General features: G+C 62.9%; 60 protein-coding genes (2 of these 60 running past the window's edge). 27 read left to right on the top strand and 33 right to left on the bottom strand.

What is annotated here, in order from left to right; genetic code table 11:
- The 3 genes in view from IEV88_RS01685 to IEV88_RS01675 are tightly spaced (at most 22 nt apart) and all read right to left on the bottom strand, a layout consistent with a single transcriptional unit that may run on beyond the window.
- On the bottom strand, positions 1-262 hold the 5' portion of the coding sequence (locus IEV88_RS01685) for a hypothetical protein (protein ID WP_188159561.1). The gene continues 125 nt to the left of window position 1, outside the view; 262 of the gene's 387 nt are visible here — the first part of the coding sequence; its start codon is at positions 260-262; its stop codon lies beyond the left edge, outside the window.
- 22 nt (positions 263-284) lie between these two features.
- Positions 285-1,064, bottom strand: coding sequence for a monofunctional biosynthetic peptidoglycan transglycosylase (gene mtgA / locus IEV88_RS01680; protein ID WP_188159560.1), 780 nt, complete (start codon positions 1,062-1,064; stop codon positions 285-287).
- A 3-nt stretch (positions 1,065-1,067) separates the two neighbouring features.
- Complete coding sequence (locus IEV88_RS01675) at positions 1,068-1,484, bottom strand: DUF1761 domain-containing protein (protein ID WP_188159559.1); 417 nt, start codon at positions 1,482-1,484, stop codon at positions 1,068-1,070.
- A gap of 157 nt (positions 1,485-1,641) precedes the next feature.
- On the opposite strand from IEV88_RS01675, the gene IEV88_RS01670 reads away from it, so the two are divergent.
- Positions 1,642-2,577, top strand: coding sequence for a hydrogen peroxide-inducible genes activator (locus tag IEV88_RS01670; protein ID WP_206711314.1), 936 nt, complete (start codon positions 1,642-1,644; stop codon positions 2,575-2,577).
- Positions 2,578-2,896: 319 nt separating this feature from the next.
- On the opposite strand, the gene IEV88_RS01665 is transcribed toward IEV88_RS01670, so the two are convergent.
- Together IEV88_RS01665 and IEV88_RS01660 are read right to left on the bottom strand one after the other, a co-directional pair.
- Positions 2,897-4,174 carry a mechanosensitive ion channel family protein gene (locus IEV88_RS01665; protein ID WP_206711313.1) on the bottom strand — a complete coding sequence of 426 codons (1,278 nt, stop codon included), beginning with the start codon at positions 4,172-4,174 and terminating at the stop codon, positions 2,897-2,899.
- Positions 4,175-4,255: 81 nt separating this feature from the next.
- Complete coding sequence (locus tag IEV88_RS01660; protein WP_206711312.1) at positions 4,256-5,344, bottom strand: DUF6607 family protein; 1,089 nt, start codon at positions 5,342-5,344, stop codon at positions 4,256-4,258.
- 157 nt (positions 5,345-5,501) lie between these two features.
- Here IEV88_RS01660 and IEV88_RS01655 point away from each other — a divergent pair, with 157 nt between their 5' ends.
- Positions 5,502-7,643 (top strand): TonB-dependent hemoglobin/transferrin/lactoferrin family receptor, encoded by a 2,142-nt coding sequence (locus IEV88_RS01655; protein ID WP_188159557.1) that lies wholly within the window; start codon positions 5,502-5,504, stop codon positions 7,641-7,643.
- 11 nt (positions 7,644-7,654) lie between these two features.
- Positions 7,655-7,834 (top strand): hypothetical protein, encoded by a 180-nt coding sequence (locus IEV88_RS01650; protein ID WP_188159556.1) that lies wholly within the window; start codon positions 7,655-7,657, stop codon positions 7,832-7,834.
- On the opposite strand, the gene IEV88_RS01645 is transcribed toward IEV88_RS01650, so the two are convergent.
- The 3 genes from IEV88_RS01645 to IEV88_RS01635 all read right to left on the bottom strand — a co-directional run bounded on the left by IEV88_RS01645 (position 7,818) and on the right by IEV88_RS01635 (position 9,450).
- Positions 7,818-8,186, bottom strand: coding sequence for a YbjQ family protein (locus IEV88_RS01645; RefSeq protein WP_188159555.1), 369 nt, complete (start codon positions 8,184-8,186; stop codon positions 7,818-7,820). The genes IEV88_RS01650 and IEV88_RS01645 overlap by 17 nt on opposite strands.
- A 22-nt stretch (positions 8,187-8,208) precedes the next feature.
- On the bottom strand, positions 8,209-8,418 hold the full coding sequence (locus IEV88_RS01640) for a hypothetical protein (RefSeq protein ID WP_188159554.1): 210 nt from the start codon (positions 8,416-8,418) through the stop codon (positions 8,209-8,211).
- 75 nt (positions 8,419-8,493) lie between these two features.
- The gene (locus IEV88_RS01635; RefSeq protein WP_188159553.1) at positions 8,494-9,450 is read right to left on the bottom strand and encodes a glycine--tRNA ligase subunit alpha; all 957 of its coding nucleotides are present in this window, start codon (positions 9,448-9,450) and stop codon (positions 8,494-8,496) included.
- A gap of 136 nt (positions 9,451-9,586) precedes the next feature.
- Here IEV88_RS01635 and IEV88_RS01630 point away from each other — a divergent pair, with 136 nt between their 5' ends.
- Both IEV88_RS01630 and rarD read left to right on the top strand, forming a co-directional pair.
- Positions 9,587-10,228 (top strand): flavodoxin family protein, encoded by a 642-nt coding sequence (locus IEV88_RS01630; RefSeq protein WP_194420189.1) that lies wholly within the window; start codon positions 9,587-9,589, stop codon positions 10,226-10,228.
- Between the two features lie 192 nt (positions 10,229-10,420).
- Positions 10,421-11,338, top strand: coding sequence for an EamA family transporter RarD (gene rarD / locus IEV88_RS01625; protein WP_188159552.1), 918 nt, complete (start codon positions 10,421-10,423; stop codon positions 11,336-11,338).
- Between the two features lie 12 nt (positions 11,339-11,350).
- On the opposite strand, the gene IEV88_RS01620 is transcribed toward rarD, so the two are convergent.
- Together IEV88_RS01620 and IEV88_RS01615 are read right to left on the bottom strand one after the other, a co-directional pair.
- Positions 11,351-13,033 carry an aq_1923 C-terminal domain gene (locus IEV88_RS01620; protein WP_188159551.1) on the bottom strand — a complete coding sequence of 561 codons (1,683 nt, stop codon included), beginning with the start codon at positions 13,031-13,033 and terminating at the stop codon, positions 11,351-11,353.
- A gap of 182 nt (positions 13,034-13,215) precedes the next feature.
- The gene (locus IEV88_RS01615; RefSeq protein WP_188159550.1) at positions 13,216-13,869 is read right to left on the bottom strand and encodes a TlpA disulfide reductase family protein; all 654 of its coding nucleotides are present in this window, start codon (positions 13,867-13,869) and stop codon (positions 13,216-13,218) included.
- 73 nt (positions 13,870-13,942) lie between these two features.
- On the opposite strand from IEV88_RS01615, the gene argH reads away from it, so the two are divergent.
- Genes argH through IEV88_RS01600 form a run of 4 tightly spaced genes read left to right on the top strand, consistent with a single transcriptional unit; the run spans position 13,943 to position 17,936 of the window.
- Positions 13,943-15,349 carry an argininosuccinate lyase gene (gene argH / locus IEV88_RS01610; RefSeq protein ID WP_188159549.1) on the top strand — a complete coding sequence of 469 codons (1,407 nt, stop codon included), beginning with the start codon at positions 13,943-13,945 and terminating at the stop codon, positions 15,347-15,349.
- A complete protein-coding gene (locus tag IEV88_RS15405; protein ID WP_444541742.1) occupies positions 15,346-15,459 on the top strand; it encodes an LPS translocon maturation chaperone LptM in 114 nt (37 codons plus the stop codon). Before argH ends, IEV88_RS15405 begins: the two co-directional genes overlap by 4 nt.
- Positions 15,460-15,468: 9 nt before the next feature.
- Positions 15,469-16,740, top strand: coding sequence for a diaminopimelate decarboxylase (lysA, locus tag IEV88_RS01605; protein ID WP_188159548.1), 1,272 nt, complete (start codon positions 15,469-15,471; stop codon positions 16,738-16,740).
- Between the two features lie 56 nt (positions 16,741-16,796).
- The gene (locus tag IEV88_RS01600; RefSeq protein ID WP_188159547.1) at positions 16,797-17,936 is read left to right on the top strand and encodes an FG-GAP repeat domain-containing protein; all 1,140 of its coding nucleotides are present in this window, start codon (positions 16,797-16,799) and stop codon (positions 17,934-17,936) included.
- A gap of 14 nt (positions 17,937-17,950) precedes the next feature.
- On the opposite strand, the gene IEV88_RS01595 is transcribed toward IEV88_RS01600, so the two are convergent.
- Positions 17,951-18,337: a DUF5658 family protein gene (locus IEV88_RS01595; RefSeq protein ID WP_188159546.1), complete on the bottom strand. Its 387-nt coding sequence runs from the start codon at positions 18,335-18,337 to the stop codon at positions 17,951-17,953.
- A gap of 190 nt (positions 18,338-18,527) precedes the next feature.
- Here IEV88_RS01595 and IEV88_RS01590 point away from each other — a divergent pair, with 190 nt between their 5' ends.
- A complete protein-coding gene (locus IEV88_RS01590; RefSeq protein WP_188159545.1) occupies positions 18,528-21,068 on the top strand; it encodes a TIGR02302 family protein in 2,541 nt (846 codons plus the stop codon).
- Between the two features lie 18 nt (positions 21,069-21,086).
- Here IEV88_RS01590 and IEV88_RS01585 read toward each other — a convergent pair whose 3' ends face one another.
- From IEV88_RS01585 to IEV88_RS01575, 3 genes are all read right to left on the bottom strand, one after another.
- The gene (locus IEV88_RS01585) at positions 21,087-23,510 is read right to left on the bottom strand and encodes a response regulator (RefSeq protein WP_188159544.1); all 2,424 of its coding nucleotides are present in this window, start codon (positions 23,508-23,510) and stop codon (positions 21,087-21,089) included.
- A gap of 103 nt (positions 23,511-23,613) precedes the next feature.
- Positions 23,614-25,629 (bottom strand): acetyl/propionyl/methylcrotonyl-CoA carboxylase subunit alpha, encoded by a 2,016-nt coding sequence (locus tag IEV88_RS01580; protein ID WP_188159543.1) that lies wholly within the window; start codon positions 25,627-25,629, stop codon positions 23,614-23,616.
- Positions 25,630-25,639: 10 nt separating this feature from the next.
- A complete protein-coding gene (locus tag IEV88_RS01575) occupies positions 25,640-27,220 on the bottom strand; it encodes a carboxyl transferase domain-containing protein (protein WP_188159542.1) in 1,581 nt (526 codons plus the stop codon).
- A gap of 150 nt (positions 27,221-27,370) precedes the next feature.
- Between IEV88_RS01575 and IEV88_RS01570 the strand changes: the two genes are divergently transcribed.
- The 3 genes from IEV88_RS01570 (at position 27,371) to IEV88_RS01560 (ending at position 29,518) form a co-directional block, all read left to right on the top strand.
- Positions 27,371-28,558 (top strand): acyl-CoA dehydrogenase family protein, encoded by a 1,188-nt coding sequence (locus IEV88_RS01570; protein ID WP_206711311.1) that lies wholly within the window; start codon positions 27,371-27,373, stop codon positions 28,556-28,558.
- 131 nt (positions 28,559-28,689) lie between these two features.
- Positions 28,690-29,304: a TetR/AcrR family transcriptional regulator gene (locus IEV88_RS01565; protein WP_188159541.1), complete on the top strand. Its 615-nt coding sequence runs from the start codon at positions 28,690-28,692 to the stop codon at positions 29,302-29,304.
- Between the two features lie 61 nt (positions 29,305-29,365).
- Complete coding sequence (locus IEV88_RS01560; protein WP_188159540.1) at positions 29,366-29,518, top strand: hypothetical protein; 153 nt, start codon at positions 29,366-29,368, stop codon at positions 29,516-29,518.
- A gap of 73 nt (positions 29,519-29,591) precedes the next feature.
- Here IEV88_RS01560 and IEV88_RS01555 read toward each other — a convergent pair whose 3' ends face one another.
- On the bottom strand, positions 29,592-29,975 hold the full coding sequence (locus tag IEV88_RS01555) for a hypothetical protein (RefSeq protein WP_188159539.1): 384 nt from the start codon (positions 29,973-29,975) through the stop codon (positions 29,592-29,594).
- A 90-nt stretch (positions 29,976-30,065) separates the two neighbouring features.
- On the opposite strand from IEV88_RS01555, the gene IEV88_RS01550 reads away from it, so the two are divergent.
- Positions 30,066-30,248, top strand: a complete 183-nt coding sequence (locus tag IEV88_RS01550; RefSeq protein ID WP_229731391.1) for a hypothetical protein — start codon at positions 30,066-30,068, stop codon at positions 30,246-30,248.
- Between the two features lie 4 nt (positions 30,249-30,252).
- Here the strand turns inward: IEV88_RS01550 and IEV88_RS01545 are convergent, their stop codons facing one another.
- Complete coding sequence (locus IEV88_RS01545; RefSeq protein ID WP_188159537.1) at positions 30,253-30,735, bottom strand: peroxiredoxin; 483 nt, start codon at positions 30,733-30,735, stop codon at positions 30,253-30,255.
- An 86-nt stretch (positions 30,736-30,821) separates the two neighbouring features.
- Here IEV88_RS01545 and IEV88_RS01540 point away from each other — a divergent pair, with 86 nt between their 5' ends.
- Complete coding sequence (locus IEV88_RS01540) at positions 30,822-31,463, top strand: YqgE/AlgH family protein (RefSeq protein ID WP_188159536.1); 642 nt, start codon at positions 30,822-30,824, stop codon at positions 31,461-31,463.
- A 31-nt stretch (positions 31,464-31,494) separates the two neighbouring features.
- Here IEV88_RS01540 and IEV88_RS01535 read toward each other — a convergent pair whose 3' ends face one another.
- The 4 genes from IEV88_RS01535 to IEV88_RS01520 all read right to left on the bottom strand — a co-directional run bounded on the left by IEV88_RS01535 (position 31,495) and on the right by IEV88_RS01520 (position 36,970).
- Positions 31,495-33,639: an EAL domain-containing protein gene (locus IEV88_RS01535; RefSeq protein WP_188159535.1), complete on the bottom strand. Its 2,145-nt coding sequence runs from the start codon at positions 33,637-33,639 to the stop codon at positions 31,495-31,497.
- A gap of 164 nt (positions 33,640-33,803) precedes the next feature.
- Positions 33,804-34,400, bottom strand: coding sequence for a GNAT family N-acetyltransferase (locus IEV88_RS01530; protein ID WP_188159534.1), 597 nt, complete (start codon positions 34,398-34,400; stop codon positions 33,804-33,806).
- Between the two features lie 64 nt (positions 34,401-34,464).
- The gene (gene thrC, locus IEV88_RS01525; protein ID WP_188159533.1) at positions 34,465-35,868 is read right to left on the bottom strand and encodes a threonine synthase; all 1,404 of its coding nucleotides are present in this window, start codon (positions 35,866-35,868) and stop codon (positions 34,465-34,467) included.
- A 28-nt stretch (positions 35,869-35,896) separates the two neighbouring features.
- The gene (locus IEV88_RS01520; RefSeq protein ID WP_188159532.1) at positions 35,897-36,970 is read right to left on the bottom strand and encodes a strictosidine synthase family protein; all 1,074 of its coding nucleotides are present in this window, start codon (positions 36,968-36,970) and stop codon (positions 35,897-35,899) included.
- Between the two features lie 207 nt (positions 36,971-37,177).
- Between IEV88_RS01520 and rpmE the strand changes: the two genes are divergently transcribed.
- Positions 37,178-37,396, top strand: coding sequence for a 50S ribosomal protein L31 (gene rpmE / locus IEV88_RS01515; RefSeq protein ID WP_188159531.1), 219 nt, complete (start codon positions 37,178-37,180; stop codon positions 37,394-37,396).
- Between the two features lie 83 nt (positions 37,397-37,479).
- On the opposite strand, the gene IEV88_RS01510 is transcribed toward rpmE, so the two are convergent.
- Together IEV88_RS01510 and IEV88_RS01505 are read right to left on the bottom strand one after the other, a co-directional pair.
- Positions 37,480-38,028, bottom strand: coding sequence for a DUF1465 family protein (locus IEV88_RS01510; protein WP_206711310.1), 549 nt, complete (start codon positions 38,026-38,028; stop codon positions 37,480-37,482).
- A gap of 321 nt (positions 38,029-38,349) precedes the next feature.
- Complete coding sequence (locus tag IEV88_RS01505) at positions 38,350-38,556, bottom strand: DUF1192 domain-containing protein (protein WP_188159530.1); 207 nt, start codon at positions 38,554-38,556, stop codon at positions 38,350-38,352.
- Positions 38,557-38,685: 129 nt separating this feature from the next.
- On the opposite strand from IEV88_RS01505, the gene IEV88_RS01500 reads away from it, so the two are divergent.
- From IEV88_RS01500 to IEV88_RS01490, 3 genes are all read left to right on the top strand, one after another.
- Positions 38,686-39,660: an NAD(P)H-quinone oxidoreductase gene (locus IEV88_RS01500; protein WP_188159529.1), complete on the top strand. Its 975-nt coding sequence runs from the start codon at positions 38,686-38,688 to the stop codon at positions 39,658-39,660.
- Positions 39,661-39,718: 58 nt separating this feature from the next.
- Positions 39,719-40,432, top strand: a complete 714-nt coding sequence (locus IEV88_RS01495) for a DUF599 domain-containing protein (RefSeq protein ID WP_188159528.1) — start codon at positions 39,719-39,721, stop codon at positions 40,430-40,432.
- 168 nt (positions 40,433-40,600) lie between these two features.
- The gene (locus tag IEV88_RS01490; RefSeq protein ID WP_188159527.1) at positions 40,601-41,302 is read left to right on the top strand and encodes a DUF1013 domain-containing protein; all 702 of its coding nucleotides are present in this window, start codon (positions 40,601-40,603) and stop codon (positions 41,300-41,302) included.
- A gap of 115 nt (positions 41,303-41,417) precedes the next feature.
- On the opposite strand, the gene IEV88_RS01485 is transcribed toward IEV88_RS01490, so the two are convergent.
- The gene (locus tag IEV88_RS01485) at positions 41,418-42,218 is read right to left on the bottom strand and encodes an SDR family NAD(P)-dependent oxidoreductase (RefSeq protein WP_188159526.1); all 801 of its coding nucleotides are present in this window, start codon (positions 42,216-42,218) and stop codon (positions 41,418-41,420) included.
- A gap of 106 nt (positions 42,219-42,324) precedes the next feature.
- On the bottom strand, positions 42,325-42,501 hold the full coding sequence (locus IEV88_RS01480; protein ID WP_188159525.1) for a YdcH family protein: 177 nt from the start codon (positions 42,499-42,501) through the stop codon (positions 42,325-42,327).
- Between the two features lie 149 nt (positions 42,502-42,650).
- Between IEV88_RS01480 and IEV88_RS01475 the strand changes: the two genes are divergently transcribed.
- The 3 genes from IEV88_RS01475 to IEV88_RS15375 all read left to right on the top strand — a co-directional run bounded on the left by IEV88_RS01475 (position 42,651) and on the right by IEV88_RS15375 (position 44,178).
- Positions 42,651-43,238, top strand: coding sequence for a UbiX family flavin prenyltransferase (locus IEV88_RS01475; protein WP_188159524.1), 588 nt, complete (start codon positions 42,651-42,653; stop codon positions 43,236-43,238).
- A 4-nt stretch (positions 43,239-43,242) separates the two neighbouring features.
- Complete coding sequence (locus IEV88_RS01470; protein ID WP_188159523.1) at positions 43,243-43,827, top strand: TIGR02444 family protein; 585 nt, start codon at positions 43,243-43,245, stop codon at positions 43,825-43,827.
- 168 nt (positions 43,828-43,995) lie between these two features.
- Positions 43,996-44,178: a YdcH family protein gene (locus IEV88_RS15375; RefSeq protein ID WP_373291170.1), complete on the top strand. Its 183-nt coding sequence runs from the start codon at positions 43,996-43,998 to the stop codon at positions 44,176-44,178.
- A gap of 53 nt (positions 44,179-44,231) precedes the next feature.
- Here IEV88_RS15375 and IEV88_RS01460 read toward each other — a convergent pair whose 3' ends face one another.
- Complete coding sequence (locus IEV88_RS01460; protein WP_188159521.1) at positions 44,232-44,792, bottom strand: GGDEF domain-containing protein; 561 nt, start codon at positions 44,790-44,792, stop codon at positions 44,232-44,234.
- Between the two features lie 327 nt (positions 44,793-45,119).
- Between IEV88_RS01460 and purE the strand changes: the two genes are divergently transcribed.
- Positions 45,120-45,608: a 5-(carboxyamino)imidazole ribonucleotide mutase gene (gene purE / locus IEV88_RS01455; protein WP_188159520.1), complete on the top strand. Its 489-nt coding sequence runs from the start codon at positions 45,120-45,122 to the stop codon at positions 45,606-45,608.
- A gap of 19 nt (positions 45,609-45,627) precedes the next feature.
- Positions 45,628-46,716 carry a 5-(carboxyamino)imidazole ribonucleotide synthase gene (locus IEV88_RS01450; protein WP_188159519.1) on the top strand — a complete coding sequence of 363 codons (1,089 nt, stop codon included), beginning with the start codon at positions 45,628-45,630 and terminating at the stop codon, positions 46,714-46,716.
- Positions 46,717-46,962: 246 nt separating this feature from the next.
- Here IEV88_RS01450 and IEV88_RS01445 read toward each other — a convergent pair whose 3' ends face one another.
- From IEV88_RS01445 to IEV88_RS01415, 7 genes are all read right to left on the bottom strand, one after another.
- A complete protein-coding gene (locus IEV88_RS01445; RefSeq protein ID WP_188159518.1) occupies positions 46,963-47,565 on the bottom strand; it encodes a phage tail protein in 603 nt (200 codons plus the stop codon).
- Positions 47,566-47,606: 41 nt separating this feature from the next.
- Entirely contained in the window at positions 47,607-48,209 is a 603-nt protein-coding gene (locus IEV88_RS01440; protein ID WP_206711309.1) for a phage tail protein, read from the bottom strand.
- 48 nt (positions 48,210-48,257) lie between these two features.
- On the bottom strand, positions 48,258-48,860 hold the full coding sequence (locus IEV88_RS01435; RefSeq protein ID WP_206711308.1) for a phage tail protein: 603 nt from the start codon (positions 48,858-48,860) through the stop codon (positions 48,258-48,260).
- A 36-nt stretch (positions 48,861-48,896) separates the two neighbouring features.
- Complete coding sequence (locus IEV88_RS01430; protein ID WP_188159517.1) at positions 48,897-49,523, bottom strand: phage tail protein; 627 nt, start codon at positions 49,521-49,523, stop codon at positions 48,897-48,899.
- A gap of 264 nt (positions 49,524-49,787) precedes the next feature.
- Positions 49,788-50,123 carry a YegP family protein gene (locus tag IEV88_RS01425; protein ID WP_188159516.1) on the bottom strand — a complete coding sequence of 112 codons (336 nt, stop codon included), beginning with the start codon at positions 50,121-50,123 and terminating at the stop codon, positions 49,788-49,790.
- A gap of 99 nt (positions 50,124-50,222) precedes the next feature.
- Entirely contained in the window at positions 50,223-51,425 is a 1,203-nt protein-coding gene (locus tag IEV88_RS01420; protein WP_188159515.1) for a serine hydrolase domain-containing protein, read from the bottom strand.
- Positions 51,426-51,544: 119 nt separating this feature from the next.
- Complete coding sequence (locus IEV88_RS01415; protein WP_229731390.1) at positions 51,545-52,219, bottom strand: COQ9 family protein; 675 nt, start codon at positions 52,217-52,219, stop codon at positions 51,545-51,547.
- A 234-nt stretch (positions 52,220-52,453) separates the two neighbouring features.
- Here IEV88_RS01415 and rpsU point away from each other — a divergent pair, with 234 nt between their 5' ends.
- The 3 genes from rpsU to IEV88_RS01400 all read left to right on the top strand — a co-directional run bounded on the left by rpsU (position 52,454) and on the right by IEV88_RS01400 (position 53,821).
- A complete protein-coding gene (rpsU, locus tag IEV88_RS15200) occupies positions 52,454-52,669 on the top strand; it encodes a 30S ribosomal protein S21 (protein ID WP_206711376.1) in 216 nt (71 codons plus the stop codon).
- A gap of 153 nt (positions 52,670-52,822) precedes the next feature.
- Positions 52,823-52,945, top strand: a complete 123-nt coding sequence (locus IEV88_RS01405; RefSeq protein WP_188159512.1) for an entericidin A/B family lipoprotein — start codon at positions 52,823-52,825, stop codon at positions 52,943-52,945.
- A gap of 123 nt (positions 52,946-53,068) precedes the next feature.
- The gene (locus IEV88_RS01400; protein ID WP_229731389.1) at positions 53,069-53,821 is read left to right on the top strand and encodes a pirin family protein; all 753 of its coding nucleotides are present in this window, start codon (positions 53,069-53,071) and stop codon (positions 53,819-53,821) included.
- Between the two features lie 833 nt (positions 53,822-54,654).
- On the opposite strand, the gene IEV88_RS01395 is transcribed toward IEV88_RS01400, so the two are convergent.
- Positions 54,655-55,061, bottom strand: the 3' portion of a protein-coding gene (locus tag IEV88_RS01395) for an NAD(P)(+) transhydrogenase (Re/Si-specific) subunit beta (RefSeq protein WP_188159511.1). It continues 1,009 nt past the right edge of the window; only the last 407 of its 1,416 coding nucleotides appear in the window; the start codon falls outside the window, past its right edge; the stop codon is at positions 54,655-54,657.

Here is a 55,061-nt window from a genome sequence, read left to right as displayed (position 1 = left end):
ACCCGCAATAGGTCATGTACTGGTCGGTCTTGCGGGCGCCCGGAAACCTCGTGCGCAGATAGGCGTTTTCCTTTGAGATCCCGTCCTGCGTCGTCTCGGCGAAGATCGGCACCACTTGCGCGCAGCCATCCTGGGATGGCGCAGCAGTCCTTGCCGGGCCGCGCAAATCGACCGGCGCCGGGGCCTGGCCCTGCATCGGCGTGACGCAGGCCGACAGCGCCAGCACCAGCGCGCCACCCATCATCGTAAGTCTCATCATCATCAGCTTCCTTCTCTCCAATCGATCAATTCAGTACACAGGCATCGAGGCCTTCATTCCTGACCACCGCCATGCGCGCCCGGATCGTGCCGGACTGGCGCGCCACATAGGGCCCGGGCGGGTTGGCCGACCATTTGTTCGGGCTCGGCAACACGGCGGCCAGCAGTGACGCCTCATAGGCCGTCAATTCCGACGCCGACTTGCCAAAGCGCCCCTGCGCCGCGGCCTCCGCCCCGAACAGCCCGTCGCCCCATTCGGCGACGTTGAGATAGACCTCCATCACCCGCCGCTTGGGCCAGATCAGTTCCGCCAGCGCGGTGAAATACGCTTCCGCCAGCTTGCGCACCGGGTCGCGGCCATTCCACAGAAAGGCGTTTTTCGCCGTCTGCTGCGAAATGGTCGACGCGCCGCGCCAGCCTGACCCGGCCTGCACATCCTGCCAGGCCAGCCTGATCTGCTCCATATCGAACCCGAAATGGTGGCAGAATTTTGAATCTTCCGAGGCAATCACCGCCCGCACCAGATGCGGCGAGATTTCATCGAGCGGCACCCAGTCATGGCGCACTTCCTGCCCCTGCAGGGCGCGCAGGCCCATCTGGGTCGTGCCGGGCACAGGCACGACGAGATACAGCACGGTCCAGAGGATCGACAGGAAGATCCCGCCGCCGACAAGGCGCAAGGCGGTGCGCCCGGCGAGCGGCCAGTCGAAATAGAGCTTGCCTGACTTGCGGCGCTGCTGTTGCTTGCGCGCTGCGGCGCGCCGCCGGATCGCCCCCTTGCTGCCAGCCCCCGTGCTCTGTGCCATCGCTCATCCGTCCCGACGCATCGCCGTCAGCACCAGCGCCGCGACGATCCAGGAAAGTATAAGGTGACCGGCATCAATGACAAAGGCCAACAAATTGTGCGAGGGCAGGTTTACAGGATCGTAAGCCAGCACCGGCACGGCAAAGACCAGCGCCATGACCAGCGCCGTCGCGACCGCGCCGCCAATATCCGGCCAGCCGCGCCATTGCAGCACCAGAGCGAGGCCGATCACCTGGGCGAAGGCCAGCAGCGGGCTGACGAGGCGCCAGAGCGGTGAGCCCGAATGGGCCGCCGTCTCGGCAAACCCGTGCGAGACGATCCATTCATCGCCAAAGAAAAACGCATACCAGGCGAAGCTGATGACGTTGAAGACGAGCCCGGCAAAGATGACCGGAAACAAGGGAAGACCGAAAATGCGCAAGACCGGCGCCTCCTTTCGAGGGAGAGCGGTAATTAGGGCATCGCGCGCCCCGGGCAAGCGCGTCGTGTGCCGGTGGCGCGCGCAGGCGCCGCATTTTCTGTGGAAAACCATATCAATTTTCCTATATTCATTGGATATTCCTATCAGGAGAAATGCCGTGGCAACCGACCCATTCCTGACCCTCAAGCAGTTGCAATGCCTCCTCGCTGTCGAGGAGACCAGCCATTTCCGGCAGGCTGCCGAGCGCATCGGCATCACCCAGCCCTCGCTGAGCGCCCAGATCCAGAACCTCGAAAGCCTGCTTGGCCTGCAGCTGGTCGAGCGCAGCCGCGGCGGCGTCGCCCTGACACCCGCCGGGCGCGAGGTCGCCGGCCATGCCGGCCGCATCACCGACGAGGTGCAGAACATCATGGATTTCTCCGCCGGTGCCCGCCATGGCCTGTCTGGCACGATCCGCCTCGGCACCAGCCCGACGGTCGGACCCTATCTCCTGCCCGGCGTCGTCGCCGCCCTGCACAAGAATCACGCCGGGCTCAACCTCTATATCCGCGAGGGGGCGACGCGGGACCTGGAATTCGAGCTGTCCCGCGGCATTCACGATGTCATCCTGACGCAGCAGGCATCAGACAATCCGGACTTCATGACGGCGCCGCTGTTCCGCGAACCCCTCTATGTCGCGCTTGCCGCCGACCATCCCCTCGCCGGTAACGAAACGCTGGCACCGGAAGATTTGAAGGGCATGGATGTGCTCTCCCTCAACCCGCATTATCACCTGCACGATCAGGTCATGCGCCTGTGCGAGACTTTCGGCGCCCGTCTGTCGCGCGACTATGAAGGCACCAGCCTCGATGCCCTGCGCCAGATGGTCGGCATGGGGATGGGGCTGAGCTTCCTGCCGGCGCTGTATGTCCAGTCGGAAATCCGTACACGAAGCGAAGTCGTGATCAAGCGGATGAAGGGCCGCAGCCTGACCCGGTCCCTCGCCCTGATGTGGCGCAAACGTGCCGGCCGCGGCGAAGCCTATCTCAGGATCGCCGACATCATCCGCGACATCGCCAGCCGCAAACACAAGGATCTGACCCTGATTGGCTGATAGGTTTTTTCTATTAATTTATGTATTTAACGGCCATTGTTCCTATCGACGCATCGCTTATCTCCCTGTTGTCAAACGCTCAACGCTGAAACGAAAGGAGATAGAAATGGCCCGATTTCTGGGGGCCGGTATCGCAGGCATGGTCCTGACCGGCTATGCCGTCGCGCTCGCGCCCCTGCTCTGACGGTTGCCCCATCGAAGGCGGAAAGTAAATCCGGACCGCGTCCCTGTACACCCACCAACCCGGGGACGCATCCCAGCGGGGCTGTCATCATCCGGACACCCCGCGACCCCACCCTCGACCGGTTTTTTCGCTTTCTTACTGCTGCCGGCTGCCCTCGTGGCCGGCAGCTTTTTTTTCGTCCGCAGCATCATCCTCCGGATGCTGGATCTGGTCGGAAATATTGCGATCGCGGCCGTCATCGGACGCCGGGCGCTCCGCGTCGCTGACGGCGATCTCGTTCTGGTCGATCTGCAGCTGGCCACGGCGGCGCGGCAGCGCACCCGGGCACTCGGCCTGCAGCCAGGAGATCATCTTCTCGCGAATCTCGCAGCGCAGATCCCAGGCGGTCGGTGAGTTCTTGGCGCTCATCAGCGCGCGCAGCTCCATCGTCTCCTCGCTGGTCTCGATCACCTGCAGCACCTGCACATCGCCGTCCCACAGGGCGGATTCGTCGAGAAACTCCTTCAGCTTCTCGCGCATCCTGCCAACCGGCGCGGTATAGTCGAGATGCCAGACGACGCTGCCGATGATCGACGCCGTCTCGCGGGTCCAGTTCTGGAACGGCTTCTCGATGATCTGGGTCAGGGGCACGACGAGCCGCCGCCAGTCCCAGATCTTGACCACCACATAGGTCGAGGTGATTTCCTCGATCCAGCCCCACTCGCCTTCCATGATCACCGCATCGCCGATGCGGATCGGCTGGGTCAGCGCGATCTGGATGCCGGCGAGCAGGTTCGACAGCACCGGCCGTGCGGCAAAGCCGATGACGATTCCGGCAACACCGGCCGACGCGAACAGCGACACGCCGATCGCACGCACGCTGGGGAAGGTCATCAACATGGTCGCGACCGTAACCAGCAGGATGACCATGGTCATCATCTGGCGCAGCACCCGCATCCGGGTGGTGATGCGCCGCGCCTCGAGATTATCCTCGGCGTCGAGATCATAGCGCGACATCCGTGCATCGGTCAGGGCACGGAGCACGAGAATGACCAGCCAGCCACAAACGCCAATGAGGAACAGATTGACGATCCGGTCGACAAACACACCCACCGCTTCGGGCATGGTGATGAGCGGCAGGGTCAGCTCGACGGCCAGGATCGCTACGGCAATGGTCGCCACCGAGCGTGCGCGGTGCAGGATGCGCATCAGCATCTGCTGCTTGCCGCGGCGCGCCGCTTTCATGGCCGTGCCATAGATCACCGATTTGACGAAGACCGCGATGATCACGGCGCTGATGAGGATGCCCGCCCCGATCAGGTTGGACATCTCGACACTGTCGACCATACCAGCCAATGGCTCTGCCACTCGACTGGCAAGAGGCTCAAGCAAATCGCCCTGGCCCGCTGGCTGGCCTGTTTGCGGCTGTGTCATGGCCTATCCTTTTTGCTGCAAGGCAAAGCATAGGCCCCGACCGCGTCCAGTCAAATCGGCCTCTGGCCCGAGCCTCGCCGATCAATCGGCAGCGGCCGCATCCTTGTCACCGACACCGGCAAGGCGCTCTTCGAGCGTACCGATGTCCGTGATGGTGTACTCCTCGATCAGCGCCTCTGCCTGCTCGCCTGCCTCGGCAACGGTCAAGGTCCCCTCCTCGACCTCCCCTGCAAGGTCGAGCAAGGGCATGTAGAGCGCTTCCGGCTCGCCCTGCACCGTCAGGCCGAACGCATCATGGTCCTGCTCGAGCGCCGTCCACGCATCGCGCACGATCGCCCAGTAATCAGCCGTTGCGGCCCAATACTCATCGGCAATGCTCGCTTCGAAACCGTCATCATTGTTGTAGGTATTGACCCCGATCTCCCGCACGAGGATCCGGGGCTCGCCACCCCGGAGGATCAGCTTGGAATTATCCTGCTCATGCACCCAGCCAGCGGGCGTGATGGCATGGCGATTGGTCGCCAGGATCGCGTCGTAATCGTCGCGCGTGGTTGCATCCCGGCGCGGCAGCGGCCGCATATTGGGCGGCGATGTCCAGCTGGAGACGCCATGCTCATGGGTCCACTCGGCCAGGGCGCCATAGCGCGGACCGTCATCGACCTGATAGACGAGCTGCGCCCATTTGCCGTCGCGCTCGACAGCGGAGAAATCCCGTTTGCGCCAGGCATTGCCGCCGGCATATTCCGGTATCGAGGCTGGCTCGAAGATCCAGTCCTGACGCCAGTGCTTGATCGGAAATTTCTGCTCGCCGCCGACGACGAGGATATGCTGCAGGCTGATGAAATCCTCATCATTGCGGATCACCCGCACGACCTCATGACCGCCGGACAGTTTCGGTTCCTTGAGCTCATAGCCCGCAACGAAGGGAACCGTTTCGGTGAAATCGAAGCTGACCTTGTAGTCGCCTGCCATCGCCAGGATCGCCGCCCTGTCCTGCTCCTTCTTCTCGGCCTCCGCGCCTGGATCAGTAACGGCCTGTTCGCGCGCAGACTGGAAGGAAGAGGCAATCTCCGGACCTGACGCTTGCGTCGCACAGCCCGTCGCCAGCGCGGCGGCCGCGCAAAGGGCTGGGAAGGTGAGAGTGGATGGAAGAAATGACTGTCTGATCACGGCTTGTCCCCTGAAAGTGCTTTTGGTGTGTGATGTCGCCCCGCTGATACATCGTGCCGGCACTAATTGCAAATGATTCTAAGAATCGTTTGCATTTTGGATTTTGCCTGTTATGAAACTGATAATCGTTCGCAACAATTTTCGATGAGGGGTCATCATGAAACAGCGTCTGCTCACCACGACCGCCCTGGCGCTCGGCGCCGTCCTGTCTTCACTGCCTGCCACGGCAAGCGCTGCCGATCAGGAGCCTGCGCAAGCCCGGGAGAGTGGAACCGGCAAGGACCAGACAGTCACGGACCTGGCCTATTCCGGCGAGGTTTTCACCATCACGGCCACCCGCAATCCGATGCCGGCCTTCGATTATCCGGGCTCGGTTTCGGTCATCACCACCGAAGAGATCGAGGACAAGCTCGCCTCCTCCATTGCCGACATATTCGATGAAGAGCCCGGTGTCCGTTTCGATGGCGGGCCGCGGCGCACGGGCGAGACCCCCTCGATCCGCGGCATAGAGGGCGAAGGCGTGGTCATCCTGTTCGACGGCGTGCGCCAGAGCTTCATCTCCGGTCATGACGGCCGGTTCTTCATCGAGCCCGATCTCGTCGCCCAGGCTGACGTCGTGCGCGGGCCAAGCTCAGCGCTGTACGGGTCCGGCGCGCTGGGCGGCGTGATCGCCCTGCGCACGCTCGACGCCTCCCACCTGCTGGGCGAGGGCGAGCGGTTCGGCTATCGCCTCGGCGCAGGTTATCAGGATGTCAATGGCGAGAGCCGGCTGGGCGGCACTGTCTTCGGCCGCTCCGCTGACGGACGGTTCGATGGTCTGGCGTCCCTGACCCGGCGTGAGGCCGGAGATATCAGCCTCGGGAATGGCCTTGACCTGACCGCTGACGACGAACTCCTGTCCGGTCTGGTCAAGGGCTCGGCCCGGCTGACACAGGCCCTGCGGCTCGAGGCAAGCTGGAACGGCTATACCGATGACGCCGTCGAGCCGAATAATGGTCAGGGCGCCAATGAAGGCGATCTGGTCGAAAAGGAAATCCGCAGCGACAGCTGGCGCGGCGCCCTCTCCTTCAACCCGGCAGGTAACAATCTCGTCGATGCGGGGCTGATCCTCTACGCCAATGAAGCCTCCGTCGATGAGGACGAGGTCGACAGCGATCGCACGATCGGCCGCACGGTCGAGAGCACCGGCATCGTCTTCGACAATCGCAGCCGCTTTGCCTTGTCCCCCGCCGCCAGCCTGACCGTCACCTATGGCGGGGAATATTACGAGGATGAACAGACGGGGACGGACAATAACACGGCCGACGGCACGCGCGGCGGCGTGCCCGATGCGAGTGCCGAGACGACCAGCCTGTTCGCCCAGGCAGAACTGGACATCGAGACCGGTATCGGCCGGTTCTCCTTCATCCCTGCCGTGCGCCATGACAGCTTCTCATCGAGCTCGCCTGCTGACGATCTGGAAATCGAGGATGATGCGACATCGGCCAAGGCCGGTCTTGCCTGGCGCCCGGCGCAATGGGCACTGCTCTACGCCAATTATGCCGAGGCGTTCCGTGCCCCCTCCTTCAACGAACTGTTCGCCGACGACATCCATTTCGTCATCCCCCTCGGCCCGGGCGTCGAAGCGGAGAATTCTTTCATTCCGAACCCTGACCTTCAGTCGGAGGAATCGACCAGCTGGGAAATCGGCGGCGGTGTGCAATTTGCCGGCCTGTTCGCACCAGCCGACAGCTTGCAGGTAAAGGCGGGGTATTATGCCTCGGACGTGGACAATCTGATCGACCTCAATGTCGATTTCGCCTTTTCCCCCGGATGTTTCGCCCCCGGCGCCAGCGCCTGCAATGCGGGCACGTCCAACTATGCCAATGTCGCCAACGCGAGGCTGGAAGGCTGGGAACTGGAAGCCGATTACGACAATGCCCGCTATTTCGCCTCGGTCAATTTCTCCAGCATCGACGGCGAGAACCGCGATACCGGAGAGTATGTCGGCATCCTGTCGCCCAACCGGCTGAACGTCAACTGGGGCGTGAAATTCCCGGAGATCGACACGAAGATTGGCATACGGACAGAACTCGCCGCCGATCATGACAAGGTCAACGATCCGGCGCAGGAACGCGACGGCTATCTCGTCAGCGATATCTATGCGTCATGGGCACCGGCCACCGGGTCTCTCGCCGGCCTGCGCATCGATGCCGGGTTCGACAATGTGTTCGACGAAGCCTATGAGCGCAGTTTTGCCGGCGTGCTCGCCCCCGGCCGCAATGCCAAACTCGCGATCCGCTGGACAGCGACGTATTAGGAGGTGGACAGATGGCATCGCTGAGAGACACCAAAGAGAGATATGGCTGGATATCCATCGCCCTGCACTGGGCGGGCGCGGCCTCCATCATCGCGCTCTATCTTCTGGGCGACGCCATCCATGATGCACAGGGGCGCGAGGCCCGCATCGCTGCGATCTGGCTGCTCTGCCCCGTCACGCTTTCGTCATGAAGGCCTGCGCGTCAGGCGCCTCAGCCGCCGTGCCTGCGGGTGCCAGTTTCACCGCCGTGCCGAAGGCGAGGATTTCCGCCGCGCCCTGGGTGACGGTCGAAGTGGTGAAGCGCATACCGACGATTGCGTCGGCGCCGAGGCTCTCCGCATGCTTGACCATGCGGTCATAGGCCTGCTCACGCGCTTCGGCCATCATCTTGGTATATTCGTTGACTTCCCCGCCGACGATATTGCGCAGTCCGGCGACGATGTCGTTGCCGACATGGCGGGCACGGATGACATTGCCCCGGCATATGCCAATCGTCTCGATAATGGCGCGGCCCTGAATGGTTTCTGTAGTGGCGACGATCATGGCGGTCCCTCTTCTTTGGCTCTTACTCGTTGATATTGTCTTCGTAATGACGGTTTTCCTTGTCCGTCAGCTTGTCGCGGACGACCTTGAACAGACCGAAGCCGCAAAGCCCCAGCGCGATGAGGCCGATGATGCCGAACGGCCAGATCGCGATCATGCCGGTAATCAGCACGATGACGTAGAGCGCCGCGACGACGCAGATGATGGCCAGAGCCAGATTTCCAAGCGACATGGCGTTCCTCCCTTACACTACAGGTAGGAACAGAATGTCGCAGCCGCAAGGAATTGGGAAGGATTATTCGCCGGTCTATTCCGCCGCGAAATCGACGATGCCGGCGCCCTCGCCCCGGCCCATCGGGCTCGCCAGCCACGCCTCGCAACAGGCCTTGGCCAGCGTGCGCACGCGCAGGATGTAGGACTGGCGCTCGGCGACGGAGATGACGCCGCGGGCATCGAGGAGGTTGAACAGATGGCTCGCCTTGATGCACTGGTCATAGGCCGGCAGCGCATAGGAGACGCCCTTGTCCCTGCCCGCCTCGATGATGCGCAGACAGGCTGTCTCGGCCTCCCTGAACTGGTCGAGCAGATCGTCCGTGTTCGCCAGTTCGAAATTATAGCCGGAGAATTCAACTTCCTGCTGGTGGAACACATCGCCATAAGTCACGCCTTCATCGTTGAAGGCCAGGTCGAAGCCATTGTCGACGCCCTGCACATACATGGCGAGGCGCTCCAGGCCATAGGTGATCTCGCCGGTCACCGGCTTGCAATCGAAGCCGCCGACCTGCTGGAAGTAGGTGAACTGCGTCACTTCCATGCCGTCGCACCAGACTTCCCAGCCAAGGCCCCAGGCGCCCAGCGTCGGGCTTTCCCAGTCATCCTCGACGAAGCGGATATCGTGCACGGAGCGGTCGACGCCGATCGCGTCGAGCGAGCCGAGATAGAGCTCCTGGATATTGTCCGGGCTCGGTTTCAGCGCGACCTGGAACTGGTAGTAATGCTGGAACCGGTTCGGGTTGGCACCATAGCGCCCGTCGGTCGGGCGGCGGCAGGGCTGGACATAGGCGGCCTTCCACGGCTTCGGCCCGAGCGAGCGCAGCGTCGTTGCCGGGTGGAAAGTCCCTGCCCCCATCTCCATGTCGTAAGGCTGCAGGATGACGCAGCCCTGGTCCGACCAGTAGCGCTGCAGCGTCAGGATCAGGTCCTGAAAGGACAGCGGCTTCGCGCTGGCGTCATTGTTCTCGTTGGCGGCGGCAGAATGGCTCACGGGTCAGGTCCTGTCTGAAAAATCGTCTCCCGCGTTGCTACTTCCCCCGCCCGTCCCGGTCAAGCAGCGGCGACTTCCGCAACCAATCGGCACTCTTCGTGTTGGCTGACCGAAACGCACCGACAAGGAGACCCCGATGGCCGACGACTTCCTCACCCGCGACACGATCAAGGCGCTGTATCTCAACTGCTCGCTGAAATCCTCCTCCGACCAGTCGAACACCGAGGCGCTGATGAAGGAATCGATGGCGATCCTCGGCGATCAGGGCATCGAGACGGAACTCGTCCGCATCGCCGACAAGAAGATCGACGCGGTGATGGACCCGAAACATGAAGATGAGTGGACCGGGGAGATTTACCCCATGGTCCGCGACGCCAACATCCTGATCATCGGCTCGCCGATCTGGCTCGGCGAGATGTCCTCCCTGACCACGAAAGTGATCGAGCGGCTCTACGCCCATTCCGCCGAGACCAATGACAAGGGCCAGTACGCCTATTACGGCCAGGTCGGCGCAGCCATGGTCACCGGCAATGAGGATGGCGGCAAGCATGTCTGCCGCAACATCCTCTATTCGCTCCAGCATGTCGGCTTCACCATCCCGCCCCAGTCGGATGTCTACTGGGTCGGCGAGGCCGGCCCCGGCCCGTCCTATATCGCCGCCGGCGGCAATGATTTCACCACCAATATGTGCCAGACGATGAGCTGGAACGTCATCCATTTTGCCCGCATGCTGAAAGAGAATGGCGGCATCCCGGCGAAGGGCAATATGAGCGAATAGGCGCCCTCCCCATCTGCCCGATACCATTGCGCCCTCAGATGTGATCAGCGCCTGTCCGGGGCGGCTTCACAGAGGCGGTGGCGCGCTCTATGAGGCCTCCATCAGTCCCCGATCGAGTTTGACGGCTGTTTTCGGGACGGTGTGCGACACCGGCGTTGTTATGCCGGTAAGGCGTCAGGACCGGAGGCAGGCATGCAATCGCCGCAAGAGCACGATGAAAACATCAGGACCGGCCTGATTGCGGGCCTTGCCGCCTATACGCTGTGGGGCTTCCTGCCGATCTATTTCAAGGTGCTGGGCCCGGTCGCGGCGACCGAAGTGCTCGCCCACCGCATCATCTGGGCGGTGCCCGTCGGCGCGCTGATCCTCACCCTGCGCAGCCAGTGGCCGGAGGTGCGCAAGGCGTTCACGGACTGGCGCGCCCTGCGCGGCATGGGCATCACCGCCGCCTTCATCGCCGTCAATTGGGGCGTCTATATCTGGACCGTGCAGACCGACCGGATCTTCCAGGCGAGCCTCGGCTATTACATCAACCCGCTGATGTTCGTGCTCGTCGGCGTGATCGTGAACCGCGAAGTGCTGCGCCGCGGCCAGATCGCCGCCGTCGCGCTTGCCGCCATCGGCGTCAGCGTGCTGACCATCTATGGCGGCGTCTTCCCGTGGATTTCCTTCGTCCTCGCGATCAGCTTCACCTTCTATGGCTATCTGAGGAAGACCGTGCAGATCGGCGCCATGCCGGGCCTGTTCATCGAGACGATCTGGCTGCTCCTGCCCGCCATCGGTTTCTGGGTCTGGCTCGAACTGCAGGGCGCATCTGCCTTCGTGCCGTCGGCGCCCGGCACGATCGGGCTGCTGTTGCTGGCCGGGCCGCTGACGGTCATCCCGCTCCTGTTTTTCGCGATCTCGGCGCGGCGGCTGAAGCTGTCGACCATCGGCTTCATGCAGTTTCTCGGGCCGACCCTGCAATTCTGTGTCGGGCTGTATTACGGCGAAACCTTCACCACCGCCCATGCCATTTGCTTCGGCTTCATCTGGGTCGCAGTGATCGTCTTCAGCCTCGACGCGCTTGGCGCCGGCCGGCGCCCGAAACGGGTCGCCGAACCGACATAAGCGAACAGCCGCCTATTCCTCGTGCGTCACCGTCAGGGCGAGCGTCGAGGGGATCATCTGCGGCGAGGTCTGGGACAACAGGCCCAGCGTCATCAGCGGCACCGGGCTTTCCGGCGACATGGCGATCTCCAGCGTCCCGCCCTCGGTCAGGAACGTGGTCAGCGATGCGGCATAGTCACTGACTTCCGGCACCATTTGCGAGGCCTGGGACGAGCCCAGCGCGATCAGCGCCGGCAGGCTTGCGCGCAGCTCTTCCGGCGTCTGGTCGGTCTCATGGGCCGCAATCGCCATGATGCCATCGAGCAGTTTCTCGTCGTCGAACCGGATCGTCATGCCATCGATGGAAAGACCGGCCAGCAGCAGCGGGTTCTGCGTCGTGATCGCCGTGTTGACCTGCTGCAGCGTCAGCCCGGACACGGCGTAGTTCACATCGATCGCGGCATGGCCCGGCATATCGACGTCATAGGTCAGCGCCGCCGCGCCTTCATCGGGATCATAAGTCCACAGGAACTCGCCCTCTGACGGCAGATCGTCGAAGCCGTGCTCGCGCAGGATAGCCAGCATCTCCGTTTCGCTCTCATCGACCAGCGCCGTCATGTCGGCGACCGAGCCACGCGAGGTCATGCGGATTTTCGACGGGATCAGCCAGGCGAACTCGACCGGCTCCATCATCGCATATTCCGTGTAGGAATACCGCTTGCCGTTGATCCAGCTTTCCATGTCGGCGGTCTCGAATTTGCCGAAGGACACAAGCCCGTCTTCGTCGATTGACGGCAATTCTTCATTGGCGGCGGCATCGAGCACGCCGGACAGGTTCATGCCGTCCCATTTGCCGGCGGCCATGACGATACGCTGCTCGGCCGGGAAGAACATGTCGCGAAACGGCGTGTCGAGAAAATATGCCATCGGCCCGGCACCGCCGTCGGCATTTTCCAGCTCGGCGATCATCGCCTCGACATCCTGCTCGACAGTATATTCCAGGTTCTTGAACACCATCGGCCCGACGGCACCGCGTGCCAGATCGGACAGGCGCAGATCGTCGACGGCAAAGCCGAACGACATCGTCTCGTCACCGACACCCTCGGCGGCGAGGTCCTTGAGGAAGAACCCGCCGAGGCTGAAGCCCTCGCCCGACAGCGGATCTTCGCCCGCCATGGCGCTGTCCATCTGCATACGGTCGAATTCGACGGCGGCGACGTCGATCGTGCCGTTGAACTCCAGCGTCTCATGTCCGGACAGGGAGACGTCGTACAGGCGCACCTTGCGGAAGACTTCCTGCAGCCCGGTCACCGTTTCTTCGGCCCGCAGCGCTTCGAGATAGTCGAAATTGACATCGAACAGCTCGGCCCGGCCGATGGTGAAGACGCGGCCCTCCTCGGTATTCGAGATACCCGTCAGAACCAGCGCGCCGAGATTGTCGTCGAATGCGGCATTACCGACCTGGAAAGGCGCCGAATCAGCGCTGTCCATCAGCGCGTTGAACCGGGCAAGATCGCCGGCATCGCCATTGGAGATGCGAAACGGCTTGTCGATCGGCGACCCGGCAGTGATATCGATCAGCGCGGAGCCGGCAGCATTCTCGATGGCGGAGCCGGTCTGCGTGCCGTCTCCCTCGTCATCGCCGCAGCCAGCGACGACGAACAGCGAAACACAGGCGCTGGCGAGCAGCGTGCGGCGGAAAAATCCAGTCTTCATGTGTAAACTCCCTCGTGCCCGGCCTGTCCGGCGACCCTTCGCCGCAACAAGATGACATTCCTCTCAACCGCCAGGAAATGGCAGTGCCTTACCGGGCACACTTGTCGCGTGAATCAGGCCTGAAGTCCAGTGACGCCGCGCGCGCCCTTCCGGATTTCACCATCTGATTTCAGCGCTTGATTTCAGCCCTTGATTTCTCTGCCCGCAATGGCGGCATTGATCAGGTTCACCGCATCGTCGCTGGCCCAGTCGGCGCCGCCGACCAGACGGCCAATCTCATTGCCCTTCGCGTCGTAAAGCACGGAGACCGGCAGCGCTGTCGAGCCGCCCATCGTCGTGGCGAAGCTCAGCAGCGGATCGGAATAGAGATCGAGCGTGTCGATGCCGTGTTCATCGAAAAAACGCAGCGCCTTTTCCTCGGCCCGCGGTTCGGCGGCAATGGCCACGACCTGGAAATCGTCCCCGCCCATCTTCTTTTGCAAAGCGTTGAGAGACGGCATTTCCTCGAGACAGGGCGCGCACCATGTCGCCCACAGATTGACCAGCACCACCTGACCGCGGAAATCGGCAAGGCTGACCTGTCCGCCGGGCCCGGTGAACGCCACCTGGGGCGCCCTGCGTGGCGGGAAGGCGGGCGTGAAATCCGCCATCTCGCCGCCCACCCTGTGGCTGCCGACCGGCACCGTGCCGGGGCGTGGCGCATCGGACGGAATCATCGCGCTGATCGAGATGAAGGCCAGGAATATTGCCCCGAGCCCCATCCAGACCAGCAGGAGGAAGCGTGGCTGAAGATATTTGGAGAAACCGCTTGGCTGTTTGTTTTCAGAATCCAACATTTCCTGACCCATTATGCCATTTCGCGCCGAGAAGGCTCTATCATGGCGCTGTCATTTCGCTATATAGGACGCCATGACCGAGAAAAAGACCGGAAACCAGATGTGGGGCGGGCGCTTCGCCGCAGGTCCCTCTGCGATCATGGAAGCGATCAACGCCTCCATCGACGTCGATCGTCGTCTGTGGCGCGAGGACATCATGGGCTCGCGCGCCCATGCGCGCATGCTCGCCGCCCAGGGGATCATCTCCAGCGATGATCTGGCCGCCATCGAGACCGGCCTTGAACAGGTCGCCGCCGAGATCGAGGAAGGGTCCTTCCCCTTTTCCGCCGCACTGGAAGACATTCACATGAATGTCGAGGCACGCCTGAAGGAGATCATCGGCGAACCGGCAGGCCGCCTGCACACGGCCCGCTCGCGCAACGACCAGGTCGCGACGGATTTCCGCCTGTGGGTGCGCACCGCCTGCCTGCGCATGGATGCCCTGCTGGCCGACCTGCAAAAGGCGCTGCTCGGCCAGGCAGAGCGACACGCTGCCACGGTCATGCCCGGCTTCACCCATCTGCAGACGGCCCAGCCCGTCACCTTCGGTCATCACTGCATGGCCTATGTCGAGATGTTCGCCCGCGACCGCCAGCGCTTCACCGATGCGGTCAATCGCATGAATGAATGCCCGCTCGGCGCCGCAGCGCTGGCCGGCACGTCCTTCCCGATCGACCGCGACGCCACCGCCGCGGCGCTCGCCTTCGACCGGCCGACAGCGAACTCGCTCGATACGGTGTCCGCCCGCGATTTCGCCGTGGAGGCCGTCTCCGCCGCCGCGATCAGCGCCATGCACATCTCGCGGCTGGCCGAGGAAATCGTCATCTGGTGCACGGCCCAGTTCAACTTCATCCGCCTGCCCGACGATTACTCCACCGGCTCCTCGATCATGCCGCAAAAGCGCAACCCGGATGCGGCGGAGCTGTGCCGCGCCAAGGTCGCCCGCATCATCGGCGATCTCAACGGGCTGATGATCATGCTGAAGGGCCTGCCGCTGGCCTATTCCAAGGACATGCAGGAAGACAAGGAACAGACCTTCGATGCCTTCGATGCGCTGGAACTGTGCCTCCGCGCCATGGCAGGCATGGTCAGCGGCATGAGCGTCAACGAGGCCCGCATGCGCGCTGCCGCCGGTCACGGTTTTTCGACGGCCACCGACCTGGCCGACTGGCTGGTGCGCGAATTGAACCTGCCCTTCCGCGACGCCCATCACGTCACCGGCGCCCTCGTCGCCATCGCCGAGGAAAAGGGCTGCGACCTCGCCGAGCTATCGCTCGACGATATGCAATCCGTGCACGGCGAAATCGCCGCCGATGTCTTCTCGGTACTGACCGTCGACCATTCCGTCGCCTCGCGTACCTCCTATGGGGGCACGGCCCCCGACAATGTCCGGGCGCAGATCGCCCGCTGGAAAGAGCTGATGAAAGGACCCGCATCATGAAACAGCTTCTCCTACTGCTCACCGCCTGCCTCGTTCTCGCCGCCTGCGGCAAGAAAGCCGAGCTCGAAGTCCCGCCCCCGCCGGGCGAAATGCAGGACGAATCCGAATAAGGCTGCTCGATGCATCATTTTGAATACCGCGACGGCGTCCTCCACGCCGAAGACATTCCGCTCGACCGTCTTGCCGGCGAGATCGGCACGCCGTTCTATTGCTATTCGGCGGCGACCCTGCGCCGGCACTATTCAGTCTTCGCCGATGCCTTCAAGGGGCAGGACACGCTGGTCGCCTTCTCGGTCAAGTCACTGTCCAATGTCGCCGTCCTCTCCCTGCTTGCAAAGCTTGGCGCGGGCGCGGACGTCGTCTCCGGCGGCGAGCTGTTCCGTGCCCTGAGGGCCGGTATTCCCGGCGAGAAAATCGTCTTCTCCGGCGTCGGCAAGACCCGCGCCGAGATGGCCGACGCCCTGAAGGCAGGGATCTGCCAGTTCAATGTCGAATCCGAAGCCGAGCTGATCGCCCTCGACGAGGTTGCCCGCTCGATGAACGTCAGGGCACCCGTGGCCCTGCGCGTCAACCCGGACGTTGCCGCCGGCTCCCATGACAAGATCTCCACCGGACGCAAGACCGACAAGTTCGGCATCTCGTGGTCGATCGCGGCGGACGTCTATGCCAGGGCAGCGACCATGGAAGGCATCGATGTCAGCGGCGTCGACGTGCATATCGGCTCGCAGATCACGGACCTTGCCCCTTTCGGTTCGGCGTTTTCGAAAGTTGCCGCCCTCGTCAGTACGCTGCGCGACCAGGGCCACGACATCCGCCGGCTCGATCTCGGCGGCGGCCTCGGCGTGCCCTATCACCACCAGGACGCCACCCCGCCCCCGCCCCATCCGCTTGACTATGCCAAGGTCATCCACGAGACGGCGAGCCATCTCGACCTCCAGCTGATCTTCGAGCCGGGCCGGATGATCGCAGGCAATGCCGGTATCCTCGTCGCCCGCGTCACCTATCTGAAGGAAAATGAAGGCCGCCATTTCGCCATTCTCGACTGCGGCATGAACGATCTGATCCGCCCGGCGCTCTACGATGCCTGGCACGATATCATCCCCGTGACCGAACCGGCCGAAGGCGTCGGCACAAGCCTGATCGACATAGTCGGCCCTGTCTGCGAATCGACCGACCGTTTCGCCCGCAACCGCGACATGCCGCCGCTCAAGCCCGGCGATCTCGTCGCCTTCCTGACCGCCGGGGCCTATGGCGCCGTACAGGGGAATGAGTACAACACCCGGCCGCTGGCACCGGAATTACTCGTCGATGGCGACCGGCACGCAATCATCCGCCGGCGCCCGACCTATGACGAGATGATCGCCCGCGAGGATGTCCCCGACTGGGTATAGTGCTGGTATTCCCCCGGCACATTCCCCAGTGTGGCCGCACAACGGGAGGACCGCCAGTGTATCATTCCATGAATCGCCGCATTTCCATCATCGCCATCATCGCGGCGCTCGTACCATCACTGGCGTCTGCGGAACAATTCACGACCGCCATCGGCGATGATCGCATTCTGATGACCGAAGATTATTTCCTGATCTTCGGCGGCGGTGACGAGCTGACCGCCGGTCTCGGCATGGCCGATTTCGACGCTGACGGCGACACCGACATGGCCGTCATCAATGGCCGTCACTGGCCGGGTCAGGATGTGGTCATGTTCAACAATGGCGCCGGCCGCTTCCCCGCAGCTGCAAATATCGGCGCGATGCGCACCACCGGCTATGGCGCCAGCCCGGCCGATGTCGACGGGGACGGTGATATCGATCTCGTGGTCGCCCGCGACCTTCTCGCGCCCGCTGTCTACGTCAATGACGGCAAGGGCGGCCTCGGTCTGACTGTCGAGTTCGGTGTACCCGGCTCGGCCCGCGACATCGCCACCGGCGACTTCAACGCCGACGGCATCATCGACGCCGTGCTGACCGACAGGGGCGACGGCAGTTTCATCGCCTTCGGCCCGCTGCTGGATGGTCCGCAGACTGAAGTGATCTTTGAGGGCAATGCCGTCGGCGTCGAGGTCGCGGACTTGAATGCCGATGGCCTCGACGACATCGTCTTCACGCTTCGCGGCGGCGCGACCCTCGCCGTGCTCATCAATCAGGGGGATGGTTTCGCTGACCCCGTGCTGCTCGGCGGCGAAGACCAGCAGTCCCGCGCGGTCGCGGCGGCCGACATGGATGGCGATGGCGACATGGATCTTGTGGCCGCCGTGCTCACAGGCCCGAACCGGATCTTCTACAATGATGCCGGAAATTTCGACCGGTCGGTTGCCATCGGCCCTGCGGATGAAGCCTCAGCCGCCATTGCCATCGCCGATATCGATCAGGATGGCCGCCCCGACGCGGTCTTCGGCAATGAGGGCACGAACAGTCTCTATCTGAACCGGGCGGATGGCTTCGAGATCATCGCCATCGCCGGCGATGAAGGCGACACCTACGACATCAAGACGGTCGATATCACCGGCGACGCCTGGCCCGACATCCTCGTCGCCAACTCAGGCAGCCCCAATGTCATCTACTGGAACCGCCCAACCCGGAAAGAATAAGGGACCGACGGTGCCTACAGCACGCCGATCACGTGGAAATTGTTCCACACGGTGATCGCGGTCAGCAGGACGGCGACGGAGAACATGCCGAGCACCAGCCGGTGCGGGAACCACAGGATCATGGCCGACGCGATCAGCTGCAGGCCCAGCTTGGCCAATACCCAGCCATTATGCAGCGACTCCATCAACACCCGCAGGAACGGGTTCGCCTCCGTGCCTGCCTGCATCTGCAGCCCGGCCAGGGTCGACATCACGTCGAGGGCGCCGATGACATTGTAGAGGATGGCGATGATGGCCGAGGCAATGAACAACGCGCGATCGTTGCGGGCATCGCGGGCGTGGTGGGCGATCCTTTTCCAGCGCTGCCAGACGTTCTTTGTCGTTGTTGTTGCTGCAGTCATGCGATCGGACCCCGCTCGTTGGTATTCTTAACAAAAGGTTTACGGACCTTCTGGACTGCAAGAGCCGGGCCGGTTGGTGACACGCCTGCGGCCATGTTTTCCACCTTATGCCTAATTGACTGAAAAACCATACGAATCTGACCGATAAGATAATCGACCCGGAGGCCGGTAAACGCTAGGATTAATGACCATGATCAAGTCCAGACTATCACGGCAGGAACGGGCTGCGGAGGCCCGGATATACAGGGCGCAACTGGTCCTGTTCCTTGAGAAGCTGTGGCCGGCGCTGCTGCCAGCGCTCGGTGCCGTTGCGGCATTCCTGCTGCTGACACTGTTTCAGCTGTGGCAGTTCCTGCCGTGGATCGCTCATTATGCGGTCCTGGCGGCACTGGCTGGCGCCGGCGCGTTTTTCCTGATTCGCGATTTGAAGGACCTCGACTGGCCGCGCCGGGCCGAAGCGCTCGACCGGCTCGAGAAAGACGGCAAGGTGCCCCACGCCGCCCTGCGCGCCCGCGAGGACAGGCCATTCAGCCAGGCCGATTCGGACAGCCCCCTGTGGCGGGCGCACCTGTCGCGCATGGACCAGCTCTCCGGCACGGCAAAACTCGACAAGGCGCACGCAACGGCTGACCGGATCGACCCGTGGAATCTGCGCTATGGCGTGCTGCTGCTGCTGGTCCTCGCCACGTTCATCGCCTGGGGGGATTTCGGCGCGCGCTTCTGGAACGCGGTCTCGCCGCGCCCGGCAGGGTCGATCCCGGCGACCGTCGATCTGTGGATCGACCCGCCCGCCTATACCGGCCGCGCGCCCGTGATCCTCGTCCAGTCCGATGCCAATCCCGAGGGCAGCCAGCCCGGCATCGCCGTGCCGGAGGGCTCGGTCCTCCATGCCCGTATCAATGGTGCCGACCGGCGCGGACCCGGGCGGGCAAGACTGGTCGTCGAGACAAATGATGGCCGGTTCAGCCCCGACCTGTCCCGCAGCGAAACAGCCCTGACCGGCGAGGCCAGCCTCGGCGAGAATGCCGCCATCACCCTCAGCGTCAATGGCCGCCGCGCCAGCTGGCCGGTCGTCGTCGCCCCGGACCAGCGCCCCCGGATCAACTTCGCCGAGGACCCCGTTGCGACGGACGAAGGCCGCGTGCGGCTGGTCGTCGAGCTCGACGACGATTACGGCATCACGGAAAGCTTCGCGGTGATGAGCCTCGATCCCGATCAGGACCGCCCGCTCGACACGCCCGCGATCAGCGCCAATCGCGCCGCCGATGAGGAGATCGTGCCCGTCTCCGGCCTGACCGGTGCCTATGGCGTGCGCTCCGCCGAACTGACCCTGACCGACCACCCCTGGGCCGGTCTCGATGTGAACCTCCGGATTCTGGGCAAGGATGGCGCCGGACAGGAAGCGACAACCGAGACGGTCAGCGTCACCCTGCCGGAGCGCGATTTCTACAACCCCCTCGCCCGGGCCATCATTCATGAACGGCGCAATCTTGCCGTTGCGCCGGATAGCTGGACCCGGACGAGCCGCAGCCTCGACGCGCTGACCTTCGCCCCGGACCGCTTCTTCGACCGGCCGACCGAATATCTGCTGCTGCGCGCCGCCTATTGGGGCGTCATCAATGGCCGCGGCGAGAATGTCAGTGATCTGATCGACGAGTTCTGGCCGCTGGCGCTGCAGCTTGAGGATCAGGCACTGGAGCTTGCCCGCCGTGCCCTGGCCGCCGCCCAGCAGGCCCTGCGCGAAGCCTTGGAGCGTGGTGCCAGCCAGTCGGAAATCCAGCGCCTCGTCGAGAACCTGCGCTCGGCCATGCAGAACTATATCCAGGCTCTCGCAGAGTCAGGCCAGTCCATGGCGAACCGGGAGGGCGAAGCGCAGGAGCTCGAAGCCCGCGATCTCGACGATATTCTCGATTCCATCAACGAATTGTCCGACAGCGGTGCCAACAACGCCGCCCGCCAGCTTCTGTCGGAGCTGGAGCAGATGCTGCAGAACCTGCAGATCACGCAGGGCGGCGGGTCCCAGTCGGGCGGACAGCAGCAGTCCGGCGGCCAGCAACAGGGCGAGGGGTCCGGCGAAGGCGGCCAGCAGGGCGCAGGCGGCGAAGCGGCCCAGCGCACCGGCGACCTGATCGGCCGCCAGCGCGACCTTGCCGACGACACCTTCGACGCCCAGCGCCAGCAATTGGCGCCGGACGGGTCCGGCGGTACGGCCCCCTCGGCCGCCGAGCTCCAGCAGCAGCAGCAGCAGCTCGGCAATGCCGTCGATGACTTGCTGGAGGATCTCGACAATGCGACGGCCGAGAGCGGCAACGCCGATGGCGAGGACGTCGCCCGCTCGTTCCGCGAGGCGCGCGAGCGCATGGCCGATGCCGCCGAAGCGCTGGAAAATGGCAATCTCGGTGCGGCGGGGGCTTTCCAGCAGGAAGCGCTCGATGCCCTGCGCGAAGGGGCCGACGGCATATCCGATCAGATCATGCAGGCCCAGCAGGGCGACGAGGAAGGCAGCGAGGGCGAGCGCGCCGGTAATGGCCGCAACGGCACGCAGGCGCAGGTCGACCCGCTCGGCCGGCCCTATGGCGCCCCGGCACCATCCAGCGATATCGGCATTCCCGACCTGTCGGACCCCGAACGCGCGCGCGAGCTCATCCTCGAATTGCGGCGCAAACTGTCAGAGCCCGGACGGACCGAGGAAGAGATCGACTATCTGGAACGGCTGCTGGAACGCTTCTGACCCGTCGCTCACGCGGCATCAGGCCGAGCGCACCATGCGTACCGGCTGGCGGCGGCTTGCCTGACCCCAGGTCAGGATCGTGTCGCTCAGCACATCCTTCCTGATCGGCTTGGTCAGAAAATCATCCATGCCTGCCGCGAAGGCCGCCTTCTTGTCCTCCTGGCGCACATTGGCCGTCAGGGCGACGATCGGAACGGGCGGCAGCTCGTTCTCGGCCTCGATCTCGCGAATGCGCATCGATGCCATATGACCGTTCATGACCGGCATCGAGACATCCATCAGCACAAGGTCGATCGCCCGCGGATCATTTTCATAAATCGAAACCGCTTGCTCGCCATCACCCGCGACGATCAGCTCGATCGGCATGTCGGCAAGGAAGTTCTGGACGACCAGCTGGTTGACGACATTGTCTTCCGCCATCAGAACGCGCATCGACCCGGTAATCTGCGGGGTGGCCGGTGCATCCGGCTTCAGCAGGGGGCTGATTTCTGCCGGCTGTTCAGCCGGCGTTTCGATCCGGCCATTGAACAGGATACGGACGATCATATCCATGACCTGCGATGTCCGTGCCGGCTTGGTGATCCAGCCGTCAATACTGGCGCCCTCGGCATTCTCGATACTCGCCCGGTCATCGACCGATGACAGCATGATGATCGGCAGCTCCCTGAACCGGTCGTCGGCACGCACCTGCCTGATCAGGCCGAGGCCGTCCGTGCCCGGCATCAGGTAGTCGGTCACCATCAGGTCGAACCGCTTGCCGGTACGTTCAGCCTCTTCCAGGCATTGCATCGCAGCGCCGGAGCTGTCGACGCATTCATGCTGCATGCCCCACAGGCGGATCTGACCGGCGATGGCCTTGCGGTTGACGGGATTATCGTCGACCAGCAGCAGGCGCACATTGCTCAGGTCCAGGTCGCGCTGCGGCCCGGCCAGTGCCACCGTCTCGTCCACCGGCAGGGTCAGGGTGAAGGTAAAGACAGACCCCTCGCCCATCTGCGATGTGGCGGAAATCTCTCCGCCCATGATGTTCACGAGAGACCGGCTGATGGAGAGGCCCAGCCCTGTGCCTTCATGACGGCGGGTCGATGACGTATCGGCCTGGGAAAATTTCTCGAAGATCGTCTCGATCTTGTCCTGCGCAATGCCGATGCCGGTATCCTCGACCGTGAAGCGCAGATCGGCCACATCGCCGGAGACCGTCCCGGTGACGCCGATCACGATCTGGCCTGCATCGGTGAACTTGACCGCGTTTCCGGCAAGATTGGTCAGTATCTGGCGAATCCGGCTTGCATCGCCGACATAGCCTTCCGGCAGGTCGATGTCGTAATCGACGCTCATCTCGATATTCTTCGCCGCCGCCTTGCTGCCCAGCAGCGAAGCGACGTCTTCCACCGTCCGGCGCAGATTGAAGGGCTCGGGATGAATCGAGAACTTGCCCGCTTCCAGCTTGGAGAAGTCGAGAATATCGTTGATGATCGCCATCAGCGATGTGCCCGAGCTTGAAATGATCCGGGCCAGTTCTTTCTGCCGGTCGCTCAGATCCGTTTCCAGCAGCAGCGTCGTCATGCCGATCACACCGTTCATGGGTGTACGGATTTCATGGCTCATATTGGCAAGGAAATCAGACTTTGCCCGGCTCGAGGCCTCGGCAATTTCCTTGGCGGCAAGCAATTCCGCGTTCATCCTGCGCAGCCGTTCTGTCTCCTCGACCTGCTGGCGCGACAGGCGCTGGTCATACATCGCGGCGACCAGCGCGAGAATTACCAGACCCGCCGACGTGCAGAAGACACCGACCGCGAGCACGTCGCGGCTCAGCCAGGCTTGCGCATTCTCGTTCGGGATTGCGATCACGGTCAGCGCCGTCATGCCGGTGAAATGCATCGAGCAGATCGCGACGACCAGGACAAGCGCCGCGCCAACCAGCCTGGCCGGTGAAATCGCGTGGCGCACGAGGCGGAAACAGGCGATACAGAAGGCACACCCCAGAACGATCGACACGATCACATAGAGCATGTCGAACTGCAGGATCGCACCGGCACCGTATGCCGCCATACCGGTATAGTGCATGGCGGAGATGCTCAGTCCAAGGATCGCCCCGGCAAGGATATAGCGCAGCGGATGGTTCAGATAGACGTTCACCGAAAACGCGACGAGGTTCAGCGCCACGGCGATGAAGAAGGACAGCACCGTCAGGGACAGGCTAAGCCCGTTCTCGATCACGGCAGAATAGGCCAGCATGGCGACGAAATGGGTGGCCCAGATGCCACCGGCACTGACGAGACCCGTCATCATCAGCCAGCGCACCCGCCCGCCGCCGCTACGTTGATGAGCCCGCTGCAACAGACCGATCGTGGTCAAGCTCGCGATGAGACAGATCAGCGCCGCCCCGATGACAAAGCGCCAGTCGTGCTCCTGCGTGATACAGGTCAGTAAGTTCAGCATAACAGTCAATCCTCAACGGGTAGACTGTTAGCGATAAATGCTAAATGAAATTATAATGCTTTAAAGGTTCGCCGGCACTTCTGTGTTGCCGTACAGAGAAGAATTAACCATTTTCTTGCGGCGTTATACCGACGAGAACTGCCCCTGCCTTGACGATATCACCGGGTTTCACGGCCACCGTCTCAACCGTGCCGGAAACCGAGGCGTTAAGTGTAATCAACAGCTTCATGGACTCCAGAACAAGCACCGGCTGGCCAGCCTCGATCGGCTGTCCGGCTTCGACCAGCACTTCCGAAACCGCCCCGGGCATGTCGGAGACGACATCGCCGGACCCGCCGGCGGCAAGCCGCGCGCGGGCAAATTCGGCGGAAGGCAGTATCGTGAATTTCCGCACCCGGCCCTTCGCGCCGATATACAGGACCTCGTCCAGCTTGAAGAACGAGACCGCCGTGCGGTAACCCTCGCCGAACAGCATCGCCATGGAGCCGTCCAGCTTCACGCCGACCTCGTGTGTCTCGCCCCCGCCGGAGATGGCATAGCGGGTGCCCCCCTTTCCGGGCGTGCCATCGGCGCAGGAGCGGCTGACGATCATCTCCACCGCCTCGCCGCCATCGGGCTCGACCCCTTCTTGTTGAATTGTGACAAAGGAGCGCGCCGGATTGCCCGCATTGGACAGCACCCGGAAACCGGTGAAGGGCTGGTGCTGTTCCTCGATGGCCTGCCAGATCGCTGCCGCGCGCATCGCCATGATCGCATCGCTCGAGGCATCCGGCTGCCAGCCATCGGGGAAGGTCTCGGGCAGGAAGCTGGTCGTCGCCCGGCCCGCGTAGAAATCCTCCGCCAGCACGCAGTCGCGCAGGAAAGCGGTATTGGTCTCGACGCCGATGACCGCCGTCGTCTCCAGCGCCGCCGCCAGCCGGTCGCAGGCCTCGCGCCGCTCGGAGCCATAGGCGATGATTTTGGCCACCATGCTGTCGTAATATTGCGAAATCTCGCTGCCAGCCTCGATCCCTGTGTCGATACGGATATCCGTCGGCCAGTGGATCAGATGCACCTTGCCGATATCGGGCATGAAGTTCTGGGCCGGTTTTTCCGCCGTCACCCGCGCCTCGATCGCGTGGCCGCGCGGATAGATCTCGTGCTGCTCGTATGGCAACTCCTCGCCGCCGGCGATGCGGATCTGCAACTCCACCAGGTCCAGCCCGGTGATATATTCCGTTACCGGATGTTCGACCTGCAGCCGCGTATTCATCTCCAGAAATGCCGGCTCGTCATCGCCGGCATCCATGATGAACTCGACCGTGCCGAGACTGTCATAGCCAATCGTCTTCGCCAGCGCGATCGCCCGCTCGAACAGCTTGTTGCGCACGCCATCGGGCAGGTTCGGCGCCGGTGCCTCCTCCAGCACTTTCTGGTTATTGCGCTGGACCGAGCAGTCGCGCTCGAACAGATGGATGACATTGCCATGCTTGTCGGCGGCGATCTGCACTTCGAGATGACGCGGGCGGGTGATCAGCTTCTCGATCAGCAGCCGGTCATCGCCAAATGACGATTTGGCCTCCTTGCGCGCCATGTCGATGGCGCCTTCCAGTTCCTTGCGCTCGAACACGCGCCGCATGCCCTTGCCGCCGCCACCGGCAGACGCCTTGACCATCAGCGGGAAGCCGATCTTTTCCGCCTCGGCGATCAGCACGGCGTCGGTCTGGTCGTCGCCATTATAGCCGGGCACGCCGGGAACGCCCGCCTTTTCGGCAATGCGCTTGGACTCGATCTTGTCGCCCATCTGGCGGATCGCCTCGGCATTGGGCCCGATAAAGGTAATCCCCGCATCGGCCAGCGCCCTGGCGAATTTCGTGTTCTCCGACAGAAAGCCATAACCGGGGTGGACCGCGTCAGCGCCGGCAACCTCAACGGCACGGAGGATGTTCTCGATCTTCAGATAGCTTTCCGATGGCTGCGGCGGGCCGATATGCACCGCTTCATCCGCCAGCTGAACATGCAGCGCATCGCGATCGGCATCGGAATAGACGGCGATGGTGCGCAGGCCCATTGACCGGCAGGTATGGATGATGCGGCAGGCGATCTCGCCACGGTTGGCGATGAGGACGGATTTCATCATGTCTTTATCCTCACATCCGGTAGACCGGGCGCGGCCCGGTGTCTTTTTCAAAGTCGGCGACGAGGCCGAGGCAGAAGCCGAGCACATCGCGGGTCTGGCCCGGCTCGATGATGCCGTCATCCCACAATCGCGCGGTCGAGTAGTAGGGCGAGGACTGCTCCTCGAACTGGTCGAGAATGCCCTGCTCGATCTTCTTCAATTCATCGTCGGAGACGCGGCCGCGCTGCAGATCGGTCAACACGCCCGCCGCCGTCTCCCCGCCCATCACCGCCGTGCGTGAGTTGGGCCAGGTGAACAGGAAATCGGGCCGGAAGCCGCGCCCGCACATGCCGTAATTGCCGGCCCCGTAAGAACCGCCGACGACCACTGTCAGCTTCGGCACCCGCGCATTGGAGACGGCATAGACCAGCTTGGACGAATGCTTGGCGATCCCGGCGCGTTCTGACTCCAGCCCGATCATGAAGCCGGTGATGTTCTGCAGGAACAGCAGCGGGATCTGGCGCTGGTCGGCGAGCTCGATGAAGTGGGCGCCCTTCACGGCTGAGTCCGCGAACAATACGCCATTATTGGCGAGGATCGCGACCGGATGGCCGTGCAGCTTGGCAAAGCCGCAAACCAGAGACGACCCGTAATCCGGCTTGAATTGCTGGAAGTCGCTGTCATCGACAAGGCGGCCGATCACTTCCCGGATGTCGAACGGCACTTTCAGATCATCGCCGATGATGCCGGCGATCTCGTCCGGGTCGAGGCGCGGCGGGCGGGTGTCGCGGGTGACCAGTTTCTTCTGCGAGTTCAGGGACCTGACGATATCGCGCATCTTGCCCAGAGCCTCGCGCTCGTCATAGGCGATATGGTCCGACACGCCGGTCTCGAATGTGTGCAGTTCCGCGCCGCCAAGAGAGTCCGCATCGACCTCCTCTTTCGTCGCCGCCTTCACCAGCGGCGGGCCGCCGAGGAAGATATGGCCATGGCCTTTCACCATCACCACCTCGTCCGACAGCGCCGGGATATAGGCCCCGCCTGCCGTCGCAGGGCCGAACACGACCGACAGCTGCGGGATGCCCTTGGCCGACATGCGCGATTGCTGCCAGAACGTGCCGCCGAAATGCTCCTTGTCCGGAAAGACAAGGTCCTGCTGCGACAGGTTGGCCCCGCCGCAATCGACGAGATAGATCACCGGCAGGCGCAGCGCATCGGCGATCTCCTGGGCGCGATAATGCTTCTTGACCGTTTCGGAATAGAACGTGCCGCCCTTTACCGTCGGGTCGTTGGCGATGATCATGCAGGGCACGCCCTCGACGATGCCGACGCCGGTGATGATCGCCGCCGCCGGCACCTGGTTGTCATACAGGCCATATGCAGCAAGCGGCGACAGCTCGAGAAAGGCCGCGCCGGGATCGAGCAGCAGGTCGATGCGGTCGCGGGCGAGGATCTTGTCGCGCGACAAATGCCGCTCCCGCGCCTTTTGCCCGCCGCCCTCGGCGACAAGCGCCAGCCGCTCGCGGAACGTCGCCAGCGCCTTGTCGAAGGCGCCGCGTTTCTTCTCGAAATCGGGGCTCGCGGGACTAACCGCACTGTCCAGAACCGGCATTCATCGCTCCCTGTTGTCGCACCCATCAAGGTGGGCCGCTTGTCGTTCTTGCCAACCTGCCTAACATTTGTTAGGTTGGCAAGCAAGATCAGCAGAAAAAGTGCCAGAGGCCTATCCCGGCCCAACAGGCGCGAGGAAGGAAACACCCCCATGGCAGACGGCATGACCCCCGCCCAGAACAATGAAGACCAGACCTCCAGCCCCTATTTCCGGCTCGAACATGAAATGCTGCGCGACCAGGTCGCCCGTTTCGTGCGCGAGGAGGTCAAGCCCTACGCCGACAAATGGGAGATCGAGGGCAAGATCCCGCGCGAGGTGCTCAGGAAGATGGGCGACAATGGCTTTTTCGGCATCCACTTCCCCGAGGAATATGGCGGCTCCGGCCTCGACACCATCGCCACGGCGATCTTTGCCGAGGAATTGGGCAAGTCGACCTTTGGCGGCTTTGCCATCACTCCCCTCGTCCATACCGACATGTCGTCCGTGCACATCAACAATGCCGGCAATGACGAGCAGAAGCAGCGCTTCCTGCCGGAAGTGATCGCCGGCACCAGGATCGGCGCCATCGGCCTGACCGAGCCGGGCGCGGGCTCCGATCTGCAGGGCATCCGCACCACCGCCAAGCGCGGCGATGGCGGCTGGATCCTCAACGGCTCGAAACTGTTCATCACCAATGGCGTCTATGGCGACTTTGTCTGCGCCCTGGTGCGCACCGGCGACAAGGAAGAGAAAGCCTCCCGCGCCGCGACCATGTTCATCGTCGAGAAGGGCATGGAGGGCTTCAAGGTCGCCCAGAAGCTCGACAAGATGGGCTGGCGCTGTTCCGACACGGCGGAGCTGGTCTTCGAGGACTGCTTCGTGCCCGACGCGAACGTCATCGGCGAGCCGGGCCGCGGTTTCTATGCGGCGATGAAGAATTTGCAAAACGAGCGCATCGTCATCGGCGCCATGTGCATGGGCGAGGCCCAGGCCGCCATCGACATGACCGTGCAATGGGTCAAGGACCGCAAGGCCTTTGGCGGCGTGTTGTGGGACAAGCAGACGATCCGCCAGCGCCTTGCCATGCAGGCCGCCAAGGTCGAGGCCGGCCGCCAGCTGGTCTATCGCGCCGCGTGGATGGACAGCCAGGGCATGGACTGCGTCAAGGAAGTCAGCATGCTGAAGGCCTATTGCGGCGAGCTCGTCAACGAAGTGCTGTATGACTGCGTCCAGTTCCATGGCGGCTCCGGCTTTATCGAGGAGACGCCGATCAACCGCATGTATCGCGATGTCCGCGTCCAGTCCATTGGCGGCGGCGCGACCGAAGTCATGCTGGAGGAAGTCGCCAAGCGGCTGTAATTCGCCCGACCCTCTCCTTCGTGGCTGCTGTGCAGCACCTCAGGATGAGGGTTGACCAAGCGCTTTCAGAAGCCCTCATCCTGAGGCGGCGACGAAGTCGCCCACGAAGGACGAGGGCGTGGACCGGATGAATGCCCGACGCATCTGCCATCCCCGAGAAAAAATCGCCCGGCGCGGAAATGCGCCGGCGCATTCTCGATGCCGCGGCCCTGTTGCTCGCCGAGAACGGCTACCAGGCGACGACCTTGCGCGGCATCGCCGATGCGGCGGGGCTGAAGGCAGGCTCGATCTACTACCACTTCGCCTCGAAAGAACAGATCACCGTCGAGGTGCTGAATGAAGGCGTTGAATACGTCTCCGCCGCGGTCTCGCGCGCCGTCGAGGACCTGCCCGCCGATGCCGACGGGCGCACCGTTCTGAAAGCGGCGATAGAGGCGCATCTGTCGGCCCTGTCCGCCCACAAGGCCTATACCCGCGCCTCGATCCGCTGCTTTTCCATGGTGCCGCAGGAAATCCGCGACCAGACCATCGACATCCGCCGCGATTTCGACGGCATCTGGCTCGACACGCTGAAACGGGCCCGCGCCCAGGGCGCGCTGACGGGCCCGCATACGGCTGCAGCCGATTTGCGCGAGGTGCACCGCATCATCCTTGGCGCGCTGAACTGGGCCATCGAAAAGCGCGGCGGCCCGTCGCGGCGCGACCACGCCCTCAGCGACACGCTGCTTTCCCTTCTCTCGGCATAACCTCCCCCGCTGGAACGGTTGCCGTCTCCTGACTGTTCTCCCGTGACAAGGAGGTACCATCATGAGCACCGATAAGAAAAAAGAGGACGCTGTCGACGAGGCACTGGACGAGTCGTTTCCTGCCAGTGACCCGCCCAGCTACATGCCCGGCGAGGCCGACCCCAACGGGACGGAAGCCGAGGAGAAAGACAAGAAAAAACCCGACGACAAGTAGCATCGTCATAACTTGTAAAAAAAAAGCCCGGCGCGAACCGGGCTTTTTTCTTGTCTGCGAACGGGCCGCCGCCTCAGTTTGGCGTGAACAGGCCCTGGAAGCCGACGATGATCGCGATGATGCCGAAGATGGCGACGAAGGTCGTGAACGCGCTCGCGCCGGACCCGACCGGGTCCTGCGTGTTCCGCCCGGCCCTGACGCGGTCCATCAGCAACAACACGCCGGTGATGATCGCCACCACCTCGAAATGAAACAGGCGTGGCCCTGTCGTTACATGCACGATCAGGAAATAGCCCCCCGTGACCAGCGCGACGATGCCGATCACCCAGCCGATTTGGGCGAGGTTGGCGGCCGCCTTGGCCAGGTCGTCGCCGATATTGGGGATCTTGATGAGAAGGCCGATGGCGAGCAGGAAGCCACCGAGAATATTGGACAGGTCGAGTAACAGCGAAAGCATAAGTCTCCCTCATGAAGTTCCGCAATGGAACACCTGACTGCACCGATGCGTTCACGGGGGACGAGCGATTACCCGAAAGAAGATGAAGCGATGACGAAGAACAAGCACTCGGACCAGCCGCCCCAGGCCCCTGTCAGCAAGGACGCCCCCCATCCCGAAACCAGCAATCCGCGACCCGAGGCGAACGAGGACAAGGACGAGGAACGCCACAACGCTCCGCATGCCGATGATTACGACCGGCTTGCGGAGGTCAGGAACGACAAGAAGGACTGATGCTTTAGAGCTGGCCGAGCATGTAGTCGGCGGAGGAGACCTCGAACGCGCCGCCCTCTTCCACATTCAGCTCTTCCACGACGCCGTCATCGACGATCATCGAGAACCGCTTGGAGCGCAGCCCCATGCCGAAGCCCTTGCCGTCCATGGCGAGACCCAGGGCCTGGGTGAAATCGCCATTGCCGTCGGCGACCATAACGACCTTGCCATAGGCGTTCTGATCCTTCGCCCAGGCATCCATGACGAAAGCGTCATTGACCGACATACAGACGATCTGGTCGACGCCCTTGGCGTCCAGCAGCTCCTTTTTCTCGACGAAGCCCGGCAGGTGCTTGGCCGAGCAGGTCGGCGTGAAGGCGCCCGGTACGGCGAAGAACGCGGTCTTCTTGCCGGCAAAGATGTCTGCGGTCTGCGCCGCTTCGGGGCCGTTTTCACTGGCCAGCATCACCTGGACGTCGGGAAGGCGCTCGCCTTTTGCGATGGTCATATCGTCTCTCCTGTTGCACGCTGTCTAGGCTCCCATGTAGTCTTGTCCGCGGGGGGCGTCCAGCGTGGATGGCAGGAGGTCGACAGATGACGGACGAGAAACACAGTGAGGTCAGCCACGACCGTCAGGATTTCCTGCATGGCCAGCTGCTGGTTGCGATGCCGAACCTGCGCGATGGCTGTTTCCGAGAGTCGGTCGTCCTGATCTGCAGCCATGACGAGCATCACGCCATGGGGCTGATCCTCAACAAGACGATTTCCGACCTCACCTTTTCCGACCTTCTCCTGCAGGTGAAGCTGAAGCCGTCGGACGACATCGACGACCGGCCGATCCATTTCGGCGGGCCGGTCGACACCAAGCGCGGCGCCGTGCTGCATACGGATGATTACCGCCACGAAGACACGATCGACATCGTGCCCGGCGTCTGCCTGACCGCGAGCCGCGAGATCCTGGAAGACCTCAACGAGCCTGACGGGCGCATGCTGGCGGGCCGCAATGCCCCGTCCAGGGCGCTGATCTGCGCCGGCCATGCCGGCTGGTCCGCCGGGCAGCTGGAGCACGAGCTGGCGCAAAATGCATGGCTGAACATCCCTGGCGATCCGGCGCTGATCTTCGCCGATGATCCGGATACTGTGTGGGAACAGGCGCTGGCCCGGTTCGGCATCGACAAGTCGATGTTCTCGCAAGCCTGGTCGGAAATGCGCAGCCCCGACACACCGCTGAATTGACACGCCGCTGAACTGAGCCGGCAGATGGCAATCAGCGCAGATCCGCCGTCACCGGCTGGCGCGGGGCCTGATCCTCTTGCTCGGCGCCGCCCGCCGGTTCCGGCATGCCGAAATAATAGCCCTGCGCGAAATCGCATTTCATTGCTTGCAGCATCTTCACGGCGTCGGCGGTCTCGGCGCCCTCGGCGATGATCTGCGTGCCCATGCGATGGGCCATATCGACCAGCCCCGCCAGCAGCGTATGGCCGTGATCGTCGCGCTGGGCCGCATCGAGCAGCGCCCGGTCGGTCTTGATGATATCGAAGCGGAACTTGGATAATTGCCCCAGTGTCGACTGCCCGGCGCCGAGATCGTCGAGCGCGATCCGCGCCCCGGCCTGGCGCATCGCCTTGGCGACCGACAGCACCTTGTGCTGGTCGTGCAGCACATGGCTTTCGGTCAGTTCAACCACCAGCGCCCCGTCGGGCAGGTCGTATTTGCGGATCGTGTTGCGCACCAGCTTGACCAGTCGGTCATTGATCAGCGTCTCGGCGGAGACATTGAACGACACGAACTGGCCCTGCGCCGCACTCGACCCGACCCAGGCGGCAAGCTCCGCCGCGGCCTGCGCCAGGATGATCGCAGTGATGTCCATCTCCAGCCCGGCATCGATCGCGATGTCCATGAACTGGTCGGGCAGCAGCGGCGCCGCGATGCCCGGCCGGCGCCAGCGGGCAAGGGCCTCGAACCCGGCAATGTCCTCGTCATTCAGCCGCACGACAGGCTGGAACCACGCCTCGAACTCGCCATTCTCCAGCCCCTCGCGGATCATCGCCCCCGTAATACCGGGAGCGGTGATGCCTGGCGCGCCCGCCACCGCCCGCAATGCCGGGCTTGCCGCTGCCCTGCGGACGGGCGCGACAAAGGCGATGATGCGATCGACAAAGCCCTCGTCGTCAACCTGCCGCTCGCCCTTGATCGCCAGGCGGCGGCCCTCGCGGGTCGTCACCTCGAAATCGAACCTGCCGGTTTGCGGATCGCCGCCGCCAAGGATTTCCTCGTCATACCGCTCGAGACTGTCATGATCGATCAGTCCACGGACGTTCTCCGGTGAGAGGGCCGATATCTTGGTGACGCCGAGAAGCGAGGCGGTCTCTTCGCTGGCATTGATCTGGCCCGGTGCCTTCCAGTCCCACAGGGGCATCCCGGCGGCGGCGAGCGCGGCGCGCAAGTCGCTGACATCATTGCGTGCCGGTGCCGGCGGGGCCGGCTTCGGCTCGGCGCTCTTGTGCCCCCACAGGGCAGAAATCGGCGACTGGCCCGCCACGACCGAAGGCCGGCTCTCTTCATCGGGAATCGCATCGTCCTCGCCGGCCATATCGGTGATCGCATCGGGCAGATCCGGTTCCGGCTCATCCGTGTCATCGTCCATCGACAGGACCGGTGCCGCGCCGACGACAGGCGGCAGGGCGCTGTTTTTCTCGTTGCTCTTCCTGACCGCTTTCTCAGGCACTGCCCCGCTGCGCGCCGGCACCAGCGCCATCAGCCCGGCCAGCAAGACGCCGCCGGCGAGCATGCCATGGGGCACTGCCATCTCGGTCCAGCTGGCAAGGCCATTGCTGCCCATGACGAAGAAGACGATCAGCGAACAGGCGGCAATCAGCACGCCCGGCGCGATATGGAGCGAGCGCCGGTCGCCGGTCGCTGCCTGTTGCATGGTCAGCAGTACGGCAAAGATGGCGAGACCGCCGGCGGCGAGGCGCAGCGGCACGTCTGCCGGATACAGGCCGAGATAGCCGGCAACGCCAAGCGCGATAGCGGCCACGATCGCCAACAGAAAGACAGCGCCGACCATCACGTTTTCCTTGGCCGCGCGCACCGTCGCCGTCAGGAACAGGATGACCGACGACAGGAGCAGGGCGAACAGCACCAGCCCGCCGCCATCCGGCAAGACATTCTCCAGCCGGCCAAACGCCATGGCCTCGATCAGGAAGGTCATGCCCGCCACGCTCGCGGCAATGGCGGCAATGGCGCTGCGGCGCAGCAGGGTGATCAGCAGAAACAGGGTGAACCCGCCGCCAAGCGCGCCGAGGATGATCCCCTCGGTCAGCATCACCTCGCGCGGGAACGTCTCCTTCAGCGCCGCCGACTGGCGGAAAAAGGCATCAAGCTGAAAATAATCAAGAAAGCCGTCCACGACAGAACCACCCTTTACCCGTTGCTACCTTGGAAAATTAACCGGTTCCGGTCAATCTCCCTTTTGCGGTGCGGCATGCCCGGAGGCGGCCGGGCACCGTTGATTTCAACGCGTCCGTTGCAAGATCGGCTCCATCCGGGTGGCGGCGGTGCCGACCCGCGCCGTCAGTCGTCAATTTTGCGGAAATCTTCCGGGTCGAGGCCGAACAGGACGTGGTCGCGGCGCTTGCCGTTGATGCGCAGATAATTGCGGGCAACGCCCTCCTTGCGGAAACCGGCCTTGATCAGCAGGTTCTGGGATGCCCGGTTGTCCGGCAGGCAGGCAGCCTCGATCCGCTCCATCTTCAGCGTGTCGAAGGCAGACCGCACCGCCGCCTTCACGGCGGACAGGGCATAGCCCTTGCGGATATGGTCGCGCCCGACCCAATAGCCGAGCGTTGCCGACATCGCCGCCCGGCGGCGGATATTCGACAGGGTACAACCGCCGACCAGCATGTCGTCCTGGGAGCGGAAGATGAAATAGGGCCGGCAGACCCCGGCCCTGATATCGCGCGCATAGATGCGCAGGCGTTTGCGGAAGCTCGACATCGACAGCTCATCCACGGCCCAGAGCGGCTCGAAGGGCTGGAGATGGGAGCGGCTGGCGGCGCGGATACCGGCCCAGTGCTCGTAATCGCGTTCCTGCGGATATCGCAGATAAATGCCATCCTCGACAAGGATCGCGTTCGACGGATCATTCAAAGGGAAGTCAAGAAGGACCATACTATAAACTGCTTTATCCCGAAGACGCGCCTTCACTTGGCGCGTTTACCACCCGTTAGCCTTCTTAGTCCTTTCGGACGAAAGACGCAACAAAACGCTGAACCTGTTGCTGGTCCAGCGGCAAAACCGTCAGCTTTTCAGTACGCTGGTAAAGGTCGGAAAGTTGCTTCGGCAGGTCGGGATAAATGCCGCAAGCCTGTTTCACCGCATCCGGGAATTTCGCCGCATGGGCGGTCGCGAGGGTGACGACCGGGCCGCTCAGCCTGCCGCCATGTCTCGCCTTGCCGGTAGCGACAAGGCCGACGGCCGTGTGCGGATCGATCACCGCGCCCGTGGTCTCGAAGACCTCGCGGATCATTGCCGCCGTCTCGGTCTCGGTCGATCGCTCGGCGATGAAGAGCGCCCGGATCGTCTCGAGAATCCCGCCCGCCACGTCGAACCGGCCAGCCTGTTTCAGATTGGCCATCATCGCGCGCACGGCCTCGGCGTCGCGCCCGGACGCCTCGAACAGGAGGCGCTCGAAATTGCTCGACACCTGGATGTCCATGGAGGGCGAGATGGTCTGCGCCACCCCGCGCGGCTCATAGGCGCCCTCGGCCAGCGTGCGGGCGAGAATGTCGTTCTCATTGGTGGCGATGCACAGCGTCTCGATCGGCAGGCCCATCTGGCGGGCGACATAGGCCGCGAAGATGTCGCCGAAATTGCCCGTGGGCACACAATAGGAGAGCGCCCGGCCCGGCCCGCCCAGCGCCACGGCTGACGTGAAATAATAGACCGACTGCGCCACGATCCGGGCCCAGTTGATCGAGTTGATCGCGCCGAGGCGCATCTCCTCGCGAAATGGCTTGTCGGCGAACATTTCCTTGACCATCGCCTGGCAGTCGTCAAACGAGCCCTCAATGGCGATATTGTGGATGTTCTCCTCTTCGACGCAGGTCATCAGCCGCCGCTGGACCTCGGAAATCCGGCCATGGGGGTGGAGGATGAAAACGTCGACATTGGCGCTGCCCTTCAGCGCCTCGATCGCCGCGCCGCCGGTGTCGCCCGACGTCGCCCCGACAATGGTCAGCCGCTCGCCGCGCTCGGCCAGCACGTGGTCGAACAGCCGCCCGAGCAGCTGCATCGCCACGTCCTTGAATGCCAGGGTCGGCCCGTGGAACAGCTCCAGGATCCAGTCTTCCCCGGTGGTCTGGCTCAACGGCACCACCACGCGATGGGAAAAGCTGGCATAGGCGTCCTCGCACATGCCGGCGAACACGTCGCGCGGGATGTCATCGCCGGTGAAGCGGGAGATGACCTCCGTCGCAACCTCGGCATAGGACATGCCGGCAAAGCCTGCGATTTCCGCCGCGGTGAAACTCGGCCAGCTCTCCGGCACGTAGAGACCGCCGTCCGGGGCGAGCCCTTCCAGCAGGACGTCGGCAAAGCCCAGGCGCTCTGCCTGACCACGGGTCGAGATGTAATACATGCGTTTTCTTCCTGTAAGCCGGGCCCGCCTAGCGAGATTCTGTCACGACAGGGCTGTCACATAGAAGAAATTTGTTCTCGGCAAAAGAACCCAAAAGGAATTTTCCGCCAATTCTTGCCCCGACCGTCAGGCCGGAGAGACGGGAGCCATCATCGAGATAGAGCGTTTCGACCGCGCCTGACCCGGGATCGATCCTGACGAGTTTCGATGGCGCAATCTCGTCATCGCTGCGCAGATGGGCGGCAAACTGCAGGGGCTTGGGGATCGCCCCCACCAGCAGTTTGCCGTCTGCGCCCCAGGTCAGATTATCGGGAAAGCTGTCAAGGCGGATGACCCGCTCCGGCTGCAGCGTGCCCAGGCCCGGATCGCGGTCATAGACGCGGACCAGCTTGCCGCCCATTTCGGCCGCGTAGAGCGTCGCGCCATCGGGGCTGACGGCAAGGCCATTGGCGAATTTCAGCCCGCGCGCCGCCTCGCTCCACGAATTGCCGTCATAAAACAGGATCGAGCCATTGCCGAGCCCGGCAACGAATTCGAGCCCCGAAAAGACGGAATCGAAACCGCTCGCCGTGCTGTTGCTGACATAAAAGGATTTGGGCCCGACGGCGACGATCTCGTTCGGGCTGGTCAGGCGCCCATCGCGCACCGTGTCGATCAGCGCCAGATCGCCCTGCCGGGTGATGGTATAGATCAGCACCGACCGGTCGGCCGCGTTGATCACGAACAGCCGGTGGGTCTGGCCATCGGCATAGACATCGATGCCCAGCGGCGCGAAATCGGCCGGTACGCCACCGGTGCGGTCCCGCCACGAGGCCGGGTCGAGGGGATTGTCCGGATCGAAGGCTTTGATCTCGCCGCGCACAGTGGACATTTTCTGCCGCTCGCGCCGGTCGAGGGAGGACAGCCAGGCAAGCCCTGATACCGGATCGGTCGCCGCATCCTCCACCCCCGGCATGCCGACGACCGGCATACAGGCGGCGAGCCCGGCGCCTTGGTCTGCCGCAGCGACCGCGGAAAAATGATTGAGATGATGCAGGGTCAGGCTGACGCCGCCCGCCGCAACGAGTACGAAAGCCAGAAATGCAAGCGCGAGCTTGCCCATTTTTCCCCCATGACATGGAACGCTGAACTACCTGCACCAGAAAACCCCATCCCGGGACGCGCGGCAATGGGGCTGTCGTCGAACCGTCATAACTTTTTCGACAGAAACCCCGTATCAGAGCCCATAAACCTGTTGCATTGCGCCGCTGCAGAGCGTATGTGGCGCTTTCAAATTTTGACGATTGCAGCCCCTGACGGGAGACCCGCCATGAAAAAAGACATCCATCCGCAATATCACACGATCAACGTCGTGATGACCGATGGCTCCACCTTCCAGACCCGTTCCTGCTTCGGCGAGGAAGGGTCGACGATCAACCTCGATATCGACCCGGTGTCGCACCCCGCCTGGACCGGCGGTCCTGCCCGCGTCAGCGACAAGGGCCGCGTATCCGCGTTCAAGACCAAATTCGGCAGTTTCGGCCTCTAGGCCCTTATTGTCCGCCGGAACGAAAAAAGCCTGCCATCCGGCAGGCTTTTTTATTGTCTCGATGTGCCTGACGCAGACAGGGATTACTCGTCCCGTGTCCCCGGGAATGCACGGTTCAGCGCCTCGATCCGGCTGGCGGCGTCATATTGCGCCGGCGCCAGCGGCGGCTGGTCGAACAATTCGCCGTCGATGCGCACGATCCGCTCATAGAGTTTTGCCGTCTCGCCACGCAATCTGACCAGTTCTGCTGGCAGACCCGCCAGTTCCTTGCCGGACTGGATTTCGCTCTTGCGCCGGTCGGTCGGCTCGGGGCTGCCGAGGCGGTATTTGTCCTGCGACGCTTCCTCGTAACTCATCTCGTCCTCGCGCACCGCCCGCATCACCAGCAGCCACGAGGCGATCTGCATGAGCCGCGTCGTCAGGCGCATGGAGATACCGGCATAGGACAGCGCTTCGGTGCGATCGAGGTCGCGGGCGGCATCGCGCCCCTCCCCGTCGAGATAGCCGGCCGTTTCCTCGACCAGCTTCATGCCCTCGCCAAAGATGTTCGAAAACATCTTCGAACTGACGAAGCGCATGGCAGCCTGATTGGCGCGGGATGTTTCACCCGCCTGGCGTTGTTGTACAGACACTGCTGAATCTCTCCTGATCGACGCCCCCACAATACCCCAAATGCACGCCCAGGCAATCAGCCCCCTTGTGCCATGGCGGGAATGCGGAAAACTTTCCGGTGGTTGCTAAATAAATATCCTGAGACTGAGAGAGCAATCGCCATGCCAGCAACCGGCACTTGTTGCGCGTGTCCGAAACGCAGCCGGGAGGGGCTGTCTTGCACGTGCGGGGGGCAACAGACGCCCCGCCTGCATCAATAGGGCTGAGCGGGCGCCGTCATGAGACAAGGCGTCTGGGTTGAAATGAGGCACCCGGCAAGGTGCGTGGCCGGGAATGAGACGCTATTTCCGGAACAGCGCCTCCGCCGCGGAGACGGCCCCGCCACGTTCGGACATCTCCTGCTCGGCACGCTCGATGGCACCGCGCAGGATGGCGATGCGCGTTTTCAGGTCCTCGACCGAGAGCGCTGCCAAATCCTGGCCCGCGACCTCGTGCAACTGGCGCTCGCCGCGCGGGTCGGTGACCGATGAAGTGAGGATGTCATCCATAACTGCCTCCTGCCGTGTCTGTATAATGGCCGTATCTGCTTCATGCTGCATCGCCATGCTGGTATCAGGGCGTCAGGCAACCATATCAGGCGGACGCCTTCAACAGGGAGATACAGGATGACCGGCACGATGACAGCGATTGAGATCTCACAACCGGGCGGGCCCGAGGTCCTGAAACCCGTCGATCGCGCCCGGCCGGAGCCGGGCCTGGGCGAGGTGCTGATCAGGGTCGAGGCGGCGGGCATCAACCGGCCGGACGTGTTGCAGCGCAAGGGGCTCTATCCCGCCCCTGACGGGGCCAGCGACCTGCCGGGCCTCGAAGTCGCCGGCGAGATCGTCGCCCTCGGCACCGGCGCGCCGGAGAGCCTGATGGGCACCAGGGTCTGCGCGCTCCTGCCCGGCGGCGGCTATGCCCAATATGCGACCGTCGACCACCGCCATTGCCTGCCCGTCCCGGACGGGTTCTCGATGATAGAGGCCGCCGCGATGCCGGAAACCTTCTGTACCGTCTGGACGAACCTGTTCCAGGATGCCGGTCTGACCTCCGACGAGCGCCTGCTGATGCCCGGCGGGTCCAGCGGCATCGGCACCACGGCGATCATGATCGCGCGGGCCATCGGCGCCGAGGTATTCGCCACCGCCGGAACCGACGAAAAATGTGCCGCCATCGCCGGTCTCGGCGCAACCCGGGTCTTCAATTACACGACCGAGGACTGGGAGACACAGATCAGGGACGCGGGCGGCGTCGATGTCGTGCTCGACATGGTCGGCGGCGAGAATGTCAACAGGCACCTCACTTGCCTGCGCCCCCATGGCCGCCATGTCTCCATCGCCTTTCTCGGCGGCATGCAGGCGACCATCGATATCGTCAGCATCATGCGCAAGCGTCTGACCCTGACCGGCTCGACCCTGCGCGCGCGCAGCGCCGACGAGAAAGCCGAGGTGATCGACGGCCTGCGCGAGCATGTCTGGCCGCTGGCCGACAGCCATCGCCTGAAACCGCTTATCGACAGCACCTTTCCGCTGGAACGCGCGTCCGAGGCCCATGCCCGCATGGAGGACGGCGGCCATATCGGCAAGATCGTGCTGACCGTCGATCCCTGAGCCCTTCCCCGTCGCGCCCCCTTGACCAAAGCCGCGGCGAAGCCAAGAACTGGGAGCCATGAGCAATTTCATCGCCCCCGGCCTCTTCATCCTCAGCTGGTTCGCCTATGGCTGGCTGGTCGAACGCAGCCCGTGGCGCGATCGCACCCTGTCCCATTTCATGGAACACGAGCGCCGGGCCTGGATCGAGACGATGGCGTCTCGCGATCTGCGCATGATCGACACCTCGATCATGCTCGGCCTGCAGAACGGTACCGGCTTTTTCGCGTCGACCTCGCTGCTCGCCATCGGTGCCGCCTTCACCCTGCTGAACTCGACCGAGCGCTTCCTCGCCCTGTCGGACCATCTGCCCTTCATGATGGCGACGAGCGCCAGCTGGTTCGAGCTGAAGGCCATCGGCCTGTTGCTGATCTATGCCTATGCTTTCCTCAAGTTCGGCTGGTCCTATCGCCTGTTCAACTACACCTCGATCCTGATCGGCGCGGTCCCGATGAACAGCAATGAGGCCACGCCGGAGCAGCGCTGCCACGCCATCGAGAAATGCATCGGTATGAACCTCGCCGCCGCGCGCGAATTCACCCGTGGCCAGCGCGCCTTCTTCCTCGCCATCGGCTATCTCGGCTGGTTCCTCGGTGATGTCCTGTTCATCGCCTCCAGCCTGCTGATCTATGGCATGATGGCAGCCCGCCAGTTCGCCTCGCCGGCGCGCACCGCGTTGCTGATGCCGCCGCCTGCCCGCGTCAGGCCGAAAACTCCTGAGACAGCGGACTGAAAACCGCTTGGCATCGCGGCCAAGGCCGATTATATGGGGCGGGCTGCCATGGCAGCGCTTTCCCCCTGATCGCTGGAGGTAAGCATGGCCGGAGAGGACCCTCCGGCCAGAGCAATTTCTGTTATCTGCGCCTGTGAAACCGGCGCCCCGACCCTGAGGAGACCCGACATGTCCGATACCCCGCTGATGCCGAAAGCGACTGCCGTCTGGCTGATCGACAACACCAGCCTGTCCTTCGACCAGATCGCCGCGTTCTGCGGCCTGCATCCGCTGGAAGTCAAAGGCATCGCCGATGGCGACGTTGCCGGTGGCGTGCGTGGCATTGACCCGGTCACGGCCAACCAGCTGACCCGCGAGGAAATCCAGAAGGGCGAGGCTGACACCACGTACCGCCTGAGACTGTCGCGCCCGAAAACGCTGGTGCCCAACAAGGGCAAGAAAGCCCCGCGCTATACCCCGGTCTCCAAGCGCCAGAACCGGCCGGACGCCATCGCCTGGATGGTGCGCAACCACCCGGAGGTCTCCGACGCCCAGATCGGCAAGCTGCTCGGCACGACGAAAGCGACGATCCAGTCGGTCCGCGACCGCTCTCACTGGAATTCCGCCAACCTTACCCCGCAGGACCCGGTCGGCCTCGGCCTGTGCTCGCAGATCGACCTCGACATGGTCGTGAAAAAGGCAGCCTCGAAGAAAGCCAGGATGGACGAGGCCAACGGCATCCAGCCCGATGGCGATACGCTGAAACCGGCCGACGAGACCGTTCAGTATGAGCCGGAAGAAGACCGCCGCGAGAAAAGGATCGACGCGACCCAGGTCTTCGCCAACTTCACCGGATCGTCCAGCGACGACGACGAGGACGACGACAACTAGGCTCTATAGCGCTTCCCGGTGAAGTGGAAACCGGTTCACCGTCAGGAAACGCGACAAACTAGGAGTCTGGGTCGTTTCAGCGTTTCCACAGAATGCTGAAACGATCCAGCGGGATCTAGCCAGTGCGGTCGCCGCGGCGGTATTGCGCCAGGCGGCCGCCATCAACGTAAATCGACTGGCCGGTGATGAAGGACGCGTCGCGCGACGCGAGGAAGAAGATCGTATTGGCCACTTCCTCCGGCTCGCCCTTGCGCGCCAGCGGCGTCGATGGCGAGGCCTTGTCGCGCGACCCCTTGCCCTCCTCGATGTCGTCCAGCTCTTCACGGATCGCGGCGATGCCGACGGCATTGGCGCGGGCGCCATAGGGCGCGAGGGTCATCGAGACGGCCTTGGTCAGCTGCGTGATGGCACCCTGCGTTGCCGCGAACACGGCATGATTGGCGCTTGCCGTCACCGACTCGGTTGTCGTCAAGTTGATGATCGCGCTACCCCAGGCCTGGTCGACACCGCCATCATCGGTCTCGCCAGCCTGTTTGATAATCTGTTTACAGACGGCCTGATTGAGCAGGAAGGTCGAGCGTAGATTGGCATCGACCAGCGTGTCGAATTGTTCCTCCGTGGTCTCCATGAACGGTGCCGACTGGAACAGCCCGTCGCAATGGACCAGCACATCGACCCGGCCATAGGCTTCCAGCGCCTCGGCGATGATGTTGTGTACGGACAGCCGCTTGGCAGTCTTGGCCTGGATGAACACCGCATCGCCGCCCTGGCTCTTGATCACCTCCGCCAGGGAGCGGCCCTTCTCCTCCGACTTGCAGACAATCACCACACGCTCGCCGGCACCGGCAAAGCGCAGGGCGGTAGCCCGGCCAATGCCCGTGGCAACGCCGGTTACGATCACTGACCTGCCTGCCATACATGCTCCTTCACGGCTGGATTGGCGCTTGTTAGATCATGATATAGGGCAAAAGTAAAAGCGCCCCGTCTCCGGAGCGCTTTGCCAGTTGTTCGTTGCTGAATGTCTAATGCCGCGTTCGGGACTGCAGCGTTCGTATCTCGTCCTTGATCGCGAGCTTTCGTCGCTTCAGTTCGGTGATGCGCAGATCGTCGCTGGAGGGTTGCTTCAACTCGGTGGAAAGCGCATTTTCGAGTTCCTGGTGACGCTGGTCCAGTTTTTCGAGTCTAGCATTGATCGACATGTGTGATCTCCCGGTTTGAGTTGACAACATCATGGATTGAACATCAAAAGAGGGAACTTGTCACGCCGGGCCGCAGCTTAATTAGCAGTAAGATTTAAGTTTATGAAAATATTGGCATATAATATCACATTTCCGGGTGGGGCCACGAAATGAGCACCCCGGACAGACTCATTATCGGTATCAGCGGCGCGTCGGGCGTGGTCTATGCCCACCGCATGCTGGAGGTCCTCCGGGACACCGGCATCGAGACCCATCTGGTCGTCTCGCGCGCGGCGGAAATGACCATTGCCTATGAACTGGAAATCAAGACCGCCGAGGTCAAGGCGCTGGCCGACAAGACCTATGCAATCGCCGATGTCGGCGCCGCCATCTCTTCCGGCTCGTTCAAGACGCTCGGCATGGTGATCGCACCATGCTCCGTACGCACCATGTCGGAGATTGCGACCGGTGTGACCTCCACCCTGCTCACCCGCGCCGCAGATGTCGTGCTCAAGGAAAAGCGCCGCCTGACGCTGATGGTCCGGGAGACGCCCCTGCATCTGGGTCATTTGCGCACCATGACGGCGCTGGCCGAGATGGGCGCAATCATCGCTCCGCCCCTGCCCGCCTTCTATACCGAACCGAAAACCATCAGTGAACTGATCGACCAGTCAGTCGGGCGCGTGCTCGACCTGTATGACATAGAAACCCCGCTGACCAGACGCTGGGGCGAGGACCTCGAAAAGGGACGCCGCTGATATCGTGACTGAAGAAGAAAACACCGACAGGACCGCCACCGGAACTGGCGCACAGCCCGCTGATATTCCCGGCTTCTGGGACTGGTCGATGGACGCCTATGGCAGGCCTGGCGCAGCCGAACTGTTGCTGAGGATGCAGGACGATCACGATCTCGACGTCAACCTCGTGCTCTGGTGTCTGTGGGCCGGCCATCACTTCCCGCCGCTTGACCGGAAGCAAGCCATGTCCCTGTTCCGCCAGACCGGGGATTGGGCCGCGCGCGTCACCATCCCCCTGCGCGGCGTGCGCCGCTGGCTGAAGGGCCGCGACCTGCCGGCATCCACGGAGGCCGTGAACACGCTGCGCAACGAGGTAAAGGCGCAGGAGCTCGCCGGCGAGCGCATCAGCCAGGAGATGCTGGAAGGGATGACCCGCGTGGCCGCCGGAAATGGCGCCGCCTCGGCGGACGGCCCGGAAACACTCTTCCGTCTCTATTTGGACCATGCACGCTCTCTTGAAAACGGGGCGGAAGTGAGCGAAGATTCCCCTGGCGAAAAACCGGAAGCTCTCTTCCGGCAGGTCACAGAAATCATCGCCGCCGAGGAATAAGCCACTCCCATGACAGATACGCCGGACCACCCGACCGAGACGCCTTTCGAGGCAAAGGCCAAGCCGCGCTTCACCGTAGTCGACAGTGCCGGGGACGCCGCGCGCAAGGCGGCAGCGACGGAACGGGAAGTCGGGGAATTGCTGGAGGACGGGGTCAATGACGAGGCGGTGCAGTTGAAGCTGCACGAACTCGAGCAGGAGCATCGCGACCTCGACCACGCGATCGCAACGCTGGAAGAGCGCCTGCCCTATGACCGGCTGACGCTGCAGCGCATGAAGAAACGCAAGCTGATGCTGAAGGACAAGATCTTCCAGCTGAAGGACAAGCTGGAGCCGGACATCATCGCGTGATGCCCGGCTTCACCGAAGGCGGCTGGATCATGCTCTATCAGCACCGGAGGGTGTCAGTGCCGTATGCCGGCCTTCAGGTTTTGCTTGTGGTCGTACATCGCCCGGTCCGCTTCCTGCAGCACCTGTTCGACCTTCTGGCCTGGCCGCAGCTCGAACACGCCCCAGGCAAAACTGACCGGCAGCTGGTGGCCCTGCCAGAGCAGCGGCACTTTCTCGAGCCCGCGCGACAGGCGCTCCATCGCAGCGACAGCGGCATGCGGATCGGTATGGGTCAGGATGATGCCGAACTCATCCCCGCCAAGCCGGCCCATCGTGTCGGAATCGCGGATCAGCTGCGACAGCGTATGCGCCAGGTGGCACAGCACCGCATCCCCCGCCGCATGGCCGAAACTGTCATTGACCGGCTTGAGCCCGTTCAGGTCGACATAGGCCAGATGCGCCTCCAGCCCGTAGCGGCCGACCTCGGCGATGGTGCGGATCAGCTCGCGCGTGAAGGCGCGCCGGTTGATCAGGCCGAGCAGCGGATCGGTGTCGGCCAGATCAGCCAGTTCGCGGATCTTCGCATTGGCCTCTTCCAGCTGCTGCTGCAGGGTCCTGACCTGGGAGGCAAGCACTGCCTGCGGTGGCAGGGCTTCAGAAGAGCCAGCGACCGACAGTGTTGAGTTAAAGTTTAGAACATTTTTGCTATAATTTGTGTCGCATTGATTTAAAGTTTGCATCTCTACTGGCTCCCTTCACTGAACTTTCCAGACAAGATACACAGTATTTGTTGACCGAATACTTATAGGAAAATTGATATTTGAGATGAATTTAGTTCAAGTGCTTGTCTGTATTCGCGGTATTTTTCCATTGTATGCGCCCCACGGTTTGCTATAAACCGCGTTTTCCCCGCTTCCCCCGGCAGGGGCAAGCAGAGCGCCGACATTGAAGGATGAGAGACTATGGCCGGCAGCGCGAAAATCGGGATCATCATGGGCAGCCAGTCGGACTGGCCGACGATGAAGCACGCCGCCGACGTCCTCGCCGAGCTCGGCGTCGAATCCGAAGCGAAGATCGTCTCCGCCCACCGCACCCCCAGACGGCTTTATGACTATGCCGGAACGGCGCGTGAGCGTGGCCTGAAGGTCATTATCGCCGGCGCCGGCGGCGCCGCGCACCTGCCGGGCATGGTCGCAGCGATGACGTCCCTGCCCGTCTTCGGCGTGCCGGTGAAATCCTCCTCCCTTTCCGGCCTCGACAGCCTTCTTTCAATCGTGCAGATGCCGGGCGGCATACCCGTCGGCACGCTGGCCATCGGCGATGCGGGCGCGAAGAATGCCGGCCTGCTCGCCGCCGCCGTCCTTGCCGCCTTCGACGGGGATCTCGCCGCCAGGCTCGATGACTGGCGCGCCGCACAGACGGCGAAGATAGACGAAGACCCCACAGACTGACCCGCGAAAGATCGTCTCCATGAGCACCACGCCCGCGCCCCTGCCCCCCGGATCGACCATCGGCATCCTCGGTGGCGGCCAGCTGGGCCGGATGCTGGCGGTGGCCGCGACGAAGCTGGGCTTTCACGTCCACATCTATTGCCCTGACGAGAAGAGCCCCGCCGCCGAGGTCGCCCGCGACTTCACAAGGGCCGGCTATGACGACGATGCGGCGCTGGAAAAATTCGCCGCCAGCGTCGATGTCGTCACCTATGAGTTCGAGAATGTCCCCGCCTCCGCCGCCGAAGCCGTCGCGCGCACCGGTACGCCGCTGCGCCCCGGCGCCCGCGCCCTCGAGGTCAGCCAGGACCGGTTGACGGAAAAGAAATTCCTGAAAGGTCTCGGCATCGACACCGCCCCGTTCATGCCGGTGGCGAGCGAGGCCGCCCTCGGTCTCGCCGTCGAGGTCGCCGGCATCCCCGCCATCCTCAAGACCCGCCGCTTCGGCTATGACGGCAAGGGCCAGGCAGTGATCCATGACGAGGACGAGGTCGCCGATGCCTATGCCGCGCTGAAGGGCGCGCCGGCGATCATGGAAGGCTTCGTGCCGTTCGAGCGGGAGATTTCCGTCATCGCCGCCCGCGGCCTCGACGGCATCATGATGGCCTATGACCCGGCGGAGAATGTCCATCGCGACGGCATATTGCGCACCTCCACCGTACCGGCCGGGATCAGCGGCGAGACACGCGACCGCGCGACTGACATTGCCTGCGATATCCTCACCGCGCTTGACTATGTCGGCGTCATCGGCGTCGAGTTTTTCGTCGAGAAGTCAGGTCATTTGCGGGTCAACGAAATGGCGCCGCGCGTGCATAATTCCGGCCACTGGACGGTTGAGGCCTGCCATGTCAGCCAGTTCGAGCAGCATATCCGCGCTATCGCCGGCTGGCCGCTCGCCGACCCCACGCGCCATTCCGACTGCCTGATGGAAAACCTGATCGGCAACGATGTGGACGGCTGGCAGCGTATCGGCGGCGAACGCGATTGCTATCTGACCCTGTACGGCAAAAAAGAAGCGCGTGACGGCCGCAAGATGGGCCACGTCACGCGGCTGAAGCCGCGCGCCTGACGCGACAGTCCGGCCTGACCGGGACATCGCCCGGACATGGAAATGGCCGGAGCGATCCGCTCCGGCCCTGCACAACTCATTATATCGAAAACCTCGAGTAGCATTTCCGTTTTCGAATGCGTGTTCGTTCGAAGACAGATTGATTTATAGCGTTTCCCGGTAAAGTGGAAACCGGTTCACCGTCAGGAAACGCGACAAACAAGGAGTCTGGATCGTTTCAGCGTTTCCACAGAATGCTGAAACGATCTAGTTGCGGGGCGGGAAATACCCTTCCATGGCAATGCACCATTGCATGGCAATATACGGGCCGCGGTGATCGACCGGCTGACCGCTGCCGGTCGGGCTGATCATGCCTGCCGCCATTGTCCGGGTCGGCGGACCGTCATGATAGTCATCGTCGTCGCCAATGCCGCCACCAAGATAGCGGTCCTGCGGACCGCCCTTGTCTGCCGTCAGATGGGTCGCGTTGACCGTGTGGGTGTGGCTCGGCAGGTTCAGAATCGACAGCGTGAAGCTGGACTGCCCGCCTCTGTCACCAAGCGGATAGGTCGGCAGGCCAGGACCGGTGCCCTCATGGATCGCGCTGCGGCCGCGAAGATCCGGCAACCCGAAGGTCGTGGTGCCATTGCCGCCGTAAGTCGTTCCCAGCAGCGCGAACAGAGCCGTGTTTGACGAGATCGCAACCGTCTGTCCTTCGACCGGAGCCCATCCCCGCGGACAGAAGTTGGAACCGGTCAGCATCATCTGTCCGACAAAGGGTTCCAGCTGCGCCGCAGCCGGCGCGACGGAAGACAGGGCGCCGAGGGCAAGCCCCGATGCAGCCGCCGCCTTGGCAAGAAGTTTACGCATGTTTTTCTCTCCTGATCTTTTTCTGGTTATTCGAAACAGGGCTAGTTGCGCGATGGAAAGATGCCGAACAGCGCGATGCACCAGTTGACAGTCTCATAGGGACCACGATGGGAAATCGGGAGATTGCCCCCGCTCAGGCTCAACATGTTGGACGCCATGGTACGGGTCGGCGGGCCATCATGATAGACATCATCGTCGCCAATCCCGCCGCCCAGATAGCGATCCTGCGGACCGCCCTTGTCTGCTGTCAGGTGGGTCGCGTTGACCGTGTGGCTGTGGGCCGGCATTTGCGGGATTGTCAGCGTGAAACTGGTAGTCCCGCTCTTCTCGCCGCGAGAATAAATAGGCAACCCAGGGCCCTGGCCATAATGAATTGGCGAGCGGCCGCGAAGATCCGGCAGGGCGAACGTGGTTGAGCCATTGCCACCGTATTGCGTACCGAGAAGTGAAAAAAGAGCCGTGTTTTGACTGATTGGTATCAACTGGCCATTGGCAGCTGCCCAGTCGCGGGGACAATAATTGGCCGCCGTGGCCGACAATTGTCCGATATAGGGATCGTACTCGGCCGCCGCCGGGGCGACAAACGCCAGGCTGCCCATGACGAGCCCCGAAATAGCCGCACCCGCGGCAAGAATTCTACGCATGTTTCTCTCTCCTGCGCTGATTGTCATCGTTTCCCTGAAAGGACAGATCTAGTTCCGCGAGGGGTAGACGCCCTGCATGGCAACGCACCATTGCATGGCAATATAGGGGCCGCGCTGATCGACAGGCAGACCACTGCCGGTCGGGCTGATCATGCCTGCCGCCATTGTCCGGGTCGGCGGACCGTCATGATAGACATCGTCGTCGCCAACGCCGCCGCCAAGATAGCGGTCCTGCGGACCGCCCTTGTCTGCCGTCAGATTGGTCGCGTTGACCGTGTGGCTGTGGCTCGGCAGGTTCAGAATGGACAGCGTGAAGCTGGTCTGTCCGCCTCTGGCACCGAGCGGATAGGTTGGCAGGCCAGGACCGGTGCCATGGTGGATCGGCGCACGCCCCCGCATGTCGGGCAGGGCGAATGAAACCCGGCCGTCACCGCCATAGGTCGTTCCGTACAGGGAAAAAAGCGCCGAGTTCTGGCTGATAGGCAGAAGCTGCCCCGCCGGTTCCGCCCAGCCTCGCGGGCAGAAATTATATCCCGTCAGCATCATCTGACCGAGAAAAGGCTCACTTTGTGCCGCAGCCGGGCTGACGGCCGCACTCGCCGCCATGGCCAGGGCCGACGCAGCCGCCGTGGCAGTAATGAATTTACGCATGTCTCTCTCCTTTGTTCATGTCCTGCGGCTTTGCGATCAGCCGCGATCGAGTACCGGCTGGATACCGTCAACCGCGACACACCATTGCATGACCACAAACGGGCCCCGATAATTGACCGGCTCGCCACCGCCGGACTTGTCGATCATGCCCGCCGCCATCGTCTTGTTCGCCGGGCCATCGTGATAGATATCGTCAGCGCCAACGCCGGCGCCCAGATAACGGTCCTGCGGGCCGCCCTTATCTGACATCTGGTTGGTGGCGTGGACCGTGTGGCTGTGTGACGGCATGTTCTGGATGGTCAGCGTAAAGCTGGTCTCGCTGCTTCTCTGACCGAGAGTATAGAGAGGCATGCCTGGCGCCTGCCCCATATGGATCGGCGCGCTGCCGCGCAAATCCGGCAAGGCGAAATTGGTCTCGCCGTCACCGCCGAAAGCGGTACCGTAGAGGGCAAACAGCGCCTCACCGGGTCCGGCGACCGGCAGGAGCTGCCCGTCTGCCGGCATCCAGCCGACAGGACACGCCCCATAGCCTGTCAGCTTCAGTTCGCCGACGAAAGGTTGTTGCTGGGGGGGCGCCGATTGCGTTACGGCCGGGCTGAATAGTGCCATGGCGCCGATGGCCAGAGCAGAGACAGCCATTGTGGCGGCAACGAGAATGCGCATGAACTGTCCCCTGAAATATTTGCCGTAACCCCACGACACATTAGAGATGCGCGATTGCCCTCGCAGCATCGGTTAGCAAACCATTAACATAGTATAGTCGCAAATGTACAGCGAAATTGACCCTGCGGTTGATGACGCGAAAGACCGAAGGCTGCCGCAATAGTCACTAGCGACGGCCGCCGGTTCTGCTTTTAAAGAGATTTAAGTGCTGTTCCAGACAGGACTACACCTGTTCGGAAGTCAGTCTGAAGGCTGACGAAAGCCTCAGCCGGTCTGGTCGTCCACCGCGGCTTCGGGGGCGTTTTTCATCACCGACTCGATCCCGCCATCGCGGCTGGAAGCCGACGCATAGCTCTGCGACGTGCCGATAACCTGACCGTTGGAGGATTTCAGGTTGAACATGAACTTGCCCGCAGCGGTTTCCTTTTTCTCGTAGCGCGCTTCGTCGGTCGAATTCTTTTTCACCGAGTCAATGCCATTCTGAGCGCTGGCCTTCTGCGTGTAGCCCTCGCTGGCGAGAATGTTCTCGCCATTGCCGGCCTTCAGGCGGAAACGGAATTCGCCTGCATTGTCCTTGTAGAGTTCGAATTTACCAGCCATTTCTGTCTCCCTGCTGTTTTGCTCTGGTTTCAAGTCTCAGGCCTGAAACAGACCGCATAGCGCACGGATTCGCAAGCGTGCCCCCACGATCGGCAAGCCTCACTGCACCGCGCGCGCCAGCGCCCGCAGCACCGCCGTCGTCTCCGAACGGCGCGCAATCTGGCCCATATCGGCCCCGGTCTTGACCACGACGACATCGTTCACCGGGTCGATGAACACGCTCTGGCCGTTATAGCCATTGGCGAAATACTCCCCAGCCGGATCTTCCGGGATCCAGAAATGCAGGCCATAGCCGCGCTCGCCATGATGCGTACTGCCCGCCTCATGCACCTCGGTCGGCGGCACACTGACCATATCTGTCCAGCCGACCGGCAACAGCCGCTCGCCCCGCCACATCCCGTCCTGCAGATAGAGCTGGCCGAAGCGGGCATAATCCTCGGCCCGCGTCTGCAGGCAGCAATAGCCGATCTCCTTGCCGTCCGCCGCGTTGCGATCGATCAGCCAGGTACCGTCCGCCATGCCAAGCGGCTTGAAGATCTTCTCCGAGGCGATCTGCGCCAGCGGCTTGCCATAGGCCTCGCGCAGCACCATCGACAGCACATGGGAGTTCGGCGACAGGTAATCGAGATCGGTGCCCGCCGGCCGGTTGCGGCGATAGGGCTTCACGAACGCGTCGACATCGGCGTTCATGATGAACACATCGAAGAACAGCTTGCGCATGTCAGACCCGCGCGTCTCGTAATCCTCGATGAAGTCGATGCCCGACGACATCATCAACAGGTGCCGCAGGCTGGTGCTGCCATAATCCGTGCCCTCGAAAGCGGGCACATATTTCGATACCGGATCGTCGAGGGACGAGATCGTACCATCCATCAGCGCCATGCCGACCAGCGTGGCGACATAGCTCTTGGCGACCGACCACGAGGTATGCCGGCTCTCGGCCTCCTCGCCCTGGTAATAGCGCTCGAACACGACGCGGCCGTCCTTGACCACCATCAGCGCGGTCGTGTCGCTTTCCGCCGCATACTGATCGATGGTTTTCTCTTGGCCGTTCCAGTCATAGGTCTCGTTGATCGCCTTGATCGCCCGGCGCAGCGGCTCGGCATTCTCGGCGCCCTCGACGATACGATGGGGGAACATCTCCTCCATGCGGCGATAGAGATCGACGCGGTCGCCGGTCTCCCGGTTCCAGATGATGTCGAACGGCGAATACGGCGCCCAGGGCCGGAAAAACCAGGCAGCGAAAACGAGAATGACGAGCAGGAGGATCGCCCCCGCCCCTTTGAGGATTGCTGCTGTCATGGCCGGCCTCCCTGCCCGCACAGCGCCTTCTGGCGCGTCTCTTTTGCCAGAGTGTGCTGCGGGCGGCCGCGCGGGTCAATCACGCCGCGCAGCGCGCGGGCGCGGCCGGTGTATTGGCCCTATTTGCCGGGATAGCGCATACGTCCGAGAAACTCGGTGAAGGCAGACATGTCCGGCATGCGGTCCTGCGCCTGTTTCTTGAATTTCTCGAACTGCATCACATTCTCGATCCGCTCGTCGAGAAACTTCCATGTTTGTTCATAGACCGGATTGACGATCTCGTCGTCTTCATCGCCAAACCAGGCCGCCAGCGTCGACAGATAGACACCGGACAGGGTCGTGCGCTTGGTGTAGAAATTGAAATCGGTCGATGTGTCGCCCAGCGCCCGCCAGACCGCATCCGCCGTGCGCCACGCCAGCCTGCTTGCCAGCGGCAGATAGTAAGGCAATGCCAGCGTCGCCGAAGCGCGCCGGGCCGCCTCGCGATGCTCGCTCAGCCCCTCGATGCGGGTGCGCACGAGAAACCTGACCTTGTCGCGGATCTTCTCCGGCGCCGGATTGGCTGCCTCGAACGCTGCCGCCATCTTCTCGTCCTCACGCTCTGACCAGAAGTCCAGCACATCGGCGATGCCCTTGGGGAAGGCCCGCTTCAGATCGCCGCGCTCATAGGCGACTGAGTCCATACCGGCTGCCTTGGCGGCGGCGACAAGCGTCGACTCGGTCCAGCCATCGAACGCCGCCTCGACCAGCATTTCATCGAGGATCGCCAGGCGCACTTCCTCCAGATCATCCAAGTTACTGTTTTTTCTGGATTTTTCAGTCGATTTCATGGGGCTCGTCCTTGCAGCATCTCTTTTGCGATCCTATATCTTTCAATGTGGACAAGAAACCGTCCCAATGCTAGAGAGCGCGCTCTGGAAATCCGCCGGAACTCCGCCGGAAGTCTGGAAGCAATATCCGCCTGTTCGTTCAGGCAACCGTTCCTGGCAAATGCCAACAAGCTAGACCGAAGTGTATATAGGAGGGCCCTGGCCATCGTTAATATCGTCGTCCGTGAGAACAATGTGGAACAGGCCCTGCGCGCCCTGAAGAAGAAAATGCAGCGCGAGGGGACGTTTCGGGAAATGAAACGCCGCAAGTTCTATGAAAAACCGTCCGAGAAAAAGGCCCGCCAGAAAGCGGAAGCCGTTCGCCGCGCCCGCAAGCTGCAGCGCAAGCGGATGCAGCGCGAAGGCATCATCTAGCCTTCTCGTCGACATCGACACAGAATTCAGAAAAGCCGTATCGCCCGATACGGCTTTTTGTTTATCCGGCACCGCGCCAGGGCGCGTTTCCCGCTTTGAGCCCGATCCGTTTCGGCATATCGTCAGGGACGTGGAGACAGAGAGGACTTTCCCATGCTTCGTATTCTTGCCGCCCTTGTTGCCCTGACCATGTTCATGTCCGCCTGCGAGACCGTGAAGGGTGTCGGCCGCGACATCACCAATGCTGGCGAAGCCATCGACGAGGCCGTCGATTGATCGGCTTTGTTGCCGAACCGGCAATGATGAGTGCTATTTTCGGCCCTTAATTTACGCGAGCCCGCCTCTTACCTTCTACTCAACAGGGCATGGCCTTCATGCCCGAAATTCTGGAGGTGAGTTATGTCTACCCAAACCATGACCCCGCACACCGCATCGCCGGTCCCGGCAGAGTCCCTGCGCCTGCGCCCGGCGGAAGCGCGCGGCAAGGCCGACCATGGCTGGCTGCGCTCGGCGCACACATTCTCGTTCGCGAATTACTATGACCCGCAGCACATGCATTTCGACTCGCTGCGCGTGATCAATGACGACTATGTCGCCGGCGGCGGCGGCTTCCCGCCCCACCCGCACCAGGACGCGGAGATCTTCTCCTATGTCCTCGAAGGCGCGCTGGAGCACAAGGACACGATGGGCAATGGCTCCATCGTCAAGGCCGGCGGCGTGCAGTATATGAGCGCCGGGTCCGGCGTGCGCCATTCGGAGTTCAACCCGTCCCGCGACGAGGCCGTGCGTTTCCTGCAGATCTGGCTCTTGCCGACCGAGCGCGGTGCAACACCGCGCTACGAGACGAAGGACATCCCGGCCGCCGACAAGGACGGCAAATTGGCCCTGTTCCTGTCGCCGGAAGGCCGCGATGGCTCGATGGCGATCCGCTCCAATGCCGATATCTACGCGGCAACCCTGGACGGCGACCAGTCGATCAGTTTCGACCTCGCCAACAACCATAAAGCCTGGGTCCAGGTCGCCAGGGGCTCGCTCACCGTCAACGGCCAGGAGCTGCGCCGCGGCGATGGCCTCGCTGTCGAGAAGAGCGGTACGCTGACTTTTGAAAAAGGCGACGACGCCGAAATCGTCTTCTTCGATTTCATTCACTAGAGAGACAAGCCCTCGTCCTTCGTGGCCGTTTCACGGCACCTCAGGATGAGGGCTTTCTTGAAACTTGGCGCTCCTCATGCTGAGGAGGCTGCGCAGCAGCCCACGAAGCACCCCCAAACTTATCCCCGTCCAGAATTTTGCGTCTATAACCTCCCCAGGCCCGGTGAGAACCGGGCGGAGGTCTTGAGGCCAGCGGGTGATCTGCCCGCACCCTCGAGGCAACAGGCATTCCTGCCGCCGGGAGGGGCGAGCGCGCGTCGGCGCCCGTGGCAGGGATCGGCATTTCACTCAGACGAGTGGACGCGAGAGCTCCTTCAGGGCCGCGCACCAGAATGCCGCCGTGGAGAGTGAAAAGCTTTTCCGAAGCTCAAAGCTCTCAAAGCTACAGACGCTCTGGATAATATTCTCCACGGGCCTTCCTCCTGCCTTCCAACCACCGCAGCAATAGCTGACGGTGCTTTCAGTGCTGCCCCTCTTGTCATCCCGGGGCACCCGTCAGGGTGAACCCGGGACCCATTTTCCAGAGGCCCTGCCGCTGCTGTATCAAGCCGCCTCACTGTCTCTGGCACATGGATCCCGGCTCGCGCTGCGCTTGGCCGGGACGACAAGAGAGGATAATGCGGGACAAAATTCGACCCCGTGTCGCGCTGACGTTTCGCTGTCGTGGTCAACCGAAGCCCGTGGCAGAGTCTGCCTAAAAAAGGCATGGCTGCCAATCGTTTTACCGGTCAGGATTTGTCAAGGACGGCCCGAAGGGCCGCCGGCGGAAGCGGGCTGCGCTCACTGACTAATCCTGATCCGGTGAAACACCTCTCGGTAAGGATCGAATGCCCCTAATCCATCGCCTTGATGATGTCTTCGCACATCTTCTTGGCGTCACCGAACAGCATCATCGTGTTGTCGCGGAAGAACAGCTCGTTCTGTACACCCGCATAACCCGACGACATGCCGCGCTTGACGAACAGCACCGTGCCGGCATTTTCGACGTCGAGGATCGGCATGCCATAGATCGGCGAGGACTTGTCGGTCTTGGCCGACGGGTTGGTCACGTCGTTCGCGCCAATGACGAAGGCGACGTCGGCGGTCGAGAATTCCGAGTTGATGTCTTCCAGCTCGAACACCTCGTCATAGGGCACGCTAGCCTCGGCCAGCAGCACGTTCATGTGCCCCGGCATGCGGCCAGCGACCGGGTGGATCGCGTATTTCACGTCGACGCCCTCGGCCTTCAACAGGTCGCACA

It is taken from the genome of Aquisalinus flavus (genome assembly GCF_014640095.1).
Taxonomy (GTDB): Bacteria; Pseudomonadota; Alphaproteobacteria; order Caulobacterales; family Parvularculaceae; genus Aquisalinus; species Aquisalinus flavus.
Note: the sequence above shows the minus strand (reverse complement) of the source record. Positions and strands in the feature narration are given on the sequence as shown.

Excerpts from the sequence above, each read along its gene's own strand:
- mtgA (WP_188159560.1), bottom strand. The coding sequence starts at position 1,064 with ATGGCACAGAGCACGGGGGCTGGCAGCAAGGGGGCGATCCGGCGGCGC.
- IEV88_RS01665 (WP_206711313.1), bottom strand. The coding sequence starts at position 4,174 with ATGACACAGCCGCAAACAGGCCAGCCAGCGGGCCAGGGCGATTTGCTT.
- IEV88_RS01655 (WP_188159557.1), top strand. The coding sequence starts at position 5,502 with ATGAAACAGCGTCTGCTCACCACGACCGCCCTGGCGCTCGGCGCCGTC.
- IEV88_RS01650 (WP_188159556.1), top strand. The coding sequence starts at position 7,655 with ATGGCATCGCTGAGAGACACCAAAGAGAGATATGGCTGGATATCCATC.
- IEV88_RS01645 (WP_188159555.1), bottom strand. The coding sequence starts at position 8,186 with ATGATCGTCGCCACTACAGAAACCATTCAGGGCCGCGCCATTATCGAG.
- IEV88_RS01640 (WP_188159554.1), bottom strand. The coding sequence starts at position 8,418 with ATGTCGCTTGGAAATCTGGCTCTGGCCATCATCTGCGTCGTCGCGGCG.
- IEV88_RS01630 (WP_194420189.1), top strand. The coding sequence starts at position 9,587 with ATGGCCGACGACTTCCTCACCCGCGACACGATCAAGGCGCTGTATCTC.
- rarD (WP_188159552.1), top strand. The coding sequence starts at position 10,421 with ATGCAATCGCCGCAAGAGCACGATGAAAACATCAGGACCGGCCTGATT.
- IEV88_RS01620 (WP_188159551.1), bottom strand. The coding sequence starts at position 13,033 with ATGAAGACTGGATTTTTCCGCCGCACGCTGCTCGCCAGCGCCTGTGTT.
- IEV88_RS01615 (WP_188159550.1), bottom strand. The coding sequence starts at position 13,869 with ATGTTGGATTCTGAAAACAAACAGCCAAGCGGTTTCTCCAAATATCTT.
- argH (WP_188159549.1), top strand. The coding sequence starts at position 13,943 with ATGACCGAGAAAAAGACCGGAAACCAGATGTGGGGCGGGCGCTTCGCC.
- IEV88_RS15405 (WP_444541742.1), top strand. The coding sequence starts at position 15,346 with ATGAAACAGCTTCTCCTACTGCTCACCGCCTGCCTCGTTCTCGCCGCC.
- lysA (WP_188159548.1), top strand. The coding sequence starts at position 15,469 with ATGCATCATTTTGAATACCGCGACGGCGTCCTCCACGCCGAAGACATT.
- IEV88_RS01595 (WP_188159546.1), bottom strand. The coding sequence starts at position 18,337 with ATGACTGCAGCAACAACAACGACAAAGAACGTCTGGCAGCGCTGGAAA.
- IEV88_RS01590 (WP_188159545.1), top strand. The coding sequence starts at position 18,528 with ATGATCAAGTCCAGACTATCACGGCAGGAACGGGCTGCGGAGGCCCGG.
- IEV88_RS01585 (WP_188159544.1), bottom strand. The coding sequence starts at position 23,510 with ATGCTGAACTTACTGACCTGTATCACGCAGGAGCACGACTGGCGCTTT.
- IEV88_RS01580 (WP_188159543.1), bottom strand. The coding sequence starts at position 25,629 with ATGATGAAATCCGTCCTCATCGCCAACCGTGGCGAGATCGCCTGCCGC.
- IEV88_RS01575 (WP_188159542.1), bottom strand. The coding sequence starts at position 27,220 with ATGCCGGTTCTGGACAGTGCGGTTAGTCCCGCGAGCCCCGATTTCGAG.
- IEV88_RS01570 (WP_206711311.1), top strand. The coding sequence starts at position 27,371 with ATGGCAGACGGCATGACCCCCGCCCAGAACAATGAAGACCAGACCTCC.
- IEV88_RS01565 (WP_188159541.1), top strand. The coding sequence starts at position 28,690 with ATGCCCGACGCATCTGCCATCCCCGAGAAAAAATCGCCCGGCGCGGAA.
- IEV88_RS01560 (WP_188159540.1), top strand. The coding sequence starts at position 29,366 with ATGAGCACCGATAAGAAAAAAGAGGACGCTGTCGACGAGGCACTGGAC.
- IEV88_RS01555 (WP_188159539.1), bottom strand. The coding sequence starts at position 29,975 with ATGCTTTCGCTGTTACTCGACCTGTCCAATATTCTCGGTGGCTTCCTG.
- IEV88_RS01550 (WP_229731391.1), top strand. The coding sequence starts at position 30,066 with ATGACGAAGAACAAGCACTCGGACCAGCCGCCCCAGGCCCCTGTCAGC.
- IEV88_RS01545 (WP_188159537.1), bottom strand. The coding sequence starts at position 30,735 with ATGACCATCGCAAAAGGCGAGCGCCTTCCCGACGTCCAGGTGATGCTG.
- IEV88_RS01540 (WP_188159536.1), top strand. The coding sequence starts at position 30,822 with ATGACGGACGAGAAACACAGTGAGGTCAGCCACGACCGTCAGGATTTC.
- IEV88_RS01530 (WP_188159534.1), bottom strand. The coding sequence starts at position 34,400 with ATGGTCCTTCTTGACTTCCCTTTGAATGATCCGTCGAACGCGATCCTT.
- thrC (WP_188159533.1), bottom strand. The coding sequence starts at position 35,868 with ATGTATTACATCTCGACCCGTGGTCAGGCAGAGCGCCTGGGCTTTGCC.
- IEV88_RS01520 (WP_188159532.1), bottom strand. The coding sequence starts at position 36,970 with ATGGGCAAGCTCGCGCTTGCATTTCTGGCTTTCGTACTCGTTGCGGCG.
- rpmE (WP_188159531.1), top strand. The coding sequence starts at position 37,178 with ATGAAAAAAGACATCCATCCGCAATATCACACGATCAACGTCGTGATG.
- IEV88_RS01505 (WP_188159530.1), bottom strand. The coding sequence starts at position 38,556 with ATGGATGACATCCTCACTTCATCGGTCACCGACCCGCGCGGCGAGCGC.
- IEV88_RS01500 (WP_188159529.1), top strand. The coding sequence starts at position 38,686 with ATGACAGCGATTGAGATCTCACAACCGGGCGGGCCCGAGGTCCTGAAA.
- IEV88_RS01495 (WP_188159528.1), top strand. The coding sequence starts at position 39,719 with ATGAGCAATTTCATCGCCCCCGGCCTCTTCATCCTCAGCTGGTTCGCC.
- IEV88_RS01490 (WP_188159527.1), top strand. The coding sequence starts at position 40,601 with ATGTCCGATACCCCGCTGATGCCGAAAGCGACTGCCGTCTGGCTGATC.
- IEV88_RS01485 (WP_188159526.1), bottom strand. The coding sequence starts at position 42,218 with ATGGCAGGCAGGTCAGTGATCGTAACCGGCGTTGCCACGGGCATTGGC.
- IEV88_RS01480 (WP_188159525.1), bottom strand. The coding sequence starts at position 42,501 with ATGTCGATCAATGCTAGACTCGAAAAACTGGACCAGCGTCACCAGGAA.
- IEV88_RS01475 (WP_188159524.1), top strand. The coding sequence starts at position 42,651 with ATGAGCACCCCGGACAGACTCATTATCGGTATCAGCGGCGCGTCGGGC.
- purE (WP_188159520.1), top strand. The coding sequence starts at position 45,120 with ATGGCCGGCAGCGCGAAAATCGGGATCATCATGGGCAGCCAGTCGGAC.
- IEV88_RS01450 (WP_188159519.1), top strand. The coding sequence starts at position 45,628 with ATGAGCACCACGCCCGCGCCCCTGCCCCCCGGATCGACCATCGGCATC.
- IEV88_RS01445 (WP_188159518.1), bottom strand. The coding sequence starts at position 47,565 with ATGCGTAAACTTCTTGCCAAGGCGGCGGCTGCATCGGGGCTTGCCCTC.
- IEV88_RS01440 (WP_206711309.1), bottom strand. The coding sequence starts at position 48,209 with ATGCGTAGAATTCTTGCCGCGGGTGCGGCTATTTCGGGGCTCGTCATG.
- IEV88_RS01435 (WP_206711308.1), bottom strand. The coding sequence starts at position 48,860 with ATGCGTAAATTCATTACTGCCACGGCGGCTGCGTCGGCCCTGGCCATG.
- IEV88_RS01430 (WP_188159517.1), bottom strand. The coding sequence starts at position 49,523 with ATGCGCATTCTCGTTGCCGCCACAATGGCTGTCTCTGCTCTGGCCATC.
- IEV88_RS01425 (WP_188159516.1), bottom strand. The coding sequence starts at position 50,123 with ATGGCTGGTAAATTCGAACTCTACAAGGACAATGCAGGCGAATTCCGT.
- IEV88_RS01420 (WP_188159515.1), bottom strand. The coding sequence starts at position 51,425 with ATGACAGCAGCAATCCTCAAAGGGGCGGGGGCGATCCTCCTGCTCGTC.
- IEV88_RS01405 (WP_188159512.1), top strand. The coding sequence starts at position 52,823 with ATGCTTCGTATTCTTGCCGCCCTTGTTGCCCTGACCATGTTCATGTCC.
- IEV88_RS01400 (WP_229731389.1), top strand. The coding sequence starts at position 53,069 with ATGTCTACCCAAACCATGACCCCGCACACCGCATCGCCGGTCCCGGCA.